Origin of the sequence: Neisseria sp. P0020.S003 (assembly GCF_051957095.1) — a bacterium.
GTDB classification, from domain to species: domain Bacteria; phylum Pseudomonadota; class Gammaproteobacteria; order Burkholderiales; family Neisseriaceae; genus Neisseria; species Neisseria subflava.
In genome coordinates, this window is record NZ_JBQCWU010000002.1 from 1 (window position 1) to 57,671 (window position 57,671).

50 protein-coding genes and 1 pseudogene (1 of these 51 running past the window's edge) are annotated in these 57,671 nt (G+C 50.0%); 25 read left to right on the plus strand and 26 right to left on the minus strand.

All coding sequences use genetic code 11. The features are described from left to right. Positions 1-175: helix-turn-helix domain-containing protein (locus tag ACTHTQ_RS01710; protein WP_308112322.1), on the minus strand; the 175-nt coding region annotated here is incomplete at its 3' end. 180 nt (positions 176-355) lie between these two features. Between ACTHTQ_RS01710 and ACTHTQ_RS01715 the strand changes: the two genes are divergently transcribed. Next, positions 356-850: a hypothetical protein gene (locus tag ACTHTQ_RS01715; RefSeq protein ID WP_440362895.1), complete on the plus strand. Its 495-nt coding sequence runs from the start codon at positions 356-358 to the stop codon at positions 848-850. Between the two features lie 46 nt (positions 851-896). On the opposite strand, the gene ACTHTQ_RS01720 is transcribed toward ACTHTQ_RS01715, so the two are convergent. After that, positions 897-1,613 carry an S-methyl-5'-thioinosine phosphorylase gene (locus ACTHTQ_RS01720; RefSeq protein WP_440362896.1) on the minus strand — a complete coding sequence of 239 codons (717 nt, stop codon included), beginning with the start codon at positions 1,611-1,613 and terminating at the stop codon, positions 897-899. Positions 1,614-1,679: 66 nt separating this feature from the next. Continuing rightward, on the minus strand, positions 1,680-2,750 hold the full coding sequence (locus tag ACTHTQ_RS01725) for an AI-2E family transporter (RefSeq protein ID WP_440362897.1): 1,071 nt from the start codon (positions 2,748-2,750) through the stop codon (positions 1,680-1,682). A gap of 203 nt (positions 2,751-2,953) precedes the next feature. Here ACTHTQ_RS01725 and purM point away from each other — a divergent pair, with 203 nt between their 5' ends. After that, complete coding sequence (gene purM / locus ACTHTQ_RS01730) at positions 2,954-3,988, plus strand: phosphoribosylformylglycinamidine cyclo-ligase (protein ID WP_049328659.1); 1,035 nt, start codon at positions 2,954-2,956, stop codon at positions 3,986-3,988. 74 nt (positions 3,989-4,062) lie between these two features. On the opposite strand, the gene ACTHTQ_RS01735 is transcribed toward purM, so the two are convergent. The 10 genes from ACTHTQ_RS01735 to recO form a co-directional block, all read right to left on the minus strand. Further along, positions 4,063-5,274: an acetate kinase gene (locus ACTHTQ_RS01735; protein WP_440362898.1), complete on the minus strand. Its 1,212-nt coding sequence runs from the start codon at positions 5,272-5,274 to the stop codon at positions 4,063-4,065. Positions 5,275-5,487: 213 nt separating this feature from the next. Further along, positions 5,488-6,657 (minus strand): 2-methylaconitate cis-trans isomerase PrpF, encoded by a 1,170-nt coding sequence (prpF, locus tag ACTHTQ_RS01740; protein WP_440362899.1) that lies wholly within the window; start codon positions 6,655-6,657, stop codon positions 5,488-5,490. Positions 6,658-6,774: 117 nt separating this feature from the next. After that, positions 6,775-9,381 (minus strand): Fe/S-dependent 2-methylisocitrate dehydratase AcnD, encoded by a 2,607-nt coding sequence (gene acnD / locus ACTHTQ_RS01745; RefSeq protein WP_440362900.1) that lies wholly within the window; start codon positions 9,379-9,381, stop codon positions 6,775-6,777. A 402-nt stretch (positions 9,382-9,783) separates the two neighbouring features. After that, positions 9,784-10,938, minus strand: a complete 1,155-nt coding sequence (gene prpC, locus ACTHTQ_RS01750) for a bifunctional 2-methylcitrate synthase/citrate synthase (RefSeq protein ID WP_440362901.1) — start codon at positions 10,936-10,938, stop codon at positions 9,784-9,786. A gap of 84 nt (positions 10,939-11,022) precedes the next feature. Next, positions 11,023-11,898, minus strand: coding sequence for a methylisocitrate lyase (prpB, locus tag ACTHTQ_RS01755; protein ID WP_039862334.1), 876 nt, complete (start codon positions 11,896-11,898; stop codon positions 11,023-11,025). Between the two features lie 765 nt (positions 11,899-12,663). Next, positions 12,664-13,086, minus strand: coding sequence for a hypothetical protein (locus tag ACTHTQ_RS01760; RefSeq protein WP_440362902.1), 423 nt, complete (start codon positions 13,084-13,086; stop codon positions 12,664-12,666). A gap of 1 nt (position 13,087) precedes the next feature. Continuing rightward, positions 13,088-13,891: an NUDIX domain-containing protein gene (locus tag ACTHTQ_RS01765; protein WP_440363035.1), complete on the minus strand. Its 804-nt coding sequence runs from the start codon at positions 13,889-13,891 to the stop codon at positions 13,088-13,090. Between the two features lie 153 nt (positions 13,892-14,044). Continuing rightward, positions 14,045-14,422 (minus strand): holo-ACP synthase, encoded by a 378-nt coding sequence (gene acpS, locus ACTHTQ_RS01770; protein WP_003686416.1) that lies wholly within the window; start codon positions 14,420-14,422, stop codon positions 14,045-14,047. An 88-nt stretch (positions 14,423-14,510) separates the two neighbouring features. Then, positions 14,511-15,239 (minus strand): pyridoxine 5'-phosphate synthase, encoded by a 729-nt coding sequence (pdxJ, locus tag ACTHTQ_RS01775; RefSeq protein WP_070589100.1) that lies wholly within the window; start codon positions 15,237-15,239, stop codon positions 14,511-14,513. Between the two features lie 68 nt (positions 15,240-15,307). Further along, entirely contained in the window at positions 15,308-16,051 is a 744-nt protein-coding gene (gene recO, locus ACTHTQ_RS01780; protein WP_440362903.1) for a DNA repair protein RecO, read from the minus strand. A 139-nt stretch (positions 16,052-16,190) separates the two neighbouring features. On the opposite strand from recO, the gene ACTHTQ_RS01785 reads away from it, so the two are divergent. Together ACTHTQ_RS01785 and ACTHTQ_RS01790 are read left to right on the plus strand one after the other, a co-directional pair. Next, positions 16,191-17,627, plus strand: coding sequence for a patatin-like phospholipase family protein (locus ACTHTQ_RS01785; protein ID WP_440363036.1), 1,437 nt, complete (start codon positions 16,191-16,193; stop codon positions 17,625-17,627). Positions 17,628-17,739: 112 nt separating this feature from the next. Then, positions 17,740-18,474, plus strand: coding sequence for an epoxyqueuosine reductase QueH (locus ACTHTQ_RS01790; protein ID WP_004464372.1), 735 nt, complete (start codon positions 17,740-17,742; stop codon positions 18,472-18,474). A 51-nt stretch (positions 18,475-18,525) separates the two neighbouring features. Here ACTHTQ_RS01790 and ACTHTQ_RS01795 read toward each other — a convergent pair whose 3' ends face one another. Then, complete coding sequence (locus tag ACTHTQ_RS01795; RefSeq protein WP_440362904.1) at positions 18,526-18,858, minus strand: stress response protein; 333 nt, start codon at positions 18,856-18,858, stop codon at positions 18,526-18,528. Positions 18,859-19,263: 405 nt separating this feature from the next. Between ACTHTQ_RS01795 and nrdA the strand changes: the two genes are divergently transcribed. The 5 genes from nrdA to yfaE all read left to right on the plus strand — a co-directional run bounded on the left by nrdA (position 19,264) and on the right by yfaE (position 24,355). Continuing rightward, a complete protein-coding gene (gene nrdA / locus ACTHTQ_RS01800) occupies positions 19,264-21,543 on the plus strand; it encodes a class 1a ribonucleoside-diphosphate reductase subunit alpha (protein WP_440362905.1) in 2,280 nt (759 codons plus the stop codon). 20 nt (positions 21,544-21,563) lie between these two features. Continuing rightward, positions 21,564-22,136, plus strand: coding sequence for a hypothetical protein (locus tag ACTHTQ_RS01805; RefSeq protein WP_440362906.1), 573 nt, complete (start codon positions 21,564-21,566; stop codon positions 22,134-22,136). Between the two features lie 271 nt (positions 22,137-22,407). Beyond that, on the plus strand, positions 22,408-23,541 hold the full coding sequence (gene nrdB, locus ACTHTQ_RS01810; protein ID WP_440362907.1) for a class Ia ribonucleoside-diphosphate reductase subunit beta: 1,134 nt from the start codon (positions 22,408-22,410) through the stop codon (positions 23,539-23,541). Positions 23,542-23,616: 75 nt separating this feature from the next. Next, the gene (locus ACTHTQ_RS01815) at positions 23,617-23,994 is read left to right on the plus strand and encodes a DUF6979 family protein (RefSeq protein ID WP_009427512.1); all 378 of its coding nucleotides are present in this window, start codon (positions 23,617-23,619) and stop codon (positions 23,992-23,994) included. A gap of 61 nt (positions 23,995-24,055) precedes the next feature. Then, complete coding sequence (yfaE, locus tag ACTHTQ_RS01820; RefSeq protein ID WP_003686421.1) at positions 24,056-24,355, plus strand: class I ribonucleotide reductase maintenance protein YfaE; 300 nt, start codon at positions 24,056-24,058, stop codon at positions 24,353-24,355. Between the two features lie 77 nt (positions 24,356-24,432). On the opposite strand, the gene ACTHTQ_RS01825 is transcribed toward yfaE, so the two are convergent. The 7 genes from ACTHTQ_RS01825 to gshA all read right to left on the minus strand — a co-directional run bounded on the left by ACTHTQ_RS01825 (position 24,433) and on the right by gshA (position 33,836). Next, on the minus strand, positions 24,433-25,002 hold the full coding sequence (locus ACTHTQ_RS01825; RefSeq protein ID WP_070711946.1) for an acetate uptake transporter: 570 nt from the start codon (positions 25,000-25,002) through the stop codon (positions 24,433-24,435). 134 nt (positions 25,003-25,136) lie between these two features. Next, on the minus strand, positions 25,137-25,886 hold the full coding sequence (gene aroD, locus ACTHTQ_RS01830; RefSeq protein ID WP_440362908.1) for a type I 3-dehydroquinate dehydratase: 750 nt from the start codon (positions 25,884-25,886) through the stop codon (positions 25,137-25,139). 27 nt (positions 25,887-25,913) lie between these two features. Continuing rightward, positions 25,914-27,755 carry an excinuclease ABC subunit UvrC gene (uvrC, locus tag ACTHTQ_RS01835; RefSeq protein WP_440362909.1) on the minus strand — a complete coding sequence of 614 codons (1,842 nt, stop codon included), beginning with the start codon at positions 27,753-27,755 and terminating at the stop codon, positions 25,914-25,916. A 64-nt stretch (positions 27,756-27,819) separates the two neighbouring features. Continuing rightward, complete coding sequence (gene gyrA, locus ACTHTQ_RS01840) at positions 27,820-30,591, minus strand: DNA gyrase subunit A (RefSeq protein ID WP_440362910.1); 2,772 nt, start codon at positions 30,589-30,591, stop codon at positions 27,820-27,822. Between the two features lie 116 nt (positions 30,592-30,707). After that, on the minus strand, positions 30,708-31,190 hold the full coding sequence (locus tag ACTHTQ_RS01845) for an acyl-CoA thioesterase (protein ID WP_049351048.1): 483 nt from the start codon (positions 31,188-31,190) through the stop codon (positions 30,708-30,710). 114 nt (positions 31,191-31,304) lie between these two features. Continuing rightward, entirely contained in the window at positions 31,305-32,375 is a 1,071-nt protein-coding gene (gene corA / locus ACTHTQ_RS01850) for a magnesium/cobalt transporter CorA (protein ID WP_440362911.1), read from the minus strand. A gap of 102 nt (positions 32,376-32,477) precedes the next feature. Beyond that, complete coding sequence (gshA, locus tag ACTHTQ_RS01855) at positions 32,478-33,836, minus strand: glutamate--cysteine ligase (RefSeq protein ID WP_440362912.1); 1,359 nt, start codon at positions 33,834-33,836, stop codon at positions 32,478-32,480. Between the two features lie 262 nt (positions 33,837-34,098). On the opposite strand from gshA, the gene leuC reads away from it, so the two are divergent. The 7 genes from leuC to leuB all read left to right on the plus strand — a co-directional run bounded on the left by leuC (position 34,099) and on the right by leuB (position 39,608). Beyond that, the gene (gene leuC / locus ACTHTQ_RS01860; RefSeq protein WP_440362913.1) at positions 34,099-35,508 is read left to right on the plus strand and encodes a 3-isopropylmalate dehydratase large subunit; all 1,410 of its coding nucleotides are present in this window, start codon (positions 34,099-34,101) and stop codon (positions 35,506-35,508) included. 124 nt (positions 35,509-35,632) lie between these two features. Then, positions 35,633-35,887 (plus strand): hypothetical protein, encoded by a 255-nt coding sequence (locus ACTHTQ_RS01865; protein ID WP_049335219.1) that lies wholly within the window; start codon positions 35,633-35,635, stop codon positions 35,885-35,887. Between the two features lie 103 nt (positions 35,888-35,990). After that, positions 35,991-36,356, plus strand: coding sequence for a VOC family protein (locus tag ACTHTQ_RS01870; protein WP_003686332.1), 366 nt, complete (start codon positions 35,991-35,993; stop codon positions 36,354-36,356). 45 nt (positions 36,357-36,401) lie between these two features. Beyond that, on the plus strand, positions 36,402-37,043 hold the full coding sequence (leuD, locus tag ACTHTQ_RS01875; RefSeq protein ID WP_440362914.1) for a 3-isopropylmalate dehydratase small subunit: 642 nt from the start codon (positions 36,402-36,404) through the stop codon (positions 37,041-37,043). Between the two features lie 64 nt (positions 37,044-37,107). After that, positions 37,108-37,569 (plus strand): YhcH/YjgK/YiaL family protein, encoded by a 462-nt coding sequence (locus ACTHTQ_RS01880; protein ID WP_440362915.1) that lies wholly within the window; start codon positions 37,108-37,110, stop codon positions 37,567-37,569. 38 nt (positions 37,570-37,607) lie between these two features. After that, on the plus strand, positions 37,608-38,471 hold the full coding sequence (locus ACTHTQ_RS01885) for a DUF1444 family protein (protein WP_440362916.1): 864 nt from the start codon (positions 37,608-37,610) through the stop codon (positions 38,469-38,471). Positions 38,472-38,537: 66 nt separating this feature from the next. Then, positions 38,538-39,608, plus strand: a complete 1,071-nt coding sequence (gene leuB, locus ACTHTQ_RS01890; protein WP_440362917.1) for a 3-isopropylmalate dehydrogenase — start codon at positions 38,538-38,540, stop codon at positions 39,606-39,608. A 135-nt stretch (positions 39,609-39,743) separates the two neighbouring features. Here the strand turns inward: leuB and ACTHTQ_RS01895 are convergent, their stop codons facing one another. Then, the gene (locus tag ACTHTQ_RS01895) at positions 39,744-41,153 is read right to left on the minus strand and encodes a DEAD/DEAH box helicase (protein WP_440362918.1); all 1,410 of its coding nucleotides are present in this window, start codon (positions 41,151-41,153) and stop codon (positions 39,744-39,746) included. A gap of 337 nt (positions 41,154-41,490) precedes the next feature. Here ACTHTQ_RS01895 and ACTHTQ_RS01900 point away from each other — a divergent pair, with 337 nt between their 5' ends. The 5 genes and pseudogenes from ACTHTQ_RS01900 (at position 41,491) to purL (ending at position 51,184) form a co-directional block, all read left to right on the plus strand. Beyond that, positions 41,491-42,435 carry a class I SAM-dependent methyltransferase gene (locus ACTHTQ_RS01900; protein ID WP_440362919.1) on the plus strand — a complete coding sequence of 315 codons (945 nt, stop codon included), beginning with the start codon at positions 41,491-41,493 and terminating at the stop codon, positions 42,433-42,435. Positions 42,436-42,547: 112 nt separating this feature from the next. Continuing rightward, complete coding sequence (locus ACTHTQ_RS01905; protein ID WP_440362920.1) at positions 42,548-43,729, plus strand: acetylornithine/succinyldiaminopimelate transaminase; 1,182 nt, start codon at positions 42,548-42,550, stop codon at positions 43,727-43,729. Between the two features lie 225 nt (positions 43,730-43,954). Further along, positions 43,955-44,889 (plus strand): annotated as a pseudogene (locus ACTHTQ_RS01910) (dihydroorotate oxidase). Between the two features lie 91 nt (positions 44,890-44,980). Next, on the plus strand, positions 44,981-46,981 hold the full coding sequence (gene rep, locus ACTHTQ_RS01915) for a DNA helicase Rep (RefSeq protein WP_440362921.1): 2,001 nt from the start codon (positions 44,981-44,983) through the stop codon (positions 46,979-46,981). 306 nt (positions 46,982-47,287) lie between these two features. Continuing rightward, a complete protein-coding gene (gene purL, locus ACTHTQ_RS01920; protein ID WP_440362922.1) occupies positions 47,288-51,184 on the plus strand; it encodes a phosphoribosylformylglycinamidine synthase in 3,897 nt (1,298 codons plus the stop codon). Here the strand turns inward: purL and ACTHTQ_RS01925 are convergent. Further along, entirely contained in the window at positions 51,181-51,417 is a 237-nt protein-coding gene (locus ACTHTQ_RS01925) for a hypothetical protein (protein WP_308888250.1), read from the minus strand. The two genes, purL and ACTHTQ_RS01925, sit on opposite strands and share 4 nt — an antisense overlap. Positions 51,418-51,482: 65 nt before the next feature. Here ACTHTQ_RS01925 and ACTHTQ_RS01930 point away from each other — a divergent pair, with 65 nt between their 5' ends. From ACTHTQ_RS01930 to gloB, 3 genes are all read left to right on the plus strand, one after another. Continuing rightward, positions 51,483-52,268 carry an HNH endonuclease gene (locus ACTHTQ_RS01930; RefSeq protein ID WP_440362923.1) on the plus strand — a complete coding sequence of 262 codons (786 nt, stop codon included), beginning with the start codon at positions 51,483-51,485 and terminating at the stop codon, positions 52,266-52,268. A gap of 363 nt (positions 52,269-52,631) precedes the next feature. Further along, positions 52,632-53,717 carry a hypothetical protein gene (locus tag ACTHTQ_RS01935; protein WP_308111681.1) on the plus strand — a complete coding sequence of 362 codons (1,086 nt, stop codon included), beginning with the start codon at positions 52,632-52,634 and terminating at the stop codon, positions 53,715-53,717. 23 nt (positions 53,718-53,740) lie between these two features. Continuing rightward, positions 53,741-54,490: a hydroxyacylglutathione hydrolase gene (gloB, locus tag ACTHTQ_RS01940; protein WP_107791879.1), complete on the plus strand. Its 750-nt coding sequence runs from the start codon at positions 53,741-53,743 to the stop codon at positions 54,488-54,490. Positions 54,491-54,560: 70 nt separating this feature from the next. Here the strand turns inward: gloB and guaA are convergent, their stop codons facing one another. From guaA to dut, 3 genes are all read right to left on the minus strand, one after another. Next, positions 54,561-56,126 carry a glutamine-hydrolyzing GMP synthase gene (gene guaA, locus ACTHTQ_RS01945; protein WP_440362924.1) on the minus strand — a complete coding sequence of 522 codons (1,566 nt, stop codon included), beginning with the start codon at positions 56,124-56,126 and terminating at the stop codon, positions 54,561-54,563. Positions 56,127-56,274: 148 nt separating this feature from the next. Continuing rightward, the gene (locus ACTHTQ_RS01950) at positions 56,275-56,601 is read right to left on the minus strand and encodes a hypothetical protein (RefSeq protein ID WP_004464437.1); all 327 of its coding nucleotides are present in this window, start codon (positions 56,599-56,601) and stop codon (positions 56,275-56,277) included. 187 nt (positions 56,602-56,788) lie between these two features. Beyond that, positions 56,789-57,241, minus strand: a complete 453-nt coding sequence (gene dut / locus ACTHTQ_RS01955) for a dUTP diphosphatase (RefSeq protein ID WP_003680707.1) — start codon at positions 57,239-57,241, stop codon at positions 56,789-56,791. A 111-nt stretch (positions 57,242-57,352) separates the two neighbouring features. On the opposite strand from dut, the gene pdxH reads away from it, so the two are divergent. Further along, a protein-coding gene (pdxH, locus tag ACTHTQ_RS01960; RefSeq protein WP_003686383.1) for a pyridoxamine 5'-phosphate oxidase crosses the window boundary here: on the plus strand, positions 57,353-57,671 show its 5' portion. The gene runs 314 nt beyond the window's last position; the window shows 319 of its 633 coding nt (coding positions 1-319); it begins with the start codon at positions 57,353-57,355; the stop codon falls past the right edge of the window.

Consider the following 57,671-nt stretch of genomic DNA (forward strand, 5'->3'; position numbering starts at 1 on the left):
TGGTTTGGGGTTTGAGCAGTCTGCCCCTTGCGGCTTTAAGTGCGCGGTAAATGGTGACGCGGCTGACTTGGTAGCGGCGTGCCAGGGAGGTGACGCTTTCCTTCCCCTGCGTGTAGGCCAGCCAAATAGCTTGGCGGTGGTGCGGGGTGAGACGGGTGTTTTTGTGCATGTTCATGTTTCAGTATTCTCCTGGAAATACTGTAAACAACGCTACTAGTTTCTACAAATCAAAGCTACAAGGCCGTCTGAAATTCCAGACGGCCTTTCTTATATTAAATAAATAGTAATAAGAATTGATTTCATTATATTTTGAGTTTAAGATAGCTTGGTTAATTGCTTTTCTATGGTTATTGCCATGCGCTACCACTTTCCTATTGCCGTTGATATTTATGATTTTTTGTATACCGGCCGATTTGACTATCTGGAAATCGGACAATCGGCAGAGTCCATTTTGCAGATGTTTCCTGCGCCTGATTACGTCCCTAAAGGCTTGTTGGTGCAAAAAGGCTGGAATATTTGGCTTTATGGCGATATCGAACTGCATTTCTCCGACAATCGGCTGACACAGATTCGTGCTGATTTTCAACCTGATGCTGCATTAAGCGGCGGCCGTTGGGTAAAGTTGAATCCGTGGTTTTTTGCAAATGGCTGCCTTGATGTTTATGCCGTCATTCAGCGCTTAGTGCAACGCAATATTGACTTTATTAAAACGGAAACGCATACCAATTTAATTTTGCAGCTGCAAAGCGGGGTCGAATTGATTTTTGAAAAATGTCGGGGCATGCAACTTGCCTCGTTCCGCAAACAAAAAGCCTCCCTGCCCCATTGGGCGCGTGAAACGGCTTCTTAAATAAAACAATGCCGTCTGAAAACATCATTTCAGACGGCATTATCAGTTACAAACCATTCAATAATTGTCGGATTTTGGTCATCGTCATAGAAGTCTGTTCATTACAGCCCACAGTCCCTACTCCGCTATCAAAGCAATCAATGCTGCTGACGCTGCAAAAGTGGGCATAGGCCATTTTCAACTCTCTGGCCAAAACGGCTTCGGGCATACCGGTCATACCGAGTACATCTACGCCGTCACGTCGATAACGGACGATTTCTGCGCGGGTTGGACGGCGCGGGCCTTGCAGACAGCCATAAACGGCGGAGTCGTAAATCGGCACATTGTGCGCTTTCGTGATATTCAACAATTCTTGTCGCAATTCATTGCAATAAGGGTTGAAAAAATCGGTATGGACGACAGGGCATTCCTGGCCTTCAAAAAAAGTATCTTTACGGCCATAGGTATAGTCGATCAAATCGTCCGGCAACACCAAACTGCCGTTTTCAAAATCGGGATTGATACCGACGACTGAAGAAATGGCAATGATGTTTTCGACGCCTAAAGAGTGCAACGCCCAGATATTGGCGCAGTAGTTGATTTCATGCGGCGCGATGGTATGGCTGAAGCCGTGTCGAGCAAGAAAAACAATATCCAAGCGCCCCAATCTGCCGAACAAAATAGGGCTGCTGGTTAAGCCGTATGGAGTACGTACGATTTTTCGCTCAGTAATTTCGAGTTCCGGCAGTTTGGTCAAACCGCTGCCGCCGATAATGGCTAACATATAGACTTCCTTTGTTATCAATGGCCGTCTGAAACTTGGATTTCAGACGGCCTTAATATCATCGATTTATTTATGTTTGTAAAAATGGCTGCCGAAATAGGCAGATGCACCTTCACGCAATAAAACCAATGTTACGGCGGCAAGCGGCAGGCCGGCAAGCATACCGACAAAACCCATCAATTGCCCGAAAGCCATCAACGAGAAAATCACCCAGAACGGAGATAAACCGATGCGGTCGCCGACGATTTTAGGCGTAATGAAAAAGCTTTCCAAGAATTGTCCGACACCGAATAAAGCCCAGACCATCAACAAGCCCTGCCATGAGCCATATTGCAAAAGCGCGGCAACCGTTGCCAGCAAAAGGCCGGTAAATGCGCCCAAATACGGAATAAATACTAAAATACCGGCAATCATACCGATGGCAAAGCCGGAATCCAAACCGACCAGCATCAAGCCCAAGCCATAAACCAAGCCCATAATCATCATAACCATCAGCTGGCCGCGCAGAAACTCGCCCAAAACTTCATCCATATTGCCGCTGATACGCGTGTAGGTCTCGATAAAACGGCGTGGAACCAGTTTGCTGATTCCGGAAGACCAGCGTTTCCAATCCAACAAGAAGTAATATAGCAACAAAGGCAACAACACCAAATTGCTGACGCCGCTGATCACGTTGCCGCTTTGACGCATCAAGGTAGGAATCCATTCTTTGAGCGTATTGCTCAACTCATCCGTATGCGACTGCAACCATGCAATAATCGATTCTTGATCGATTTGAATATAATCCCCGCTGACGCTGTTGAGCCACGGCAGCAGTTTGTTTTGAACAAAGCCCACGATTTGTGGCAGGCGTTCGGCCAGATTGTTAAACTGGTTCAACAACATAGGTACGATAATCAATACCAACGACAGCAATATCAGCAAAGCCAGTGCCATAATAATCATAGAGGCCGGCGCGCGACGGATACGCTTCAATTGCAGCCACTCAACCAAGGGATTCAAAACATAGGCCAAAACGGCGGCCACGATAAACGGCGTCAAAACATCGCCCAAAGCATATAAAAGCCAAATAAAGGCTGCGATAACGCAAGCCATAATAATCCACGGTTTTGCGCCGCGCGTTCTCTTTTGATACATAAAAAGGTGTTCCCCAGTTGATGCTTAAGGTTTTCAAAATAAATAAGCAGTATAACAGATTCACAAAGGCCGTCTGAAAGTGAGACGGCTATTAAGATAAAATAAAAATTGTTGACAATAATGCCAAAAAATTCAGCCTGAATCCTCCAATTTAAGATAAAATACGCTCCGACAATCTACCCATACCCGAATAAGGAAATCCAATGAGCACTTCTTTGAGCTATCGTGACGCAGGCGTGGATATCGACGCAGGCGATCAACTGGTCGAAAACATCAAACCTTTTGCCAAGCGTACTATGCGCCCTGAAGTGTTGGGTGATTTGGGCGGTTTCGGCGCTTTGGTCGAAATCGGCAAAAAATACAAAAATCCGGTATTGGTTTCCGGTACGGACGGCGTCGGCACCAAGCTGAAACTGGCATTCGACTGGGACAAACACGATACCGTCGGCATCGATTTGGTTGCCATGAGCGTCAATGATATTTTGGTTCAAGGTGCAGAACCTTTGTTCTTCTTGGACTATTTCGCTTGCGGCAAGTTGGATGTTGCCCGCGCGACTGATGTGATTAAAGGCATTGCCCAAGGCTGCGAAGAATCCGGTTGCGCTTTGATTGGCGGTGAAACTGCCGAAATGCCGGGCATGTATCCCGAAGGCGAATACGACTTGGCCGGTTTTGCCGTCGGCGTGGTTGAAAAAGAACGCGTCATCAACGGCCGCAGCATTCAGGCCGGAGACATTGTTTTGGGCTTGGCTTCCAACGGCGCACACTCCAACGGCTACTCTTTGGTACGCAAAATTATCGAGCGCGACAATCCCGATTTGGATGCGGAATTCGACAACGGCAAAACCTTGCGCGAAGCCATCATCGCCCCTACCCGCCTGTATGTGAAACCTATCCTTGCCGCTTTGGAAAAATTCACGATTAAAGGCATGGCCCATATTACTGGCGGCGGCATTACTGAAAACGTACCTCGCGTTTTGCCTGAAAATACCGTCGCACAAATCGATGCCAAAGCGTGGGAATTGCCTAAACTGTTCCAATGGCTGCAAAAAGCAGGCAATGTGGAAACCCAAGAAATGTACCGTACATTTAACTGCGGTATCGGCATGGTCGTTATCATTGCCAAAGAAGATGCCGATGCGGTACAGGCATTCTTGAGCGAACAAGGCGAAACCGTTTACCGATTGGGCGCAGTTCGTGAGCGCAACGGCGACGAACATCAAACCCAAGTGGCTTGATTAAGATGTAATTAAAAAAGTGCGGATGATGAATCCGCACTTTTTATTGTTTATGGTCTAAGAAAATCTCCGCTCTAGCCTGCTTCTTCCATAAAGCCGGCCAATTGAGCCGTATCATGGGCAATCATCAGCTCTTCATTGGTTGGAACGACCAAAACAGCCGGCATAGAACCTGTCGGGCTGATGATACCGGAGTTGCCGTAGCGTTTGTCCATATTGGCTTTGGTGTCGATGTGCAGACCTAAGAAATCCAAGTAGGAAACGGTTTTGGCGCGGATATTACGCGAGTTTTCGCCGATACCGCCGGTAAACACGAGCGCGTCAACGCCGCCACAAGCCACAGCCATCGAGGCAATATATTTGGCAAGGCGGTAAGTCATGACTTCCAAAGCCAAACGTGTGCCTTCATGGCCTTCATCCGCAGCGATTTCCAAAGAACGGCAGTCGTTGGAGAGTTCGGAAATACCGAGCAAGCCTGATTTTTTGTTCAGCATTTCATCAACTTGGGCAACATCCAAACCGGCGTGTGAAGTCAGATAGCTGTATACGCCCGGGTCGATGTCGCCGCAACGTGTACCCATTACCAAACCTTCGATCGGCGTGAAGCCCATACTGGTGTCAACGGATTTGCCGTTTCGGATGGCGGTAATGGATGCGCCGTTGCCTAAGTGGGCAATAATCATGCGGATGTCTTCCAACGGTTTGCCCAAGATGCGTGCGGCTTCAGGGGCGACGTAACGCATACTGGTACCGTGGAAACCGTAGCGGCGGAAAGCGTATTTTTTACGCAATTCGCGCGGAACGGCATAAGTGTAGGCACGTTCCGGCATGGTTTGGTGGAACGAGGTGTCCATCACGCCGACGTTGGGCAGGCCGGGGAAGTGTTCCTGCGCGGCGAGGATGCCGCTGATGTTGGCGGGGTTGTGCAGCGGGGCAAGCGGGATGCAGGCTTTCAGTTCGTCAAGGACGTCTTGGTCGATGAGGACGGACTCGTGATATTTTTCGCCGCCGTGGGCGATGCGGTGGCCGATGGCTTTGATGCGGTCGTGCAGGCCGTGTTTTTCCAGTTCGTTCAACAACATACCCACCGCGCCGGCGTGGCAGTTGCGGCCGGTTAAAGCTGTTTGGCATTTTTTGCCGTCTTTGCTGAACGTAATGACTGCTTCGGGCGTACCCAAACGTTCGCCGAGACAGCTTAAGAGAACTTTACCGTTTTTACGATCGATAACAGCGCCTTTGAGTGAAGAGCTGCCGCAGTTCAGAACAAGAATGAGTTGGTTGGACATGGTGTTTCTCCTTTGAATTTTTGATTGTTTTTTTGGCTTCAGGCCGTCCGAAAAGAGCAAGAATCTTTGAGCGCTTTCCAGATTGCCTTTGGTTTGGTGTTTAGTCAGGCTTAATGCCCAATCCTAATCTCCATTGCAGGTATCGCTACCCGACTAAAATCTGCTTATTTGGTTTTCAGACGGCCTTGTTTAATGGCGTGGCCGTCTGAAAACTTAAAAGCAATCTTCCGGCACTCGGACTTGTCCTTCCATAATCACGCGTGCGCTACGGCTCATAACTGCTTTGGTAGCCGTCCATTGTCCGTCCTGACATTCGGCGGCGGCACCAACGCGCAGTGTGCCTGACGGATGGCCGAAGCGGACTTCTTTACGCGCTCCGCCTCCGGCTGCAAGGTTGACCAGCGTACCGGGCACGGCGGCGGCGGTAGCGATGGCAACTGAAGCGGTGCCCATCATGGCGTGATGCAATTTACCCATGCTCAGTGCGCGTACCAATAAGTCGATGTCGGCAGCTTGGACGGTTTTGCCGCTTGAAGCGGTGTAATCGGACGCGGGAGCGACAAAAGCGACTTTCGGAGTATGGGCGCGGGTGGCGGCTTCGGATACGTCGCTGATCAAGCCCATTTTCAGCGCGCCATATGCGCGGATGGTTTCAAATTTTTCCAGGGCTGCGGCATCGTTGTTGATGTCGTCTTGCAACTCTTTGCCTGTATAGCCCAAATCTGCGGCATTCAGGAAAATGGTTGGAATCCCGGCATTGATAAGCGTGGCTTTCAGACGGCCTATATTCGGCACATCAATTTCATCGACCAAATTACCGGTTGGGAACATACTGCCTTCGCCGTCGGCCGGATCTAAAAATTCGATTTGTACTTCGGCTGCCGGAAACGTTACGCCGTCAAGCTCAAAATCACCTGTTTCCAACACTGCGCCGTTTTGCATCGGCACATGGGCAATAATGGTTTTGCCGATGTTTTTTTGCCAGATTTTGACGGTACACAGGCCGTCTGAAGGGATTTTGGATTTATCGACCAAGCCTTGCTCGATGGCAAATGCGCCCACGGCGGCGGTCAAATTACCGCAGTTACCGCTCCAATCGACAAAAGGTTTGTCGATGGAAACTTGTCCGAACAAGTAATCGACATCGTGATCGGCGCGTTCGGATTTGTCCAAAATCACGGCTTTGCTGGTGGACGAACTGGCGTTGCCCAAACCGTCAATCTGTTTGCCGTAAGGGTCGGGGCTGCCGAGTACGCGCAAGAGGATTTTGTCGCGTGCCTCGCCTGCTTCCTGCGCAGCGGGCGGCAGATCGGTGCGTTTGAAGAAAATGCCTTTAGATGTACCGCCGCGGTAGTAAACGGCTGGAATTTTAATTTGCGGCATTTCGGGTTCTCCTTTGTATTTCTAGTATGGTTTTTTCAGACGGCCTCTCAAATATTCAAGGCCGTCTGAAAACCTTTTTGAGCGTAGCCTGGGCATTTTGACGATACCCGATTTACCTTACGCTGCATTTCCTTCTAAGAAGTCTTGTGCGAAGCGTTGCAACACGCCACCGGCTTCATATACCAACACTTCTTCTGCGGTATCGAGGCGGCAGGTAACCGGAACTTCGACGGTTTCGCCGTTTTTACGGTGAATCACGAGGGTCAGGTCGCAGCGCGGTGTGCGTTCGCCGACAACGTCGTAGGTTTCCGTACCGTCCAGTTGCAGGGTATGGCGGTTGGTACCCGGTTTGAACTGCAGCGGCAACACGCCCATACCGATCAAGTTGGTGCGGTGGATACGCTCGAAGCCTTCGGCAACAATCGCTTCCACGCCGGCGAGGCGTACGCCTTTTGCAGCCCAGTCGCGGCTTGAGCCTTGACCGTAGTCCGCACCGGCGATGATGATGAGCGGCTGTTTGCGGTTCATATAGGTTTCGATGGCTTCCCACATACGCATCACTTGACCTTCAGGTTCAACACGTGCCAGAGAACCTTGGCGTACGCTGCCGTCTTCATTTCTCACCATTTCGTTAAACAGTTTCGGATTGGCGAAGGTAGCGCGTTGGGCGGTCAAGTGGTCGCCGCGGTGGGTTGCGTAAGAGTTAAAGTCTTCTTCAGGCAAACCCATTTTCGCCAAATATTCGCCTGCGGCACTGCTGGCCAAAATCGCATTGGACGGCGATAGGTGGTCGGTGGTGATGTTGTCGGGCAAAATCGCCAGCGGGCGCATACCGCTCAACGTGCGTTCCCCTGCCAGTGCGCCTTCCCAGTAAGGTGGGCGGCGGATGTAGGTGGACATCGGACGCCAGTCGTACAGCGGGCTTGGTGCTTTTTGCGCTGTGCCGGTATCGAACATTGGGATATAAACGTCGCGGAATTGTTGCGGTTTCACATATTCGGCAACGATGGCATCGATTTCTTCATCGGTAGGCCAAATATCTTTCAGGCGGATTTCTTTGCCGTCTGCAACGCCGAGTACGTCGTTTTCAATATCGAAACGGATACTGCCTGCCAGCGCGTAGGCAACGACCAACGGAGGCGAAGCAAGGAAAGCCTGTTTCGCATACGGATGGATACGACCGTCGAAGTTTCGGTTGCCTGACAATACGGCGGTGGCGTATAAATCGCGGTCGATAATTTCCTGCTGGATTTTCGGATCCAGTGCGCCGCTCATGCCGTTACAGGTGGTACATGCGAAGGCAACGATACCGAAACCGAGTTTTTCCATTTCAGGCAGCAGGCCTGCTTCTTTCAAATAGATTTCGGCTACTTTTGAACCCGGTGCAAACGAAGATTTCACCCAAGGTTTGCGTTTCAAGCCGAGACGGTTGGCATTGCGTGCCAACAGCGCGGCGGCGACGACGTTGCGCGGATTGGAAGTATTGGTACACGAAGTAATCGCGGCAATAATCACTGCACCATCAGGCATTTGGCCGTCTGAAGGCTCTTCGTAAGGTTTAGCCAAGCCTTTGCCGGCCAAATCGGCGGTCGCAAAACGGGCATGCGGATTACTTGGGCCTGCCATATTGCGCGTTACGCTGCTCAAATCAAATTTCAAAACGCGAGGATAAACGGCGGTTTTCAAGGCATCTGCCCACAAGCCTGCAGTTTTGGCGTAGATTTCTACCAATTTCACTTGCGCGTCGTCACGACCGGTCAGTTTCAAATAATCAATGGTTTGCTCATCAATAGCGAACATCGCGGCAGTCGCGCCGAACTCAGGGGTCATATTGGAAATAGTGGCACGGTCGCCGATAGACAGACTTCTTGCGCCCTCACCGAAGAATTCGACAAATGCGCCAACCACGCGCTCTTTACGCAAGAATTCGGTCAGTGCCAACACGATGTCGGTGGCAGTAATGCCCGGCTGGCGTTTGCCGGTCAGCTCAACGCCGACGATATCAGGCAGACGCATCATGGATGCACGGCCCAACATTACGGTTTCAGCTTCCAAACCGCCCACGCCTACGGAAATCACGCCCAATGAATCGACGTGCGGCGTATGGGAGTCAGTACCCACACAAGTATCAGGGAATGCCACACCGTTTTTGACTTGGACAACCGGCGACATTTTTTCCAAGTTGATTTGGTGCATAATGCCGTTGCCTGCCGGAATCACGTCCACATTTTCAAAGGCGGTTTTTGTCCAGTTGATGAAGTGGAAACGGTCTTCGTTACGTCTGTCTTCGATTTCGCGGTTTTTGCGGAAGGCATCAGGATCGTAGCCGCCGCATTCAACGGCTAAAGAGTGGTCAACGATAAGCTGGGTTTGCACCACCGGATTGACTTTGGAAGGATCGCCGCCTTTTTCTGCAATCGCATCGCGCAGGCCTGCCAAATCCACCAACGCTGTCTGACCCAGAATATCGTGACACACCACGCGTGCAGGATACCAAGGGAAGTCGATTTCCTGTTTTCCCTCAATCAGCTGGCCCAGCCAGCTTTGCAGCGTAGGCAGGTCGACTTTGTCTGCGCGGTTAACCAAGTTCTCAGCCAAGATACGGCTTGTGTAAGGCAACTTGTCGTAAGAGCCTGGTTTGATGTCTTCACACGCCTGGCGCGCGTCGTAATATTCCAAATCCGTACCGGGTAAAGCTTTGCGGTAACGTTGGTTGGCAGTCATGTCGGTTCTCCTAAATCTATTATTTTTTTGGTTTTGGGGTTTCAGACGGCCTGTTGATTCGGACCTTTAGGCCGTCTGAAACCATAAATTCTGTTTTATTGCTTGTTGTCTAAAAATCTATTCGCGGTATGAAAAAAAATTGCTGCTCCGCTACCATCATTCCCGTATAGACGGAAATCCAAACTTAAATCTTTCAGTACTCTTTACAGCAGAACATTTCACCTTTTGAATTTCTGCCTGTATGGGAATGACGACAGCAGAGCAGCATGTTTTCCAAACGGCCGGCTCTCTCTCTCGTATACTGCACTAGGCCGTCGAAAAACGAAAACATCATTTATTCATTGTTTTCAAACGGCATTTCGAGATGGGGCGGGCAGGCGGCCCACCCTGCTGTTACGCATATTAGCGGTTTTCAATCTCCACGAATGCCAAATCTTCAGGGCCTGTGTAGTTTGCGCTCGGACGGATGATTTTGCCGTCTTTGCGTTGCTCGAGAACGTGTGCGCTCCAACCGGTTGTACGGGAAATCACGAACAGCGGTGTGAACATAGCGGTCGGTACGCCCAATTTTTGGTAGGAAACGGCAGAGAACCAGTCCAGATTCGGGAACATTTTTTTCTCTTCCCACATCACGCTTTCCAAGCGTTCGGCAATGTCAAAGAGGCGCATATCGCCGGTTTCTTTGCTCAAACCGCGTGCCACTTCTTTAATGACAACGTTGCGCGGGTCGGAAATGGTGTACACCGGATGACCGAAACCGATAACGATTTCTTTACGGGCGATGCGTTCGCGGATGTCGGCTTCGGCTTCGTCGGCGTTGCGGTAGCGTTTTTGGATGTCGTAGGCAACTTCGTTCGCGCCGCCGTGTTTCGGACCTTTGAGCGCGCCGATGGCGCCGGTGATGCATGAATACATATCAGAGCCTGTACCGGCAATCACGCGGGCGGTAAAGGTAGAAGCGTTGAACTCGTGTTCTGCATACAGAATCAGTGAAACGTGCATGGCTTTGATGTGTGATTCGCTTGGGCGTTTGCCGTGCAACAGGTGCAGGAAATGACCGCCGATGGTCTCTTCGTCGCTTTCAACTTCAATGCGTTTGCCGTTGTGCGAATATTGATACCAGTACAAGAGAATGCTGCCGAGGCTAGCAATCAGTTTGTCGGCGATGTCGCGCGCTTCACTTTCCGGATGGCTTTCACGTTCAGGATGAACGCAGCCCAGCATGGATACGCCGGTACGCATCACGTCCATCGGATGGGTATGTGCAGGCAGACTTTCCAAAACTTTAATCACACGGATAGGCAGGCCGCGCATGGATTTGAGCTTGGTTTTATAAGCGGCCAGCTCGAATTTGTTGGGCAGATGACCGTGAATCAGCAGGTGGGCGACTTCTTCAAACTCGCATTTTTGTGCCAAATCCAAGATGTCGTAACCGCGATAGCTCAAATCGTTACCGGTACGGCCAACGGTACACAATTCGGTATTACCGGCCGCAACGCCAGAAAGCGCAACGGATTTTTTAGGTTTGAAGGTCGGGGTTTGAGTAGTTTCAGTCATGGTATTTCTCCTTTGTATTTTTATGGGTTTTATTTTTCAGACGGCCGATGCGGATTTATTGAAAGGCCATCTGAAAGCGGTTACTTATTTTTGAAACAATTTATCCAGTTTTTGCTCGAAGGCATGATAGTTCAGATGCTCGTACAGCTCGGCACGAGTTTGCATACTGTCAACCACCGCCGCCTGAGTGCCATCGCGCATAATCGCTTCGTAAACATTCAGCGCGGCTTTGCTTGCTGCGCGGAACGATGACAGCGGATACAGCACCAGTGACACGCCGTTTTCAGCCAGCTCGCTTTGGGTATAAAGCGGAGTGGAACCAAACTCGGTAATGTTGGCCAATACAGGAACTTTCACTGCATCTGCAAATTGGCGGTACATTTTCAAATCGGTCATGGCTTCAGGGAAAATCATGTCTGCACCGGCTTCGACACAAGCCTGAGCGCGTTCGATAGCGGCATCCAAACCTTCTACCGCCAGCGCATCGGTACGCGCCATAATCACAAAGTTCTCATCAACGCGCGCATCTACGGCAGCTTTGATACGGTCGACCATTTCATCTTTAGAAACGATGGCTTTGTTCGGACGGTGGCCGCAGCGTTTCTGCGCTACCTGATCTTCAATGTGAACCGCTGCAACACCAGCGCGTTCAAAGTTGCGGATGGTACGGGCAATATTGAATGCACCGCCCCAACCCACATCGATGTCCACCAGCAGAGGCGTATCCACGTTGTCCGTAATGCGTCGCGCGTCGATCAGCACGTCTTCCATTGTGGTAATACCCAAATCAGGGATACCGCAAGAGCAGGCTGCCACGCCGCCGCCAGACAGATAAATCGCCTTGAAACCGCTTTGGGTGGCCAATCGTGCAAAGTAAGCATTGACGCAACCGACGACGGCAAGAGGATTCGATTCTTTCACGGCTTGGCGGAAACGTGCTCCGGCAGAGTGTTGGCTCATCATATTTCTCCTTTATAGACTTTTTTCAGTATTAATCGGACGGCTCAGTTTTTTCACAACTTGAAACGAACCGTTTAAAAAGAAACAATCGTTCTAAAAACTGTTTTCAGACGGCCTGTAAAATTTCAATCATCAACCATCTAAAAATTTAAAATCAATAAATACAAATAGTTATCAAAAACAATAAATACAATAAGGCTGAAGCGGAGGTGTACGTTTTTTAATTTTTATTAATCAAAATATGAATTCGATTGGAGATACAGATATTTTAAAACCCGAAACGTTTGTAGGAATGCAGAAACTGGATTCGGGTTGAGAGCCTTCAGACCGTCGGGACTGCCAATAAACTGGCGGCGACGGGAGCGGCAGAGATGAGAGAAAATCTATAACAAGAGAGAGTGGTTTGATACAGATTCATGATGATGTTCCTTTGTAGTGCGATGTAGTTTTTATTTATGGAAACAAATTTAAAAAATAAAACAGGTCTTGTCAAACACTTTTTTCAAAAAAATTATAAAAAATTCAGTTATTAATAAACGATTTTTTTGCAACAAATGTAAAAAACGGACAGGCTGTACCACATCAAACCCTTATGTGGACTAGCTTCTGCCCGTTTTGTGCTTTTGGCTGATAGTCAGAATAATTGTAAACAATCTATCTAAAAATAATTTATAATTGATTCATTTATAAAGAACTTTTAAATATGTTGTCTGAAAAAAATTAAAATTTTTGCCTTTAAATTTTCAGACGGCCTTTGCATGATGACTACTCTGCACTAAATACCGTCTGAAAAGTCTGTTTGCCAATGGTAATGTCGGCAGTGTAATCATGGCGGCCTTCGACGCAAAACGGCAAGCGGATTTGCGCAGCCTGCCAACTTTGCGGCGATTGTTGCGTCAGGTTGTAGCGATTGAAGCCCATGTCCATGTTTTTCATACTGAAACTGATACTGACCGCGCCCGTATTCTTCGGCACATTTTCCACCACAATATCGAAAGGCTCGTGTGTATTGATGGAGGTCGCTCGCACTTTTGAACCGTCAGGCAGGACGCAGCCTTGTGTCAGACTACATTCGACTACATTCGCTTTTGTCTGTTGCAGCTGCCACCAATCCAAAAGCAGCAGTTTGGCCGCCGCAAACACAATCAGTAAAACAGCGGCAATCAGTAGTTTTTGATTTTTACTCATTTCAGACGGCCTCAATGTCATTATCGGTCAAAACGGCATGCGCACCCATGCTCTGCCATTGTTCGCGATAAATGGAAACCATGCTTTCCGGAGCAGCCGCAATCAGCGGCATAGCCACGCCTTGCGCCAAAATATCGACAACTTGCTTGGCTGCCGCTTCATTCGTCACTTTCCAAACGACAGCATCGGTATTTTGCACCTGCTGCCATTGTTCGGCGTTTTCAATGATTGGCCACACGCTGGGCGTTTCTATCGGCTTGCCTTGTTGCCAATCGGCAAAATCCAGCAATACGGCAGAGGCGGTTTGATGTTGAGCCGACAGATACTGTGCAACATGATATTCGCCCATGCTGTTTTGACCGCAGAATCCGCTTTTCAGACGGCCTTGAAGCTGGCGCGGAATAGAGAGGGAACGTAATAATGCGCTATTGGCAGGCAACATCGGCGCAACGGTAAAATCCCCTGCCTTTTGCCATGCCCATTTCTGCCCTTCCCTCGATTGGATTTCGCCCGTCCATTGGTCGGCTTCCACCCATAAAAAATGCAGGCGTACATGTGCGTGTTCGTAGGAATGGACTTTGGTCAGCCACGGAGTAGCGGCAAGAATACGGATACCGAGTTCTTCTTCAAACTCGCGCTGCAAGGCTTGAAAATCGCTTTCACCGGCTTCCACCTTGCCGCCGGCAAATTCCCAATAACCGGCATACGGCTTGCCCTCAGGGCGGGAACTGAGCAGGTAGCGGCCGTTTTGGTCGAGCAAAATTCCGGCAACCACTTGTACCAATGGACGTGTGTCTTCAGTCATCATGAGCTTATTCTTATATACGGCAGGCAGTGACACCTGCCGATTTATACGTAAAAAAACGATGTCGGGCCTATACGCCCGACCTTCAACAAATACCTAACCTTTCAGGCCGTCTGAAAAGGATTTTCTATTTCAGACTACTTAAATCCGGCCTTATTTTTCTGCAATGACAAAAGCCATAACGGTATCCTCTTCATCGCTCATACTGAGATGGCAGCTTCGGATACCCTGTTCTTCCAGCCATTTGGTCAAAGCCGGTGCAAAAAATAATTCAGGTTTGCCCAATGCGTCATGCCCGACACCGATATTGCGGAAAGACACCACGCCGCGTATGCCCGTACCGACGGCTTTGGCAAAAGCCTCTTTGGCGGCAAAGCGTTTGGCAAGATAGTTGACCGGTTTGCCTGCCTGCGGAAATTCCAACAGCTCTTCCGGACTGAGAATGCGTTGCGCAAATGCCAGTCCGAATTTTTTGTTCAGGCGGATAATGCGTTTGAGGGAAACAATGTCTGTACCGATTCCGTAAATCATGGGTCTGCTCCTTGTTTAAATAGTCAGGCCGTCTGAAAGTGTGGATACCAGCCAAAGCCAATTGCCTTAGCCGGTATGGCTGATGCCGTTAAGGCAGCATTCTGGCTCTGAACATGACCTCCTTCATTTGACGGACTGCTTCAGGCAGACCGAGAAAGAGTGCTTGGGAAATCAGCGAATGGCCGATATTCAGTTCGCGGATGGCGAGAATTTGAGCAATCGGCGTAACGTTGTGAATGGTCAGGCCGTGTCCGGCATTGACGACCAAACCCAAATCGCTGGCGTAATGCGCGCCGTTTTGAATCCGCTCGAATTGTTTCATTTGCTCGGCGTGGCTGTGTGCATCGGCATACGCACCGGTGTGCAACTCGATAACGGGCGCGCCGACATCATAAGCGGCTTGGATTTGCGCGTTGTCAGCGTCGATAAACAAGGACACGCGGATGCCTGCGTCGGTCAGGATTTTGGTGAATTCGGCTACTTTATCCTGTTGCGCCAATACGTCCAAACCGCCTTCGGTGGTCACTTCTTGACGTTTTTCAGGCACAAGGCACACATCTTCCGGCATGACGTTGAGCGCGTTTTCCAGCATTTCTTCCGTCAGCGCCATTTCCAAATTCAGGCGCGTGCGGATGGCGTTTTTAACGGCGAACACATCCGCATCTTTAATATGGCGGCGGTCTTCACGCAAGTGCATGGTAATCAAATCTGCGCCGTGGGTTTCCGCAATCAGCGCCGCTTCGACAGGGCTGGGATAAATCGTACCGCGCGCATTGCGGACGGTGGCAATATGGTCGATGTTTACGCCTAACAACATAATAATGTCCTTTCATTAAGGTTTCAGACGGCCTGAGCCTTTACCTATCCAAGGCCGTCTGAAAAAATTCAACTGCCCAAACCAAACTGCTGCAACTGCTGCAAAACCTGCCGGGACTTGATGCCCTCGGGGAGAAGGTTGTCAATCAAAAGCCGCATTACTTTCAAAGCCTGACCGAGGCTTTCCTGATGAACAAAACTGCCTTCCCTCAAATCGATTAAAGTCGCGCCCAATACGGCCACGCCCTTATTGAGCGCATGAAAACGGTCGGCCTCGGCCAGGGAAACCACAGCTTCTTCAGCCGTGAGCCAATATGTTTCTTCTCCATTGATTTCATTGCCGTTGCCGTCATGAAACAAATCAGGGGCAAATCCCAAGCGTGTCAACAACGTCCACTCAAAACGGCGTAAAGCGGCAATATGGTTGGCCTCGCAACAAATGGTTTTCATGGTTTCCGCCAAAACATCGTAAAGCTCGGGCAACGGATCTTCGCGGACGGTCAACTTCAGCATCAACTCGTTCACATACAATCCGCTGAACAAAGCCCTGCCCTGCGGCTGCGGCCACCCGCCTATCCATTCGGCGCGATGCAGGGTCTTCAACTCTTGCGAACCATACCAAGACGCGTTCACCGGCACAAACGGCACCAACACGCCGCGCAATTCGCTCTGCCGTTTGCGCGCACTTCTGGCCAACAAAGCCACCCGCCCATAACGGCGGCTGAAAGCCTCCACCCACAAGCTGCTCTCGCGCCACGGGGTGGAAGCAAGCAGAAAGATAGGTTCGTGGTTGATGCGGTTTGGTTGCGCCATAAAGGTTTGGAAAGATAAAGATTGTGTCGATTATAACGGAAAATCGACGCAAAAAGGCCGTCTGAAAATCCGCCTTCTATAAAGGCCGTCTGAAAACCTTTATAATCCATTTTGAATGAACACCGACTTTCCTGTGTTTATGCCGAAATTCCCTTTTAAATCTGCCCTTTCCCTGCTCTCCGCAGCCCTATTATCCGCCTGCTCGCTGGTGAAATATCAGCCTATTGCCGGTATTGATACGGTCGACCTGCAACGCGGCTACCGCTTTGAAACCAGCCGGCTTCAACACCACGACAAAGACGATACGCTTATTGTGTTGACGTTCTCCGGCGGCGGTACGCGCGCGGCAGCCTTGGGTTATGGCGTGTTGGAGCAGCTTCATAAGCAACAGGTTACCATCGGCGGCAAAAAACAATCTTTGATGTCGAATGTCGATGTAGTGGTCGGCGTATCCGGCGGCTCGGTTTTGGCGGCTTATTTTGCACTCAAGGGCGAAGAAACCATTCCCTTGTTTTATAAACGTTTCCTACATCAAAACTTCCAACGCCAAGTCGTCAAACAAGCATTTTCCATGTCCAACCTGCCCCGACTGGCCTCGCCTGAATACGGACGCGGCGATCTGTTGCAGGAGCAGTTTGAAAACTACCTTTTCGGCAAAACCACTTTCCGCGATTTAGAAAAAAATGCCAAAGGCCCATTTGCCATCATTTCCGCCACCGATATGGGCATAGGCGAGCGTTTCAATTTCACGCAGGAATACTTCGACCCGATGTGTATCGACTTGGGCGACTTGCGACTTGCCCGCGCCGTTGCCGCGTCAAGCTCCGTGCCTATGGTGTTTGCACCGATTACGCTCAATAACAACGGCGGTCATTGCCAATACACGCCGCCGCTGCAACTTGTTTCCGACAGCGAAGCAAGTAAAAAACAGCTGCAAACCCGAAAAGAATTTTTCGAACGTTTCCAAAAATACAGCGACAGCAAAAAACGTCCCTACATTCACCTTATTGACGGCGGCTTGACCGACAATCTGGGCATGCGCAGTCTTTTGAACATGACGGAGATGTATCCGGAAAAACTCCTGACGCATAAAATCAAACAAAACAAAATCAGCCATATTGTCGTCATCAACGTCAATGCCCAAAACGAAGTCAGCAGCGATTTGGATAAAAGCGCGGCCGTACCCGGTTTCCGCGATGTCGTTTCCGCCATCGTGAATATCCCGATCGACCAACATTCGCAAGAGTCTTTGCGCCGCTTCAGGGCTTTTGTCGACCAATGGAACAAAGACAAGCAGAACGAAGACATTTATTTCTCTTTCGTCAGCCTGAATCTCAAAGACCTTCCGCCGTCCCAGCTGAGGGACAAGGTATTGAATATTCCGACCAGTTTCTATCTTCCGCCGGAAGACGTGGACAACCTGCGCACCGCCGCTGCCGAACTGATGAAGCAGTCGCTGGACTATCGCAACCTGCTGGCAGAATTTGCAGCACACCCCAATCCAGACACCATCTTCGCAGCCCCGCCTCCGGATGTGCAAGAGTTCAAGCCATTGAACGAAAAGAAAAAGCAGTAGCAAACTGTTCCATAAAGTACAGCTCTGTTAAAATATATGCTTCATCTTATATTTCAGACGGCCCCGATACCTAAGGCCGTCTGAAACACTTAACAATAAATAGAATCCAACCATGACCGAATTAAACACTCCCATCGTTACCGATATTGACCGCCCTATCCTCGTTCCGCCGGGCGGCCATAAAAAAGTCCTGCTACATTCCTGCTGCGCCCCATGTTCCGGCGAAGTGATGGAAGCCATGCTTGCCAGCGGCATCGACTACACCATTTATTTTTACAACCCCAATATCCATCCGCACAAAGAATATATGTTGCGCAAAGAAGAAAATATGCGCTTTGCGGACAAATTCGGCATCCCCTTTGTCGATAAAGACGACGACTACGAAAACGACCGTAAAGAATGGTTCGCCAAAGCCAAAGGCATGGAATTTGAACCTGAACGCGGTATCCGCTGCACCATGTGTTTCGATATGCGTTTTGAAAAAGCGGCTCAATATGCCCATGAAAACGGCTTCCATGTCTTCACCAGCTCACTGGGCATTTCGCGCTGGAAAGACATGAAACAGATCAACGGCTGCGGCCATCGCGCCGCCGAGCCGTACGATGACTTGGTTTATTGGGATTTCAACTGGCGAAAAGGCGGCGGCAGCGCACGCATGATTGAAATCAGCAAGCGCGAACATTTCTATCAACAAGAATATTGCGGTTGCGCCTACTCCCTGCGCGATTCCAATGCCCACCGCAAATCGCAAGGCCGCATCCCCATCAAGCTGGGTGTGTTGTATTACGGTGATGAATCTACTCAATACGAGCCTCAAGCCGAAAACAAAATCATTGTTGAGAAATAAATATCAAAGGCCGTCTGAAACATTCAGACGGCCTTTGTTTAAATCAGACGATTAACGGCGGCGGAATTTGCCGTGATCAAAATCATCAAATGCCTGATAAGCAGCTTGACATTGAATTTTTTGCTCGGCATAAGGCAAACCGCGGAACGCTTTTGCCGCTTTTCGGTTTTCCCTCAACTCGGCCTTGTTGCCTTTGTAGCGATACCAAGCGGCACGGCGCTCAAGGTATCTCTTACAAGCAGGATGTAATTTGTTTTTCTTCGCATGCTGGTGTTTGCTCACATGATGACCATGCGGTTTGGCCGCTGCTTCGGCAGAATAAGTACCCAAGCTCAATACAGCAACCACTGCCAGTGCAGAACCTAAAGCTTTAAGTATCAACATGATTTTCTCCCAATTCAGGTTGAATATTCATCCCATTATATGCCTCGCCTGATGCCTCGACAAACCGTCTAATGTGTTGCATGACAGGCGAGTGTCAGCAATTACGACATTATCCTTCTTGCTTTGCAAAATTTAACACACCTTCTATTTAGACAGACGCCGAATATAAATTTCTTTATTTCATAAGCCTCTAGCCAATGTTTAACCAAATGTGATGCAAATGCAAAATAATGCCAAATCGCCACAAAGCCACATGAAACCTAGTCTGAGCCTTCCCCCTCCTTAATCAGCCCCCGAAAAAAGCGCATTGTCAAGTCTAGTTAAACAAAGAAAAATACATTATATTGTGCCGTTCAAAGCAATCACATACCGTATCTTGTGTTTTTTTAATGGGAAGACTGAATAATGAATGCAGCAACGAATATTAAAGTAACCAAACGCGACGGACGCTTGGAAGATATTAATTTAGACAAAATCCACCGCGTTGTTACTTGGGCGGCAGAAGGCTTACAAAACGTCTCCGTATCGCAAGTCGAGCTCAAATCACATATTCAGTTTTACAACGGTATCCGTACCGACGACATCCATGAGACCATCATCAAGGCCGCGGCCGACCTGATCTCACAAGATACGCCCGATTATCAATATCTGGCCGCCCGCCTCGCCATTTTCCATCTGCGCAAAATCGCTTATGGCGAATTCGAACCGCCTCACCTCTACGATCACGTTAAAAAACTGACCGAAGCAGGCAAATACGACCGCCACATCATCGCAGATTACAGCCGTGAAGAGTTTGACGAGCTGAACGCCTATATCGACCACAGCCGCGACATGACCTTCTCGTATGCCGCCGTGAAGCAGCTCGAAGGCAAATATCTGGTGCAGAACCGCGTTACCCGCCAGATTTATGAAACGCCGCAGTTCTTATATATTTTGGTGGCGATGTGTCTCTTCAGCAAATACCCGAAAGAGACGCGCTTGGATTACGTCAAACGCTTTTACGACGCCGTTTCCACATTCAAAGTATCGCTGCCGACCCCGATCATGAGCGGCGTGCGCACGCCTACGCGCCAATTCTCAAGCTGCGTATTGATTGAATGCGACGACAGCCTCGACTCCATCAACGCCACCACCAGCGCGATTGTGAAATACGTTTCCCAACGTGCAGGTATTGGTATCAACGCCGGCCGTATCCGCGGCTTGGGCAGCGAAATCCGCGGCGGCGAAGCGCAACACACCGGCTGCATCCCGTTTTTTAAAATGTTCCAAGCGGCGGTTAAATCCTGCTCGCAAGGCGGCGTGCGCGGCGGCGCGGCAACTTTGTTCTACCCCTTGTGGCACATCGAAGCCGAAAGCCTGTTGGTGTTGAAAAACAACCGCGGCGTGGAAGACAACCGCATCCGCCAGCTTGATTACGGCGTGCAAATCAACCGCCTGCTGTACACCCGCCTGATTAAGGGCGGCAACATCACGCTGTTTTCACCCAACGAAGTCCCCGGCCTGTATGACGCGTTCTTTGCCGATCAAGACGAATTCGAGCGTCTCTACACGAAATACGAGCAAGACCCGACCATCCGCAAACGCACCTTGTCGGCTACCGATTTGTTCTCCACGCTGATGCAGGAACGCGCTGGAACGGGACGCATCTACATCCAAAACGTTGACCACTGCAACACGCACAGCCCGTTTGACCCGCGCGTCGCGCCCGTGCATCAGTCCAACCTGTGTATGGAAATCGCCCTGCCGACCAAACCGCTGGACAACATCAACGACCCGAACGGCGAAATCGCCCTGTGTACCCTGTCCGCCTTCAACTTGGGCGCATTAAACAGCTTGGATGAGCTGGAAGGGCTTGCCGATTTGACCGTGCGCGCACTCGATGCCTTGTTGGATTATCAAGACTATCCGGTCGAAGCCGCCCGCACCGCGACCATGAACCGCCGCACGCTCGGCATCGGCGTCATCAACTACGCCTACTATCTGGCGAAAAACGGCGTCCGTTACAGCGACGATTCCGCGCTCGGTCTGACCCACCGCACGTTTGAAGCTATGCAGTATTACCTGCTCAAAGCATCGGTGAACCTTGCCAAAGAATACGGCGCATGCCCGTTGTTCAACCAGACCGTTTATTCGCAAGGCAAACTGCCCATCGACACCTACAAAAAAGACTTGGATGCCGTGTGCAGCGAACCGCTGTTGTGCGACTGGGAAAGCCTGCGCGCCGACATCGTCAAATACGGCCTGCGCAACTCGACTCTGACCGCTCTCATGCCGTCTGAAACCAGTTCGCAAATCGCCAACGCCACCAACGGCATCGAGCCGCCGCGCGGATTGGTAACGGTCAAAGCATCGAAAGACGGCATCCTGAAACAAGTCGTACCGGAATTTGAAACCCTGAAAGACGCCTATGAAACCCTATGGCAGCTTCCGGGCAACGAAGGCTACCTGAAACTTGTCGGCGTGATGCAAAAATTCGTCGATCAGGCGATTTCTGCCAATACCGCCTACGACCCGGGCAAATTCGAAGGCAACAAAGTTTCCATGAAGCAAATGCTCAAAGACCTGCTGACCGCCTACAAATACGGCGTCAAAACCCTGTACTACCACAACACCCGCGACGGCGCAGACGATACGCAGACTGATATTCAGGATGACGGCTGTGCTGGGGGGGCTTGTAAGATTTGATAAGGGCTTTGGTGAAGTAATTGAAAGCCTTTCCTAAATTTGATTATCAAGGTAGTGAATATGATTTAACGCATTTAACTGCATTTTCTTGCGATTATATTCAACCTGCGAAAAGTGATGGTACGGCGGAAAAACGATACCGCTGTATCATCGAGTTTAGTTCACATTGTTTTACAAGAGGCGAAAATAAACGTAAGGGAGAAAAGTTATCAGATGTTGAACCTGCATTGCATTATGTAACGGCTAAAGAGACACGAATTTTTTGTTTCGAACGTTATCAGGTTTCAAAAATGTTGCCGCAAATTATGCGTGAAATCAGTAGGAGTAAATGTTATTTTACTTCGGCTGACGATAAGTTTCTGACCATATCAGTAACGGATAAAAACGGTAAAAAAGTGGATTATGAAATCTACTTTTCACTTCAAAGAGCCAAATCTCCCAAGCATGATGTACATATTCACATTAATAGTGCATATATCCGAGATAAGGATTACAAAGAAAATCATGGAACAACAGTAAGGAGAAAACCGGTTGGTTTCTTTGTATTATTACATAATACATTGGTCAATAAGAGAATCAAACGCCCAAAGTAAAACAACCCTCACTTAAAAGTAAGGGTTGTTAGTACAGGCTTCGCTTTATAACTGCTCTTGGGCTAGTAGCCTAAAAAGGCCGGACAAACGCTGAAATAGTTTCATGCCTGCTCATGCGTTTTGTTGAGACAAATTGTACCACGATTGCAATTAAGGCTCAAAATAAAAATTTTCAGACGACCCATCTGCTTTGCATAGCCTAGAAGTCGCCTATCCTACTTTTAGATTTAAATCAACTTGAGAAAAAACCATGTCCTGCGAACACCTAGTCATGTCATACAGCACCTTTTCCAAAACCAAAAACGATGCGCTTAAAGAGCCGATGTTTTTCGGTCAGCCGGTAAATGTTGCCCGTTATGACCAGCAGAAATACGAAATATTTGAAAAACTGATTGAAAAACAACTGTCTTTCTTTTGGCGGCCGGAAGAAATCGACGTGTCGCGCGACCGTATCGACTATGCCAACCTGCCCGAACATGAAAAACATATTTTCATCAGCAATCTGAAATACCAAACCCTGCTCGATTCCATCCAAGGCCGCAGTCCGAACGTTGCCTTGCTGCCTTTGGTGTCGATTCCCGAGTTGGAAACTTGGATTGAAACGTGGAGCTTTAGCGAGACCATCCACTCGCGCAGCTACACTCACATCATTCGCAATATCGTGAATGATCCGTCGGTCGTGTTCGACGACATCGTGCAGAACGAATACATCATCGCCCGCGCCGAAGATATCGCCTGCTATTACGATGATTTAATCGAATATACCCAGTATTACAACCTGTTGGGCGAAGGGACGCACAATGTCGGCGGCAAGCTCGTTACCGTGTCTTTACGTGGGTTGAAGAAAAAACTCTATCTCTGCCTGATGTGTGTCAACGTGTTGGAAGCCATCCGTTTCTATGTTTCATTCGCCTGCTCGTTTGCTTTTGCCGAGCGCGAGTTGATGGAAGGCAACGCCAAAATCATCAAACTGATCGCCCGCGACGAAGCCCTGCACCTGACCAGCACCCAGCATATGCTCAACCTGATGCGCGCCGGTTCAGACGACCCTGAAATGGCGGAAATCGCCGTCGAATTGCAGGACGAATGTTTCAAACTCTTCAAAAAAGCGGCGGAGCAGGAAAAAGAATGGGCTTCCTATCTGTTTAAAGACGGTTCGATGATCGGTCTGAACAAGGAAATTCTGGCGCAATACGTCGAATACATCACCAACCTGCGTATGCAGGCGGTCGGTCTGCCCGCCGGATTCGAGGGTGCGACCCAAAACCCGATTCCGTGGATTAACGCGTGGCTGTCGTCCGACAACGTACAGGTTGCGCCGCAGGAAGTGGAAATTTCTTCTTACTTAATCGGTCAGATTGATTCGGAAGTCAGCGCGGACGATTTGGGCGATTTCGAGCTGTAAACCGCGTTTCAGACGGCCTTTGGGCGTAACCGGCCGTCTGAAAATCTCTTTTCAATCCTCAAGGTATAACCAAAAATGAAGATTTATGGCGACATTGCGGTAAAAGCAGCTGAATCATATTCTAAATATGAAGATATGGAACAAGCTTGGACAGAGATTGCGGCATCATTTCCCATCAAGGAGTCAATTAGAAAAAAAGGATGCCCAAAGAATGCATTTTTGGGATTGTGTCGTGCGGGGTTGGTTAAAGGAATCAACCCGGAAAAAGTCAAAACCAAACATTCCAAAAACGGAGAATATGCCGTTGCAGCGGTCAGCCTTTTAAAAAATGATCCCGAATGGGCAAATCAGAAAAAATCCGTTTTCTGGCGCGAAATTGTGGGTAATGAAAAAAAATATAACAGCCAGCTTCATGTCGTTTTGGCCTTGTGGGAAAAAGGCTTGATTATTTGAATTTATATATTTAAGGCCGTCTGAAACATTGTTCAGACGGCCTCTATGCCCTAAAACACAAATGGCACTCATTAGCACACACGACAAAACCTTCCAACTCCAACAAGGCGAAACCTTATTGGAGGGCTTGGAGCGCACTGGACACGAAGTTGAATACCAATGTCGCAGCGGTTATTGCGGTTCATGCCGGGTCAAAATCTTGGATGGGAAAGTCTCTTATGATAATTTTCCACTCGCTTTTGTCGCGCCCGGAGAAATTTTGCCGTGCTGCTGCCGGGTTACTGAAGACATCAAGCTCGATTGTCGGGAGCGCATCAAAGAGCCGGATTTATTTGATGTCGATTTATTTGAAGACAAATAAAAAATGCCGTTTGAACATTGTGGCTGAAATCCTTGATTTCATTTCCACCATTCAGACGGCATTTTGTATAGTGATGCTTATTTACGCTCGCCAACCGGCAAAACAGTACGGCCGAAAGATTCGTTGATGACCTCTGCCGCTGCCAAGTAGAACGCACCAAGTGCAGTTACCAAGCCTAAGCAACCGCCGATATGGACGATGCTATGATTTTCCATGCCATCGCCAATACCCAATGCAAAGAAAGTCAGCGTCAAGAAAAAGAAAATACCACTTAATACTTTAGGTTTGGTCAAGGTAGCCACAAACATCATCAGCGAAAACATACCCCATGCGCAGAGATACCAGCCGATAAATGCCGGGGCTGTTTCACCTTTAAAAAAGATGGTAAACAAAGCCCATGTCCACCAAAAGGCGCCATAGCTGATAAAAGCGGTAAAGCCAAACGTATTGCCTTTCTTGAACTCAAACATACCGGCAATAACTTGGGCGATACCACCAAAGGCGAGAGCCATGCCCAAAACTAAGCCGACACCCTCTTGAGCAGTAAAAAAGCCGCCGTTAATCAGACTGAGCAACCAAGTTGTCAATGCAAAGCCACACAGGCCTACTGGACCTGGGTTCGCCAGATTTTCTTTAGTAGTAGTCATTTTATTTCTCCTCTAGTTATTAAAATAGGAAGCCTATTGTTACAGGTTTTATTTAAAATTAAAAGAAATAAATTTAAAAAAATCAGGCCGTCTGAAAAATATTTTTCAGACGACCTTAAATATTAATAATTAAACTATCCTAAAATTGCCAAAATTTTCCTTAATTCATTGGCATTAATCTGGCCGGGTGCAGACGTTTTTTGTGCCGCACCAAAGGTTACGGCCGAGCCGAAAGTCGAGCCGGCCAAGCGACTGACAGCTCCGATTTTACCCATAGACATAGTAATAATCGGGCGGTCGATAATTTGTGAAACATCATATGTTGCCTGTAATAAGGTCAATACATCTTGCGGCGATTGCGGCATGACGGCAATTTTGCAGATATCCGCGCCCCACTCAGCCATTGTTTTCAGACGGCCTGTAATGTCTGTCAAAGACGGCGTGGCTTGGAAATCGTGATTACAAAGTAAGGCGGCAGTTTGATACTCATGCGCCAAAGCAATGGTTTGTTTTACGCCGCTTTCCTCGGCAAAAAGCTCGATATCGATAATATCGACTTGTTTGGAACGGATGATTTTTTCCAATAATTCAAAATAATAGTCGTCAGAACAAGGCGTATTGCCGCCCTCTTGCGTCCTTCTAAACGTAAACAGCAAAGGCTTGTCAGGAAAAGCCTGTCGGACAATACCTAATTGCTCGGCAATAAAATCGGCATCAAGCGCAGCTTGAAAAAAATCCGCACGAAATTCAATAATGTCAAAAGCCGTATCTTTCAATACGCGCAAAGCCTGATCCAATTCCTGCGTATTGGCGGCCACCAGCGGCACGGCAATTTTAGGCAGGCCTTTGCCGATCTCGATATTTTTGATGATGACAGGTTTCATATTGTTCCTTTTTGCTCTTCAAGCCAATCAGTGCAGATGCTCGTAAATGGTTTCCGCCAATGCTTTGCTGATGCCTTCCACTTTTTCCAAGTCCTCACGGCTGGCGGCAATCACGCCGCGCAGACCGCCGAATCGAGTGAGCAATGCTTGGCGGCGTTTGCTGCCGATACCGGGGATTTCGCTGAGTGAGGAAGTAACGCGTGCTTTGTCGCGTTTTTTGCGGTGGCCTGTAATCGCAAAGCAGTGCGACTCATCGCGTACGGTTTGCAATAAATGCAAGGCCGGGCTATTGGGCGGCAGGCGGAAGACTTCGCCTGTAAAAGGCAGTATGAGTTCTTCCATACCGGCTTTGCGCTCGGGGCCTTTGGCGATACCGACCAAAGGAATATGCAGCCCGAGTTCTTCCCATACCGATACGGCTATGCCGATTTGCCCTTTGCCGCCGTCAATCAACACGACATCCGGCCATTTGACGCTTTCGCCGTTGGCTTCGGCCTCCTGCATTTTGCCGTAACGGCGCGTCAACACTTCGCGCATGGCGGCGTAGTCGTCACCAGGCTTGGCGGTTGTGATGTTGTAGCGGCGGTATTGCGAAGGCTGGATGTTTTGCTCATCGTACACAACACAGGACGCAATAGTAGCCTCGCCTTGCGTGTGGCTGATATCGAAACATTCAAGGCGGTTGAGGCCGTCTGAATCCATGCCGAGGATTTTGGCCAGTTCATCAATACGGTGTTGCTGGCTGCTTTGTTGCAGGCGGCGTTGGGCAATCGCCATTTGCGCGTTTTGTTCCGCCATTTTCAACCAGACTTTGCGTTCGCCTATGGTTTTGGTGACAAACTGCATTTGCTTGCCGTGTTCGCCTTCCAAAGCCTCTTTCAGTGCATCGGGAACGGGAAAGTTGCTGATGATGATGTCGGGTTTGCTTTTGCCCAGATAGTGTTGGGCGACGAAGGCTTCGGCGTAATCTTGTCCGTTTGGCTCGGGATCGTTTTTGGTGTCGGGGAAAAAGCTTTTGTCGCCGACATGCCGCCCGCCGCGGATGCTGACCCAGTGTACGCAGACCAGGCCGTCTGAAACCGCCAGCGCAAGCAAATCGATATCGTTGGGATTGTTCGGATTTTTACTGTCGATAAACTGATTACTTTGCATGATGCCGAGCGCTTGGATTTGATCGCGGTAACGTGCGGCTTCTTCAAATTGCAGATTAGCGGCGGCGGTTTGCATTTTGTGTTGCAAGGTGCGCGTCAATTCGTCGGTTTTACCATTGAGGAAAGTCGCTGCTTCACGCACGCTGTCGCGATAATCTTCTTCGCTGATATGACCGACACAAGGCGCGGTGCAGCGTTTGATTTGGTAAAGCAAACAAGGACGGTCGCGATGCTCGAATACGCTGTCTTCGCAGGTACGCAGCATAAAGACTTTTTGTAATACTTGAATGCTGTCGCGCACGGCATTGCTGTTGGGATACGGGCCGAAATATTGATTAGGCTTTTTCAGTGTGCCGCGGTAATACGCCATTTGCGGATATTGATGGCCGCTGAGCATCAAATAAGGATAGCTTTTGTCATCGCGGAAAAGAATATTGTATTTCGGCGACAGAGCTTTGATGAAGTTATTTTCGAGAATCAACGCTTCGGCTTCGGAACGCGTGATGGTGGTTTCGATATGGTGAACCTGTTTTACCATCAATGCGATGCGCGGCGAATGGTCGTTTTTTTGGAAATAGCTGGAAACGCGCCGCTTGAGATTGACCGCTTTGCCGACATACAAAACATTGTTGTCTTCGTCAAAAAAACGGTACACGCCCGGCAGGTTGGGCAGATTTTTCAGAAAAAGAGGTAAATCGAACGGTTCGGTTGCGCTCACGGGATTTTCTTTTGGAATAAGCAGGCCGTCTGAAAACTTTTCAGACGGCCTTTTTCATTGACGTTTAAGATTCTTGAGACGGAGTATCTTCAGCTTCTACCACTTGGTTTTCAGCTGCATCGCTTTCTAAAGCGGCTTCATCTTCAGCCTCTTCGGCCACGCGTTCCAAGCTGACCAAGGTTTCACCTTCGTCCAGATTAATCAGGCGGACACCTGCGGCAGCACGGCCGGTCTCGCGGATTTGCTCAACTTTGGTACGAATCAGGACACCGCCGCTGGTAATCAGCATCAGATCGTCGGTTTCGCTGACCAAAGTCGCGGCAACCAAATCGCCGTTGCGTTCGCCGGTATTGATGGCGATATTGCCTTGGCCGCCTTTGTTTTTACGGCTGTAATCGGCAATCGGGGTGCGTTTGCCATAGCCGTTGGCGGTAGCGGTCAATATTTGCAAATCGCTTTGCTCGGCTTCAGGGGCGAAGGTAATCAGGCTGACAATCTTGCCATCGGCCGGCAGGCGCATACCGCGCAAACCGCCGCTGCCGCGACCGGACGGACGGACACCGTGTTTGCCACTTGGCAATGCGTTTTCGGTATTTTCATCATCCAGGCCGTCTGAATCTTCGTTTTCGATTTCGATATCGGCATCTTCTGCTTCATCGTTACCGGATTTTTCCCAATATTCGTTAAAACGGATGGCTTTGCCCAAGTTGGAGAACAACATAATGTCGTCCGCACCGCCGGTTTGCGCTGCGCCGACCAAGTAATCGCCTTCTTTAAGCGCGATGGCTTTAATGCCTTGGCTGCGAACGTTTTTAAACGCAGACAGCTGGACTTTTTTCACCATGCCTTGTGCAGTGGCAAAGAAAACGTATTGGTCTTCCGGGAACTCGCGGACGGCCAAGATGGCGCTGACTTTTTCGCCTTCTTCCAATTGGATAACGTTGTTGATCGGACGACCGCGGCTGTTGCGGCCGCCTTCCGGCAGTTTGTACACTTTAATCCAATGGCACTTGCCCAAATTGGTAAAGCACATCAAATAATCATGCGTGTTGGCAACAAACAGGGTTTCGATAAAGTCTTCGTCTTTTGTTGCCGCTGCCTGTTTGCCGCGGCCGCCGCGACGTTGAGCCTGATAGTCGGTGGTCGGCTGGGTTTTGATGTAGCCGCCATGAGTCAGGGTAACGACCATTTCGCGTTGCGGAATCAGGTCTTCATCGGCGATATCGCCGCCAAACGGATTGATTTCGCTGCGGCGTTCATCGCCGAAATTGGCTTTAATGTCTGCCAATTCTTCGCGAATGATTTGGGTAACGCGCTCTGGTTTAGAAAGAATATCCACAAAATCAATGATTTTGCTCATCAGGTTTTTATATTCGCCGACAATTTCTTCCTGATCGAGGCCGGTCAGGTTACGCAGGCTCATGCGCAAAATGGCATCGGCTTGTAATTCGCTCAGATAATAGCCTTGGCTGTGCAGGCCCAAATTCTCTGGCAAGCCTTCAGGGCGCATCATGTGCAGGTCTAAATCCGTACGGCTGAGCATGTCTTCAACCAAGCTGCTGCGCCATGGGCGGGACAGCAGTTTTTCTTTGGCTTCCGGCGCATTGGCAGATTCTTTGATCAGACGGATAATTTCGTCGATATTGGACAAGGCAACTGCCTTACCTTCGGCAATATGGCCTTCATGACGTGCTTTTTTCAGGCGGAATAAAGTACGACGTGTAACGACTTCGCGACGGTGGCGCAGGAATTCGGACAGGATTTGTTTCAGGTTCAGCAAGCGCGGCTGGCCGTCAACCAAGGCCACCATGTTGATACCGAAGCTGTCTTGCAGCTGGGTCAGTTTGTAGAGTTGGTTCAAAACGACTTCGGCATTTTCATTGCGTTTCAATTCGATCACGACACGCATACCGGATTTATCGGACTCGTCGCGCAGGTCGGATACGCCTTCCAACGTTTTTTCGCGTACCAACTCGCCGATTTTCTCAACCAGCTTGGCTTTGTTTACTTGATATGGGATTTCATCGATAACGATGGCTTCGCGCTCGCCGTTTTTACCGATAGGCTCAATATGGGTTTTACCGCGCATCACTACACGGCCGCGGCCGGTTTTATAGCCTTCGCGCACGCCGCTCAAGCCATAAATAGTTGCGCCGGTTGGGAAATCGGGTGCTTGGATAATGTTGATCAGCTCGTCGATTTCAGTTTCAGGCTCATCCAACAAACGCAGGCAAGCATTGATGGTATCGCCCAAATTGTGCGGCGGGATATTGGTTGCCATACCGACGGCAATACCGGACGAACCATTGACTAACAACGCCGGGAAACGGGTCGGCAATACCAGCGGCTCATGTTCGCTGCCGTCATAGTTGGGACCGAAATTGACGGTTTCTTCTTCGATATCCGCCAGCATTTCATGGGAAATTTTTTCCATGCGGATTTCGGTATAACGCATGGCTGCTGCGGCCAATCCGTCGACAGAACCGAAGTTGCCCTGACCGTCAATCAGTACATAACGCATGGAGAAGTCTTGCGCCATGCGGACGATGGTGTCGTAAACGGCTATATCACCGTGGGGGTGATATTTACCGATAACGTCGCCGACGATACGCGCCGATTTTTTATAGGCGGAATTCCAGTTGTTTTTCAACTCGTGCATCGCGTACAACACGCGGCGGTGTACCGGCTTGAGACCGTCGCGGACATCCGGCAGGGCTCGGCCCACAATCACGCTCATGGCGTAATCGAGGTAGCTCTTGCGCATTTCGTCTTCAAGGCTGACAGGCAGGGTTTCAAGTGCAAATTTATGGTCGTTGCGGATGGTTGCGTCGGTCATGATTATCTGTAATTTAGTATGGCAAAAATCATGTTGATTCTACCACAAAACAAGCGGTTTATGGCTTTTGCGTGAAGGCCGTCTGAAACAGGATTTCAGACGGCCTTCGTTATTTATTAATTGCAGCCAGAATCTTTGTCCGCAGCCTGCAAACTCAACTCTTTGCGCTTTTTAGCCCTTTCATAACGGCAGCGTTGGCGCGGTGTATTGATTTCCAAAGGCGGTACAGGAACCGGCTTACCGTCTTCAACGGCAACCATGGTGAAGTAGCAGCTGTTGGTATGACGCACTTCGCCGGTGTGGATGTTTTGCGCCTCTACACGGATGCCGACTTCCATAGAAGTACGGCCGGTGTAGTTGATACTGGCGTAAAAGGTTACCAGTTCACCAACATGAATAGGTTCTTTAAACAATACTTTATCAACAGACAGAGTAACGCAATAGGTACCGCTGTAACGACAGGCGCAGGAATATGCCACTTGGTCAAGCAGGCGCAGAAGATCGCCGCCGTGAACATTGCCGCTGAAGTTTGCCGTATAAGGCATCATCAGCTCGGACATGATGAGTTCATGGGAAGGTAGCTGGCGTTCCGGTTTCATAGTTTCTTCTCCTTTTGATATTTATTTTTAAATTGTCTGAAAACTTCAGACTGCACGTGTGCAAAATCATTCTACCGTTTTTAAACGTTGAGTTTCAACCCCTTACCCACACGTTTACAGCCATTTTCTACGCGAAAAGAAAATCAGCAGTCCGATGATGATGCACAGCATCACACCCAAAACCATGAAATAGCCGTAATGCCAATGCAGCTCGGGCATATTGTCGAAGTTCATGCCGTAGATGCCGGTGATGACGGTCAGCGGCATAAAGATGATGGTAATAACCGTCAACACGCGCATTTGCTGGTTCATGCGGTTGGATTGGAAGGAAAGATAAATGTCCATCATGCTCAACACCATATCACGCGAGGCATCAAGCGATTCGATAAGCTGCATATTGTGGTCGTATACGTCGCGCAGATAGACGGTCGATTCGCCTTTGAAAATAGCAAAATCGCCGCGCACGGCCAGTTGATAGAACACATCGCGCAATGGCAAAAGCGTGCGCCGCAGACGGACGGCATCGCGCTTGAGGCGGTGAATCTTACTGAGAATATCGCTGTTTTCATTTTTAAACAGGGACTTGTCTATTGCTTCGACACGGTTGTTGTACGACTCCAAAACGATGAAATAGTCGTCCACAATGCGGTCAAGCAGGCAATAAGCAAGAAACGCTGTATTTTTGTTCAAAATATTGTGCGGATTTTCGTACATCTGCCGGCGGAGATGGCTGAACAAACCCAACGGTTTTTGTTGGAAAGACAACACAAAATCTTTGCCGATAATCACATACACTTGGTCAGAATGGAGCTTGCCTGTGGTGGTATAGTGGTAAACCTGTGCGGCAGTAAAAACATAGCTGCCGTAGTCTTCGATTTTCGGACGCTGTTTGCGGCTGAGAATATCCTCAATAACCAGCTCATGGATACCATAAGACTCAAGCGCGTGCTTGAGCAAGACGACATCATTAATACCGACAAAATGCAGCCAGTTGATTTGGCCTTCTTGCGGACGGGTAATATCAGGCAAGTTTTTTCCGGCGATATAATCATGCTGAACAAAGGTATCGGCGGAATACAAGGTTTGATGAATAGCAGAACGCGGCGCATTGTCGGTATTGCTGCGCTGCATGGTTTGGTCTTGCAGATTGTCGGTTATCTCAACTGGATTGGCTGGTTTGCTCATAAAAATAAATCATGTTTTTTTAGTTAGAATGAATTGTACAGACAGAAAAAGCCGTCTGAAAACTGATTTTCAGACGGCCTGACAATATCGATCAACGCTTTATTAGGCTTTAGGCGCGGTTTTCTCTAACTCCAATGCAGCGGCAAGCAAGGACAGGCGCGCCATTACGCCGTAAACATAGAGGCGGTTGTGTTCGTTGTCCACGTCGCAGTCTTTTTCGGAGCGCGGCATACCGAGCGAGTCCCATTGTTCGAATACGCGTTTGCAGGCTTCAGGCGCTTCTTGGGAATTATCGCCGCTACCGGTGGGGATGCTATTGGACAGCGGAACGAACACCATGCCGCCGGCGTTGAGGTTTTCGTCCGCGCCGCGTCCTTCGTGTACGCGGAAGAAGCCGCCGATAACAAAACGGTCCATCATATAAACGACGGGTTCGCACACGGCGCCGTTCATGGTTTCATAGGTATAAATACCTTCTTGGACAATCACTTCGCTGACTTCCAAACCTTCTTTCACCTTCGCCATTTTGTTGCGGTTTTTGCGGTTCAATCCGCGTACTTCATCGGCGGATTTTACACTCATCACGCCCATGCCGTAAGTACCTGCATCGGCTTTGACAATCACGAAAGGCTGGTCAGTAATGCCCAATTCGTCGTATTTGGCTTGGATTTTCGCCAATACGCGCTCTACCGCGCCTGCCAACGCATCTTCGCCTTCGCGCTCTTGGAAGTCCAAACCGCCGATTTTTTCAAAATACGGGTTAATCTGCCATTCGTCGATGCCAATCAGCTTGGCAAATTCGGCGGCGACTTGGTTGTATGCGCTGAAATGTTCTGTTTTGCGGCGCGTCGTCCAACCGCCGTGCAACGGAGGCAATACGGTTTGGTTGATGTCTTTGAGAATATCGGGAACGCCGGCGGACAAGTCGTTGTTCAACAGGACGACGCAAGGCGAGAAGCCGTCTGCAAGATGAACGCGCTCGCGGGTACGCAATAAAGGCTCCAGCAGGATTTTATCGCCTAATGCAGTTTCAAACTCGGTCGGCTCGGTTACTTCAGGATTCAAGCTACCCAAACGCACTTCATATCCTGCCGAGCGCAAAATCTCGCTGAGGGCGTAAACGTTTTGCAGATAGAATGTGTTGCGCGTGTGGTTTTCAGGAATAATCAATACGGATTTGGCCGTTTCACAGGCACGCTGCACCGCATCTTGCGCGGCAACCGCCGCCAGCGGGATAAAGTTGGGATTCAAATTATTGAAGCCGCCCGGAAACAGGTTCATATCGATAGATGAAATTTTGTAACCGGCATTACGGATGTCAACCGAACCATAAAACGGCGGACGGTGTTCGTTCCAATGCGAACGGAACCATGCTTCGATTTTGGCATGATTGGCAAGGACTTTTTTCTCAAATTCCCGTAATTGAGTCAGATGCTCAGGAGCCATTACCGGTAATTTCATTCTCTATACCTCTTGGTAAGTGTGGGTTGAGTGAGAATGATAGAACTTTTTAGTGCATTTCGACAAGCATTCTTTCAGATAAGATGAATCTTTTTGTCAACAATTCTACAATTTGTCTAATTTTTGACAAGTGTTTTTGAAACTTTGCAACAAATTTTAAAAATTGGACAAATTTCTATTGCGCAGCCCCTATAAAAAGCCTAAAATCCGCCCATAAACGCAAACCATCATTCATATCTACCAATAGCAAAGAATACTCATCATGAGCGCACAAACCCTTTACGATAAACTTTGGAACAGCCACGTCGTCCGCGAAGAAGAAGACGGCACTGTCCTGCTTTACATCGACCGCCACCTGGTTCACGAAGTAACCAGCCCGCAAGCATTTGAAGGCTTGAAAATGGCCGGCCGCAAACTCTGGCGTATCGACAGCGTAGTCTCCACAGCCGACCACAACACCCCGACCGGTGACTGGGACAAAGGTATCCAAGATCCGATTTCCAAACTGCAAGTCGATACTTTGGACAAAAACATTAAAGAGTTTGGCGCACTCGCCTACTTCCCGTTTATGGATAAAGGCCAAGGCATCGTACACGTCATGGGCCCGGAACAAGGCGCTACCCTGCCCGGCATGACCGTCGTTTGTGGCGACTCGCACACCTCTACCCACGGCGCATTCGGCGCATTGGCTCACGGTATCGGCACTTCCGAAGTCGAGCACACCATGGCGACCCAATGTATTACTGCGAAAAAATCCAAATCTATGCTGATTGCCGTTGAAGGCCGTCTGAAACCTGGTGTTACCGCCAAAGACGTGGCGCTTTATATCATCGGCCAAATCGGTACGGCAGGCGGTACAGGCTACGCCATCGAGTTTGGCGGCGAAGCCATCCGCAGCCTTTCCATGGAAGGCCGCATGACCTTGTGCAATATGGCGATTGAAGCCGGTGCGCGCTCAGGCATGGTTGCCGTTGACCAAACCACCATCGACTATGTAAAAGGCAAACCTTTCGCACCTAAAGGCGAAGCGTGGGATAAAGCCGTCGAGTACTGGCGCACGCTGGTGTCTGACGAAGGCGCCGTATTCGATAAAGAATACCACTTCAAAGCCGAAGACATCGAGCCTCAAGTGACTTGGGGCACATCGCCTGAAATGGTTTTGGACATCAGCAGCAAAGTGCCTAATCCTGCCGAAGAAGCCGATCCGGTCAAACGCAGCGGCATGGAACGCGCCCTTGAATACATGGGTTTGGAAGCCGGTACGCCATTAAACGAAATTCCTGTCGATATCGTCTTTATCGGCTCTTGCACCAACAGCCGTATCGAAGACTTGCGCGAAGCCGCCGCTATCGCCAAAGGCCGCAAAAAAGCGGACAATGTACAACGCGTATTGATTGTCCCCGGCTCCGGTTTGGTTAAAGAGCAGGCAGAAAAAGAAGGCTTGCACGAAGTGTTTATAGAAGCCGGTTTTGAATGGCGCGAGCCGGGCTGCTCTATGTGCCTTGCCATGAATGCCGACCGCCTAACCCCGGGACAACGTTGCGCCTCTACTTCCAACCGTAACTTTGAAGGCCGTCAAGGCAACGGCGGACGCACCCACCTCGTCAGCCCTGCCATGGCAGCTGCAGCCGCGGTTACCGGCCACTTTACCGACATCCGCACTATGGCTTAAAGTATTTTCAGACGGCCTTTATTGATCAGGCCGTCTGAAACAATACCTTGCTCAAGTAAGTTTTCCTATTGCGCAAAACGTCCGAAAACCTTCTTAATCATTGATAACTTGAAAGGAATCTAGTATGAAAAAACTGTTTGCATTGGCTGCCGCAGCCCTCATCCTGTCAGCTTGTTCCAGCACTTGGTCCGGCGCAAAAGACGATACCAACCGCAATTGGGACAAAACCAAAGAGACTGCTGAGCGCGTAGCCGATAAAACCAAAGAAACGGCAGAACACGTTGCCGACAAAACCGGCGAAGCCGTTAAAAAAGGCGGCAATGCAGTAGGCCGCGGCATGAGCCATGTTGGAGAAAAAATCGAAGCCGCTACCGAATAATTCGGTAAATCAGGCCGTCTGAAGCTCCTGACTCCGTTTCAGACGGCCTGATACCTTATTACTTGTTCAGACATTTTCACGAGTCCAAGCAAAGGAAGAAACAATGAGTAATCCGTCAAGCTGGTTTGGTATTCACGCTCATGATTTGGATCGCGCCAAAGCCTTTTACGAATCCGTATTTGACAAGCCCCTGCAAGACGTTGGCGGCAACGGATTCCGTTTCATCATTTTCCCAGCCGATTACACCCAACACGGTACGGCCGGCATGATTTGGCACGACAGCAACGCCCAGCCCGGCCACGGCGGTACAACCATTTTCTTCAATTGCCCGGATTGTGCCGAAACAGCAGAAAAAGCCGTTGCAGCAGGCGGCAAACTGTTACAAGAGAAATTCCGCATTGCCAACGGCTTTGCAGCATTTATCGAAGATACAGAAGGCAACCGAATCGGTTTGCACAGCACACGCTAACCCGAATAGCCATATAATTTCCCATTATTACTATAAGAATCTGACATGAAAGCCTTTACCAAAATTACCGCCATCGTTGCCCCGCTTGACCGCAGCAACGTCGACACCGATGCCATCATCCCCAAACAATTTCTGAAATCCATCAAACGCAACGGATTCGGCCCCAATGCCTTTGATGAATGGCGTTACCTCGACCACGGCGAACCGGGCATGGACAACAGCAAACGCCCGTTGAATCCGGATTTCTCCCTGAACCAGCCACGCTATCAAGGCGCACAAATCCTGTTGACGCGTAAAAACTTCGGTTGCGGCTCTTCACGCGAACACGCCCCTTGGGCATTGGACGACTATGGCTTCCGCGCCGTCATCGCTCCTAGCTTTGCCGACATCTTCTTCAATAACTGTTACAAAAACGGCCTTTTGCCTATCGTTTTGACAGAAGAACAGGTTGACCAGCTTTTCAAAGAAGTTGAAGCCAACGAAGGCTATCAGCTCTCCATCGACCTTGCCGAACAAACCCTGACCACACCAAGCGGCGAAACGTTCAAATTCGACATTACCGAACACCGCAAACACTGCCTCTTAAACGGCTTGGACGAAATCGGCCTGACCCTGCAACACGCTGACGAAATTCACGCCTTCGAAGAAAAACGCCGCCAAAGCCAGCCTTGGCTGTTTAACGGTTGATATATAAAAGGCCGTCTGAAAAATTTAAGTGTTTCAGACGGCCTTTAATCTACACAAATATATTATGATTACCGACACCATAAGCAATGCCACCCGCTACGCTGCCTTGCATCCCGACTTTGCCGAAGCCTTCCATCTGTTGCAGACCTTAGATTTTGCCAAGCTGCCGGACGGCCAAGTGCCATGTGAGAATCCCAATATCCGTATTTTTATCGGCAGCGAGCCGATGAGGACGCAGAGGGAAGCCCAGCCTGAAGCGCACTTAAAACATATTGATATTCAAACGCCGATTGATGGCAGCGAAACATATGGCTGGATAGACAGAGGCCGTCTGAAAAACGGTTTAGGCTACAACGAAAAGCGCGATATCGAGTTTTTCGACTGTGAGCCAGAAACTTGGCTGACCTTGGAGCCCGGCGAATTTGCGCTATTCTTCCCGAATGATGCGCATGCCCCATTGGTTGGTGACAGACCGAACATACGCAAAGTTGTTTTTAAAATCCGTGCTGAAACCGAACGTCTATAATTTTTCAGACGGCCTTATCCCCTTATTCAGGACACAATATGTCTTTTTTCAGCAGGTTGTTCCGCTCCAAACCTAAATTAATGACTTGGCAGGAATTTGTCGAATACTTTGCCCGTCGCATTCAAGAAGAATTGCATCTTGAGGCAAAAATCGACTGGGGCGAAACTATTGCGTCTTCGCCGATTATTGTCCATTTTTCCAAAGACGATGAAGCATCATTCAGCACATATTTGAGCAACCATTACACAAGTTATCTGCAAAATCCCGAGGCCTTGGAGGCTATTGTTGCAGCCAATTTAGCGGTTATCTATAAGATTCAAGACACTGATGCCAGTGTTTCAGCACAACAAATTCTTCCGACGATTAAAAATACGATTTATTTGGAAAACGCCAGACTGATTACAAATACGGACGAAGCCGAACCTGCCGATTACCTGGTATATAAACCGATTGCAGGCGATATCATGTTGCTTTATATGGTGGATACGGAAGAATCCATGCATACGCTCAATCGTGAGCATATGGAAGAGACCGGTATTGAAGATGAAGACGCCTTGTATCGTACCGCAATGGATAATTTGCGCCAACGGATGAATGGACGTGTCCAAATTCATCATGCCGAAGGTTGGTCATTGGCTCAAATCCATTTGGACAACGACTATGATGCTTCCCTGATTTTGCTTTTGGACGAAGTACTTAGAGACGATCCTATGCTGCCTGCCAATCCTGTTTTTGCAGTCCCGGCACGCAACGCCCTGCTCGTTTGCAGCCCGTCCGATGAAGAGGCTTTGCAGGCGATGGCGAATATCGCCCTGCAGGCATTTGAAGAATCTGCCTACGCGATTTCTACCCAGCTTTACCAGTACCATAATGGTACAATCAGCGTTTTCAGAGCAAATTGATTTAAGGCCGTCTGAAAAACAGACGACCTGCCCTTTACCTAAAACCTTCCCATAAGGAAACCCGAAATGACCAAACATATCGCTATCTTGCGCGGCGACGGCATCGGCCCTGAAATCGTTGCAGAAACCGTCCGCGTACTCGACAAACTTATCGAACAAGGTTTGGATGTCAGCTACGAATACGCGCCTTTGGGCGGCGAAGCCTATGACGAATACGGCCATCCTTATCCAGAATTCACGCAAAACCTTTGCCGTAAAGCCGATGCGGTCCTGCTTGGTGCAGTTGGTTCTCCTCAATACGACAATCTCGATCGTCCGCTGCGCCCTGAACGCGGCTTGTTGGCTATTCGTAAAGACTTGAATCTTTTTGCCAATTTACGCCCTGCTATTTTGTATAAAGAGCTGGCCAATGCTTCTACTTTGAAACCCGAAATTGTAGCCGGCCTTGACATCCTTATCGTACGCGAACTCACCGGCGATATTTACTTTGGCGAACCGCGCGGCATCCGTGTTTTGGAAAACGGCGAACGCGAAGGCTACAACACCATGAAATACAGCGAAAGCGAAATCCGCCGTATTGCCCACGTTGCCTTCCAATCCGCCCAAAAACGCAGCAAAAAAGTCTGCTCTGTAGGCAAAGCCAACGTTTTGGAAACCACCGAACTGTGGCGCGAAATCTTTGAAGAAGTCGGCAAAGAATACTCTGATGTCGAGCTTTCCCATATGTACGTCGACAATGCCGCCATGCAGTTGGTACGCGCGCCCAAACAATTTGACGTGATTGCCACCGGCAACATCTTCGGCGACATCCTCTCCGACGAAGCCTCCATGCTGACCGGCTCCATCGGCATGCTGCCCTCCGCCTCGTTGGACGAAAACGGCAAAGGTCTGTACGAACCGTCACACGGCTCTGCCCCCGACATCGCCGGACAAAACAAAGCCAACCCGCTGGCCACCATCCTCTCCCTTGCCATGCTGCTGCGTTACAGCCTGAACGACGAAGCCCGCACGCAACAAGTTGAAAACGCCGTACAAAAAGTACTGCAACAAGGCTTGCGTACCGGCGACATTTACGAAGAGGGTACCAAACTGGTTTCCTGCTCCGAAATGGGCGATGCCGTATTGGCTGCTTTGTAAGAGGCCGTCTGAAAAAAGCGTGGGATCAATCCCACGCTTTTTTCTATACGAAAACTTGAAACCATAAAAAAGAGCGTGTCTTCACACGCCCTTTCGTTTTATCGTCTTATTTCAGACGGCCTTAGATTGAAGCAATCAACCTTTTTTATGTTTGCCGCCAAAGCTGTCGTTAGACTTGCGCTTGCCTTTAAAGCCTTCGCCGCCTTTTTTGAAACCGTCAGACTTCTTGAAACCGTCTTTCTTAAAGCCATCTTTCTTGAAACCGTCTTTTTTATGACCTTCGCCGCGTGATTTGCCGCCGAAGCCTTCTTTAGCCGGTTTCTTATCGCCGCGCCAGCCGCCGGATTTACGATCGCCCCAGCCGCCTTTACCTTTCGGTTTGCCACCGGCAGATTTGCGTTTGCGTGTCGGCTCCATGCCTTCGATGGTCAGCTCAGGCAATTTACGGCCGATGTATTTTTCAATTTTGTGTACTTTGACGTATTCGTTCACTTCAGCGAAGGTAATCGCAATACCCGTGCGCCCTGCCCGTCCGGTACGGCCGATGCGGTGGACGTAGTCTTCTGCCTGTTTCGGCAGGTCGTAGTTGATAACGTGGGTAATGGTCGGCACGTCGATACCGCGTGCGGCAACGTCGGTGGCAACCAAAATTTTGCAGCGGCCTTTGCGCAAGTCCATCAGCGTACGATTACGCCAGCCTTGCGGCATATCGCCGTGAAGGCAGTTGGCGGCAAAACCTTTTTCGTACAATTCATCCGCAATGACTTCGGTCATGGCTTTAGTGGATGTGAAGATCACGCATTGATCGATATTGGCATCGCGCAGGATGTGGTCGAGCAGGCGGTTTTTATGGCGCATATCATCACAGTACAACAGCTGCTCTTCAATTTTGCCTTGATCGTCCACACGCTCAACTTCGATGGTTTCAGGGTCTTTGGTCAGTTTGCGCGCCAGTTTGCCCACTGCGCCGTCCCAAGTGGCGGAGAACAACAAAGTCTGACGATCGCTAGGCGTCGCTTCAACGATGGTTTCGATGTCGTCGATAAAGCCCATGTCCAACATACGGTCGGCTTCGTCCAGAATCAGCACTTCCAAACGTTCAAAATCAACTTTACCGCTCTGCATCAAGTCCATCAGACGACCCGGAGTAGCGACAATCAGGTCAACCGGTTTGCTCAAAGCACGGGTTTGGTAGCCGAACGATGCGCCGCCGACGATGCTGACGGTGCGGAACCAGCGCATATTTTTGGCATACGCCAGCGCGTTTTTCTCGACTTGCGCCGCCAATTCGCGGGTCGGCGTCAACACCAACGCGCGCGGGCCTTTGCCCGGTTTTTCGCTGCGTTTGGTCAGTTTTTGCAAAGTCGGCAGCAGGAATGCTGCGGTTTTGCCTGAACCGGTTTGTGCCGAAGCCATAATGTCGCGGCCATCCAAAGCAAACGGAATCGCTTGTGCCTGAATCGGCGTCGGGCTTTCATAACCCTCGCTGCTTACGGCAGACAAAATGTTTTTATCAAGGTTCAAATCGGCAAATTTAATAGACATGGCTATCCTAAAAAGACAACAACGCGCACGTCTGAACAATTTCAGACGACCTGAAGCAAAGGAAAGTAACGATACGGGAAATGTGAAGTTACAGGGTTGTTGCAAGCATCTTGCTTGTGGTTAACATCGACGACAACCTGCACAGAAAAGGCTTTGCAAATATGCAAGCAATAAAAGAAACGCGCCCGAAACGGCGGTTTAGGTTGGAAGACGATGGCTTCGTATAAAAAGGTGAACGGCGGATAATATCGATTTTATGGATAACGGTCAAGCAAAAAGGCATCAAGTGCGTTAAAATTCAAACCCTTCCCAATACTTATTCAGGCCGTCTGAAACCATGACCGACATCACACCCTTCGCCAACCGCATGGGCAAAAACATCAAACATCTTATGAAATGGGCAAAACGCAACAATATCGAAGCCTGGCGCATTTACGACCGCGATATTCCCCAATTTCCCTTTGCCGTCGATGTTTACGGCGACCAAATCCATCTTCAGGAATACGATACCGGCTGGCTGATGCAGCCCGAAGAATACGAAGCATGGCTTGAGGATGTATTGGAAGCCATCGGTTTTGTGACCGGTTTTGCGCCCGAACAAATCCACCTCAAGCGCCGTGAACGTCAAAAAGGCCTGCAGCAATACGAAAAAACCGGCAAAACCGGCGACGATTTCGTCATCACTGAAAACGGCCGCAAGTTTTGGGTCAACCTCGACAAATACCTCGACACCGGCCTTTTTCTCGACCACCGCAACACGCGTAAAAAAGTCGGCGAAACCGCAGCGGGCAAACGCTTCCTAAACCTGTTTTCCTACACCGGCAGCTTCACCGTCTATGCAGCCACCGGCGGCGCGGCATCCAGCGAAACCGTCGATTTATCCAACACTTATCTCGATTGGGCAAAACGCAATTTCGAACTCAACGGCATCAACCCCGAACAACACAAAATCGTCCGCGCCGATGTGTTCCAATACCTGCAAAATGCCGCAGACGAAGGCAAAAAGTTTGACCTGATTGTCATGGATCCGCCCAGCTTTTCCAACAGCAAAAAGATGCTCGACATCCTCGACATCCAGCGCGACCATAAAAAGCTGATTGACGGCGCAATGAGCCTGCTCGCTTCAGACGGCATTCTGTATTTCTCCAACAACCTGCGCAGCTTTGTGTTGGACGATTTGGTATCGGCACAATACGCCGTCAAAGACATTTCCAAACAGTCCGTTCCCGACGATTTCCGCAACAAAAAAATCCATCAATGCTGGGAAATCAAGCATAAATAAGCATCAGGCCGTCTGAAAGCCAGTTTTCAGACGGCCTGATTGCCATATTGAATCTCTCAACCAATAGGCGCATAATTCAAGAGATTGTTGACAATATCAAAAGGAAAAGAACATGCAAAACTACCTGACACCCAATTTCTCATTCGCCCCCATGATTCCGGAACGCGCGCTCGGCAGCCGGGTTTGGGATATCGAAGGGCGAGAATACATTGACCTGTCAGGCGGTATTGCTGTGAACGCGCTGGGCCATTGCCATCCCGATTTAGTCGCAGCCTTGGCCGAGCAGTCGCAAAAACTCTGGCACATTTCTAATATCTATACCACCCAATCGGCGCAAGAATTGGCCAAGAAATTGGTCGAAAACACCTTTGCCGACAAAGTGTTTTTCTGCAATTCCGGCGCAGAAGCCAATGAAGCCGCGCTGAAACTGGCGCGCAAATATGGCCGCGATCATTTTGACGAACACAAAACCGAAATCATCTCCTGCCTCAACAGCTTCCACGGCCGTACCCTGTTTACCGTATCCATCGGCGGCCAGCCCAAATACAGCAAAGACTACGCGCCGCTGCCGGCCGGCATTACCCACGTTCCCTTCAATGATGTTGCCGCATTGGAAGCAACCATCAGCGACAAAACCTGCGCCGTGATTATCGAGCCGATTCAAGGCGAAAGCGGCATCCTGCCTGCCACCCAAGAATATCTTCAAGCCGCACGCCGTTTGTGCGACAAACACGGCGCTTTGCTGATTTTGGACGAAGTGCAAACCGGCATGGGGCATACGGGCAAACTGTTTGCCTACGAGCATTACGGCGTAACACCCGATATTCTCAGCTCCGCCAAAGCCTTGGGGGGCGGCTTCCCGATTGGCGCAATTCTGACAACCGATAAAATCGCCCCAACCTTCGGCCCTGGAACACATGGCTCGACCTTCGGCGGCAACCCAATGGCGTGCGCGGTCGGCAACCGTGCATTCGACATCATCAATGCCCCCGAAACATTGGCGCACGTTAAACAACAAGGCCATAAACTTCAGACGGCATTGCGTGAATTGGGCGAAAAAACTGGCGTATTTAAAGAAGTCCGCGGCATGGGCTTGCTGCTCGGCTGCGTGTTGGCGGACAAATACGAAGGCAAGGCTTCGGAAATCACCGCCGCCGCTTTAAAACACGGCCTGATGGTACCGGTTGCCGGCGCCAATGTGGTGCGCTTTGCCCCCAGCCTACTGCTGAACGATGAAGACATGGCCGAAGGCTTGAAACGTTTTGAAGCAGCCTTGGCCGAATGGTTGGCCTGATTTCAAAACCCAATATCCAAATCAGCCGACAGCTTTTGTTCTTAATTGATGCTATATAGTGAAGGCCGTCTGAAAGACAGTTTGAGTTTTTCAGACGGCCTTTTTTCAATATTGAAAACAACATCCACCTACATGCTTTGTCATTTAATGTTTGTTAAAAATCGTACCGCCTCTTCGTGTTACGCTTGGCAAACAATTTGATTTTACGAAGAAAAGGAGCAGGAGATGGTATCGTTGAAAACCCAAATCGCCGGTTTTTCTTTTGACAACTGCCTGATGAACGCGGCCGGTGTGTCATGTATGACTGTTGAGGAATTAGAAGAAGTCAGACAGTCTTCGGCAGGCACTTTCGTTACCAAGACCGCAACGCTTACCCCGCGTCAAGGCAACCCCGAACCGCGTTATCGGGATGTCCCTCTCGGCAGCATCAATTCGATGGGTTTGCCGAATCAAGGTATTGATTACTATCTAGATTACCTGCTTTCACTCCAAGAAACTCATCCGAAAAGTGCTTTTTTCCTCTCGCTGGTCGGTATGTCGCCCGATGAAACGCATATGTTGTTAAAAAAAGTGCAAAACAGCGGGTTCAACGGCATTACCGAACTCAATCTTTCCTGCCCAAACGTCGCCGGCAAACCGCAAATCGCCTACGACTTTGAAACCACCGAGATGATTTTGGATAATGCCTTTACCTACTTCGACAAGCCCTTGGGCATCAAATTGCCGCCGTATTTCGATATTGCCCATTTCGATCAAGCGGCGAAAGTGTTCAACCGCTATCTCCTAAAATTCGTCAACTGTGTCAACTCCATCGGCAATGGCATGTATATCGAAGACGAATCCGTCGTCATCCGCCCGAAAAACGGCTTCGGCGGCATTGGCGGCCAATACATCAAACCGACTGCGCTCGCCAATGTCCACGCGTTCTATCAAAGACTGGATCCACCTATCCAAGTCATCGGAACGGGCGGCGTTTACAGCGGCCGTGATGCGTTTGAACACATCTTGTGCGGCGCAAGCATGGTGCAGATCGGCACGGCGCTACACCAGCAAGGCGTAGACATTTTTAAACGGGTTTCCCTTGAATTTAAAGACATCATGGCGAAAAAGGCTACGAAAAACTGGAAGACTTCAAAGGCAAATTGAAATATTTTGCATAAGGTTTACTCTAAAAAAACGCCCAAGGCCGTCTGAAAATTTCAGACGGCCTTGTTGTATAATTACTCCCCACATTACCCGTCTTCCCCTTCAATGAAACTCAACCCCCAACAGCAAGCCGCGGTCAAATATCTAGGCGGCCCCCTGCTCGTCCTTGCCGGCGCAGGCAGCGGCAAAACCGGCGTGATTACGCAAAAAATCAAGCATTTGATTGTCAATGTCGGCTATCTGCCGCATACCGTCGCCGCGATTACCTTTACCAATAAAGCCGCCACGGAAATGCAGGAGCGCGTCGCCAAAATGCTGCCCAAATCGCAAACACGCGGGCTGACGATTTGCACATTCCACTCTTTGGGCATGAAGATTCTGCGCGAAGAGGCGAACCATATCGGTTACAAAAAAAACTTCTCCATCCTCGATTCCACCGACAGCGCGAAAATCATCGGCGAACTTTTGGGCGGCACGGGAAAAGAAGCCTTATTCAAAGCGCAGCATCAGATTTCCCTGTGGAAAAACGATTTGAAAACGCCTGAAGACGTACTTCAGACGGCCTCCAACGCTTGGGAAGAACAAATCGCGCGCGCGTATGCAAGCTATCAGGAAACCCTGCAAAGCTATCAGGCGGTGGACTTCGACGACTTAATCCGCCTGCCCGCCGTACTGTTGCAGCAAAACAGCGAAGTGCGCAACAAATGGCAGCGGCGGCTGCGTTATCTGTTGGTTGACGAATGTCAGGACACCAACACCTGTCAATTTACGCTGATGAAGCTCTTAACCGGCGCGGAAGGCATGTTTACCGCCGTCGGCGACGACGACCAGTCCATCTACGCATGGCGCGGCGCAAACATGGAAAACCTGCGCAAAATGCAGGAAGACTATCCGCAGATGAAGGTCATCAAGCTGGAACAAAACTACCGCTCCACCGCGCGGATTCTCAAAATCGCCAACAAAGTGATTGAAAACAACCCCAAGCTGTTCACCAAAAAACTTTGGTCTCAGTTCGGCGAAGGCGAAATCGTCAAAGTCGTTGCCTGCCAAAACGAACAACATGAAGCCGACTGGGTCGTCAGCCAAATCGTCAAACAGAAGCTGGTCGGCGGCGATAAAACCCAATACGCCGATTTCGCCGTGTTATACCGCGGCAACCATCAGGCGCGGATTTTTGAAGAAGCCTTGCGCAGCGCACGCGTTCCCTACCAACTCTCCGGCGGACAGAGTTTTTTCGACAAAGCCGAAATCAAAGACGTTTTGTCCTATTTGCGCCTGCTTACCAATCCTAACGACGATCCTGCCTTCCTGCGTGCAGTGACCACGCCCAAACGCGGTATCGGCGACGTGACGCTAGGCAAACTTAACACCTACGCGCACGAACACGAATGCAGCCTGTATGAAGCCGCACAAACCGAAGAAGCCCTTGCTTTGCTGAACAACACCAACCGCCAACACCTGCAAGCCTTCATGGATATGATTGAAAGCTACCGCGCCAAAGCCGAAACCAGCGAAGCGGGCGAACTCATCAACAGCCTGCTCAAAGAAATCGACTACGAAAACCACCTGCTTGCCAACGAAGAAGGCAAAGCCGGCGAAATCAAATGGCGAAACGTTAGTGACCTGACCGGTTGGTTGGAGCGCAAAGGCGAACAAGACGGCAAAAACATCATCGAACTCGCCCAAACCGTCGCCTTAATGACGCTCTTGGAAGGCAAAAGCGAAGAAGAAGTCGATGCCATCAAACTCTCGACTCTGCACGCCTCCAAAGGCTTGGAATACCCCTACGTTTTCCTCGTCGGCTGCGAAGAGGGCATCCTGCCGCACAACGACAGCATCGAAGAAGACAACGTCGAAGAAGAACGCCGCCTGATGTACGTCGGCATTACCCGCGCCAAACGTCAGCTTACACTGACCCACTGCCTCAAACGCAAAAAGCAAGGCACATGGCAGTTCCCCGAGCCGAGCCGCTTCATAGACGAAATGCCGCAGGAAGACATCAAAATCCTTGGCCGCAAAGGCGGCGAGCCGATTGTGAGCAAGGAAGAAGGAAAAAGCAATCTGGCAGGATTGCTGGATATGTTGGGAAATAAAAGAAAAGGATAAAGCAGGGCCGTCTGAAAACAGGATTTCAGACGGCCTTATTGTCAGCAAAATGTCAAAGTCAACAATCAAATAATTTTTACTTTATATCGTTACGCCTATCCGTCCCCACTTCTCACGATTCTTCAAAAATAAACAAAAATAATCTAATAATCAGGTACAAAATAAAAAACTGGTCGGCACGATTGCCTTATTCCCCTTCAATTTACAAGCAAAAATTGTCAACACTTGAAGTATAAATTCACAAGCAAAATTGCATTTTTCAGGTATAATAATGAATTCCCCAACTGCATTTTGTGAGCTGAATCCATGTCTGTTGTTCTGCCCTTGCGCGGTGTAACCGCCCTTTCCGATTTCCGTGTTGAAAAACTCTTCCAAAAAGCAGCCGCCCTCGGCCTGCCCGAAGTCAAATTAAGCAGCGAATTTTGGTATTTTGTCGGTAGCGAAAAAACACTTGATGCCGCGACAGTCGAAAAACTGCAAGCCTTACTGGCAGCGCAAAGCGTTGAACAAACGCCCAAAGCGCGCGAGGGCTTGCATTTATTTTTGGTAACGCCCCGTTTGGGCACGATTTCGCCGTGGGCTTCCAAGGCAACCAATATCGCGGAAAACTGCGGTTTGGAAGGCATAGAGCGCATCGAACGCGGCATGGCGGTGTGGCTCGAAGGTCGTCTGAATGATGAACAGAAACAGCAATGGGCGGCTTTGCTGCACGACCGCATGACCGAATCCGTGCTGCCCGATTTTCAGACGGCCTCCAAATTATTCCACCATCTCGAATCCGAAACCTTCTCCACCGTTGATGTTTTGGGCGGCGGTAAAGAGGCTTTGGTCAAAGCCAATACCGAAATGGGTTTGGCGCTTTCTGCCGATGAAATCAATTATCTGGTTGAAAACTATCAGGCTTTGCAGCGCAATCCGTCCGACGTTGAACTGATGATGTTCGCGCAGGCAAACAGCGAACACTGCCGCCACAAAATCTTCAACGCCGATTTCATCCTCAACGGCGAAAAACAGCCGAAATCCCTCTTCGGTATGATTCGCGACACGCACAATGCGCATCCCGAAGGCACGGTCGTCGCCTATAAAGACAATTCGTCCGTGATCGAAGGCGCAAAAGTCGAGCGTTTCTATCCGGATGCGGCGGAAAACCAAGGCTACCGTTTCCACGAGGAAGACACGCATATCATCATGAAAGTGGAAACGCACAACCATCCGACCGCCATCGCGCCGTTTGCGGGCGCGGCAACAGGCGCGGGCGGCGAAATCCGTGACGAAGGCGCGACGGGCAAAGGTTCGCGTCCAAAAGCGGGCTTGACCGGCTTTACCGTGTCCAACCTCAACATCCCCGACCTCAAACAGCCGTGGGAACAAGACTACGGCAAGCCGGAACACATTTCCTCGCCGCTGGACATCATGATCGAAGGCCCCATCGGCGGCGCGGCGTTCAACAACGAATTCGGCCGCCCGAACCTCTTGGGTTACTTCCGCACTTTTGAAGAGAAGTTTGACGGTCAAGTCCGCGGCTATCACAAACCGATTATGATTGCCGGCGGCTTGGGCAGCATTCAGGCGCAGCAGACGCATAAAGACGAAATCCCCGAAGGCGCGTTGCTGATCCAACTGGGCGGCCCGGGTATGCTGATCGGCTTGGGCGGCGGCGCGGCTTCTTCCATGAACACCGGTACAAACGATGCGTCTTTAGACTTCAACTCCGTACAACGCGGCAACCCCGAAATCGAACGCCGCGCACAGGAAGTCATCGACCGCTGCTGGCAGCTCGGCGACAAAAACCCGATTATCTCCATCCACGACGTGGGCGCGGGCGGCCTGTCCAACGCCTTCCCCGAACTCGTCAACGATGCCGGACGCGGCGCGGTATTCGAGCTGCGCGAAGTGCCGCTGGAAGAACACGGTTTAACGCCTTTGCAAATCTGGTGCAACGAATCGCAAGAGCGTTATGTGTTGTCGATTTTGGAAAAAGATTTGGACGCCTTCCGCGCTATCTGCGAACGCGAACGCTGCCCGTTTGCCGTAGTCGGCACGGCGACCGGCGACGGCCATTTGAAAGTACGCGACGATTTATTCTCCAACAATCCCGTCGATTTGCCGCTGAACGTTTTGCTCGGCAAACCGCCCAAAACCACGCGTACCGACAAAACGGTTGCGCCGTCCAAAAAACCGTTTAACGCGGGCAATATCGACATCACCGAAGCCGCCTACCGCGTTTTGCGCCTGCCTGCCGTAGCCGCCAAAAACTTCCTGATTACCATCGGCGACCGCAGCGTCGGCGGTTTGACGCACCGCGACCAAATGGTCGGCAAATATCAAACCCCGGTAGCCGACTGCGCCGTGACCATGATGGGCTTCAACACCTATCGCGGCGAAGCGATGTCTATGGGCGAAAAACCGACCGTCGCCCTGTTTGACGCGCCTGCCTCGGGCAGAATGTGCGTCGGCGAAGCCATCACCAACATCGCGGCAGCCAACATCGGCGACATCGGCAACATCAAACTTTCCGCCAACTGGATGGCGGCGTGCGGCAACGAAGGCGAAGACGAAAAACTCTACCGCACCGTCGAAGCCGTTTCCAAAGCCTGTCAGGCATTGGATTTGAGCATTCCGGTGGGCAAAGACAGCCTGTCGATGAAAACCGTATGGCAGGACGGCGAAGAGAAAAAATCCGTCGTTTCGCCGTTGAGCCTGATTATTTCGGCGTTTGCGCCGGTTCAAGACGTGCGCAAAACCGTTACGCCCGAATTGAAAAACATCGAAGACAGCGTATTGCTGTTTATCGATTTGGGCTTCGGCAAAGCGCGTATGGGCGGCTCGGCGTTCGGTCAGGTGTACAACAACATGAGCGGCGACGCGCCTGATTTGGACGATACAGGTCGTCTGAAAGACTTCTACGGCGTGATTCAAAAGCTTGTCGCCGAAGACAAACTTTTGGCGTATCACGACCGCAGCGACGGAGGTTTGTTTGCGACGCTGGCGGAAATGGCGTTTGCGGGGCGGGTTGGTTTGAATGTGGATTTGACTTCACTGGTTGCCAACCAAGCCGACGTCAACGAAGCCAGCATACGCGCATTGTTCAATGAAGAACTGGGCGCGGTGATTCAAATCGCCAAACAAGATGTTGCGGCAGCAGAAGCCTTGTTCAAAGCGGCAGCGCTGCCCTTGCATACCGTTGCCACCATCGGTTCTGACGAAAAAATCGTTATCCGCAATCAGGCAGGCATCGTGTTGGAACAAACCCGCGCCGACCTGCAACGCGCATGGCAAGAAACCAGCTACGCCATTCAACGTCTGCGCGACAATCCTGCCTGCGCCGACAGCGAGTTTGCCCTGATTGGCGACAACGAACGCAGCGCATTGTTTGCCGACGTGAAGTTCGACGTAAAAGAAGACATCGCCGCGCCATTCATCAACAGCGGCGCGAAACCCAAAATCGCCATCCTGCGCGAACAGGGCGTGAACGGGCAAATCGAAATGGCAGCCGCCTTCACCCGCGCCGGATTCGATGCCTACGACGTGCATATGTCCGACCTGATGGCAGGCCGCGTCCACCTTGCCGACTTCAAAATGCTGGCGGCGTGCGGCGGCTTCAGCTACGGCGACGTACTCGGCGCGGGCGAAGGCTGGGCGAAATCCATCCTGTTCCACCCCGCCTTGCGCGACCAGTTCGCCGCCTTCTTCACCAACCCGGACACGCTGACATTGGGCGTGTGCAACGGCTGCCAAATGGTCAGCAACCTCGCCGAAATCATCCCCGGCACGGCAGGCTGGCCGAAGTTCAAACGCAACCTGAGCGAACAGTTCGAAGCGCGCCTGAGCATGGTTCATGTCCCCAAATCAGCTTCCCTGATCCTGAACGGAATGCAAGGCTCCAGCCTGCCCGTCGTCGTCAGCCACGGCGAAGGTCGCGCCGACTTCGCGCTTCACGGCGGCAAAATTTCAGACGGCCTCGGCATCGCGCTGCAATACGTCGACGGACAAAACCAAGTTACCCAAACTTACCCGCTCAACCCCAACGGCTCGCCGCAAGGCATCGCCGGCGTTACCAACGCCGACGGCCGCGTTACCATCATGATGCCCCACCCCGAACGCGTGTACCGCGCCGCGCAAATGAGCTGGAAACCGGAAGACTGGACAGAACTGTCCGGCTGGTACCGCCTCTTCGCCGGAGCGAGGAAGGCTTTGGGTTAACCGGCAGGCTGATTTGATTCGGCTTTAAAGAAAAGGTCGTCTGAAAACGATTTAGCGGATTCTGTTATATCTGTTTTCAGACGACCTTTATTCATTCTTTTGCGTATGAAGACCGAACCGACCGCCGTCATTCCCGCGCAGGCGGGAATCCAGAAGTTTGGATTTACAGTAATCTTTGAATATTTCTGAAATGCAGAGGTCTGGATTCCCGCCTGCGCGGGAATGACGATCATAGGAAAATCGATGCATTACCCCAAATAATTAAATTAGAAAACTTGACTTTGATAGGAAAACTTAAATGGCAAAAACAAAATATTCCGCACGGATCAATGGGGAACATATTGATGGGACAATAGAAATTATAAAAAGAATCGTCTTACATCTGCATGATATGGGCAAAACACAATTTAAGGTAAAAGATGTAGATGAACAGATTGAAGAACTAAAAAACCAATGGCAGATTACTCCTGACTATAATGATGATACACATGCTTCTTTGCATGTACTTAGTGTCAATTCAAACTCAAGGAAGCATTATCACGAATCAATGCACCAAGACTTTTTATGGTGGAAAAAAGGAGGAATATTTGAATTATACAAACCAACAAATTTTCAAATAAACTCAACCCAATCTTTGGAACAAGATCTCGGTAAACTCAAAGAACAATTAGTATCCGAAATTGAACCAGAAAAGCGAACCGAAATCGAAACCTTAATAAAAGCCCGTCAAGGGCAAGGCAGTTTCCGGAAAAAACTACTCAACCTGTATCCGAGCTGTCCACTGACAGGTCTAGATATCGAGTCTTTACTCATTGCCAGCCATATTAAACCTTGGAGTAAGTGCAATAATGAAGAGAGGTTAGATCCCTCCAATGGTCTGATGCTCGCACCCCATATCGACGCATTATTCGATAGCGGTCTGATTACGTTTGATAGCGACGGTACGATAAAAATCAGTCCAAAAATCGATCCGGAAAATCAAGAGCGTCTTGGAATTTCTCCCGATATGCAATTAAAAATCGAACCTGAAAGCGAAAAATATTTCGAATATCACCGCAACCACGTTTTCCAAAAAGAAGAATAAATAGTGTTGAACAGTCCGTTGATTTAAGGTCGTCTGAAAACGATTTAGCGAACCCCGCTATATTTGTTTTCAGACGACCTTTTTGCGTTCTTTTGTATACGAATACTAACCAATTACCGTCATTCCCGCGTAGGCGGGAATCCAGACCTCTTCATTTCAGAAATATTTAAAGATTACTGTAAATCCAAGCTTCTGGATTCCCGCCTGTGCGGGAATGACGGCGGTGAAATGTTTTTTGGATTCCCATTATCGGCATTCTATTAGCGTATTCTGCAAGCAGAAGCATTATTCCGTATAATCATAATCCCCCCTTAGCTCCCCATCAGCTATAATCGACATATTCAGACGGCCTTTCCCGACATTATGACTCGACAAGCCTTTATCCTCAGCGATTGCGAATTTCCCGAATGCGGAGAAAAGCCTTACGCCCTGTTGACCGCGAATCCGACGAAGGAACACCACTTTATCGCCCAAACCGAGCAGCGGCAACATGCGCATAATCCGCAGGTCAGCCCGCAAAACCAAAACGTTTACCGCCTGCCACTGTCAATGTTCCATACTGGCGAAAAAGTCCGCGGCAAAGAACAAAACCGCAGCGAAGCGATAAGCGTCAACATCATCGGCAACTTGGCCGCGAAAAACCTCTATACGCTGACCTTTGTTGAAGACTCCGCCAACCAATACAATCTGGAAAGCTGGTTCAACCGTCATGAAAGCGGCTACGAAGAGGCCTGCAACCACCTGCGCACCTTACCTGCAGGCCGTCTGAAAACAACTACGGCAAATGCTGACACCGTCAAGGTACCGGATGCCTTGTGGCGGATATTGCGGCTGAAATTCCTCAGCATTCTGCGCAATCCGCACAACCATAAAAACCTGTTTGCCCACCGCCTGCACCAAACGCTTCGGGCGCAGCTGCCGGAAGTCGGTTTTGAATTTGTCCGCTTGATCAGCAAACGCGACCCCAAGCGCATCGAAGCCATTATGCAGGACTACCGTTTCACCTTTCTCGGCTATGTCGATTGGCTGGGCGGGCTTTACGGTATGTTGAGCGAAGGCGTAGCGCAGCCGTCGCTGTTTGAACGGTTGTTTTGTAATATTTTTGCCGAACCCGAAGCCGTGAAAATCGAATTGTTCCGCTATCCGGAAAACACGGGACTGTGCCTGTTTGGCGACAGCAGTTTCTGCCTGCAAGCCTCGGCCAAACTATTCAGTGTCGGCGTTAATATCTCGCACGATATGTTTGCCGTCGTCCATCTGCAAACCGACCGTTGGCACGCGTTTAAAAATACCTTTCATCACGACGCGCCCAAACTGCAAGGCCAAGTGCGGATTATCGACGGCGACCAAACCCAAAGATTGCTGTTCAACCGACTGTGCATCCATCAAGCCCATGAAGCCGTGTTCGGCCAAAGCCCGAATATTAAAGATTATTTAGAGGCCGTCTGAAACCCCTAACCAGAAGAAAGCATATGAAAATCACGCCAATCCAAGCCCTAAACGACAACTACATCTGGATGATTCAAGAAGGCAACCATGCCGCCTGTGTCGATCCGTCCGATGCCACGCCCGTTTTGAAATTCCTCGTCCACAACCGTCTGATGCTGGCGCAAACATGGATTACCCATCCGCACCCCGACCATACCGGCGGCGCAAAAAGCCTGTTCCATGGCTTTTTGGAATCCCCGATCTATGGCGAAAGCGACATCGACGTAGCAACGCATACCGTTACCGCAGGTACGCAGTTCCCGTTTGGCGAAGGCTTGGTTACCGTTTGGGCAACCCCCGGCCATACCGACCGCCACATCAGCTATCTGTTGGAAAATTCAGACGGCCTGCACGTTTTCTGCGGCGATACCTTGTTCTCCGCCGGTTGTGGCCGCGTATTTACCGGCACAATCGAGCAGCTTTACGACAGCTTCCACCGATTCAACCAGCTGCCCGAGGAAACGCTGTTTTATCCGGCGCACGAATATACAGCCTCCAATCTGCGCTTTGCCCAGCATATCGAGCCGGACAACGCCGACATTCAGACGGCCTTGGCCGCTGCCGAACACACGCCGACACTGCCTGTCAGCCTGGCGCACGAACGCAAAGTCAATCCGTTTTTCCGAGTACACCTGCCCCAAGTTCAGGCACGCGCCGAAGAATTGAGCGGACGAAAATTAAACAGCGAACTCGAAGTCTTCGCTGCCTTGCGTGAATTGAAAAATCAATTTTAATTGGGCTTGATCCCTAAAGAATAAGGCCGTCTGAACAATATCTGTTCAGACGGCCTTTATTATTTAGGGATTATTCCCATTCAATCGTGGCAGGCGGTTTGCCGCTGACATCATAAACCACGCGGTTGATGCCTTTGACTTCGTTGATGATGCGGTTGGACACGCGGCCAAGCAGCGAGTATGGTAGCTCTGCCCAGTGCGCAGTCATAAAGTCGCTGGTAATCACGGCACGCAAGGCAACGACGTAATCGTATGTACGGCCGTCACCCATCACGCCGACGGATTTCACAGGCAGGAACACGGCAAAGGCTTGGCTGGTCAGATCGTACCAAGACGTGCCGTTTTCATCGGTAGTATTGCGCAATTCTTGGATGAAAATATCGTCTGCCTGACGGAGCAAGTCGGCGTATTCTTTTTTCACTTCGCCCAAGATACGCACGCCCAAACCCGGGCCCGGGAACGGATGACGGTACACCATTTCACGAGGCAGTCCCAAAGCGACGCCCAATTCGCGCACTTCGTCTTTGAACAAGTCACGCAATGGTTCAAGCAATTTGAGCTTCATGTTTTCAGGCAGGCCGCCGACGTTATGGTGAGATTTGATGGCGTGGGCTTTTTTGGTTTTCGCGCCTGCGGATTCAATTACGTCAGGGTAAATCGTACCTTGCGCCAACCATTTGGCGTTGGTAAGTTTTTTCTCTTCAGCGTCAAATACTTCGATAAATTCCGCACCGATGATTTTGCGTTTTTTCTCTGGATCGGTAACGCCGGCAAGTTTCGCCATGAATTGCTCTTCGGCATCGACATGAATCACCTTCACACCCAAGTTGCGGGCGAACATATCCATCACCATTTTGCCTTCGTTTAAGCGCAAGAGGCCGTGATCGACGAACACGCAGGTCAGTTGGTCGCCGATGGCGCGGTGAATCAGCGCGGCGGCTACGGAAGAGTCCACGCCGCCGGACAAACCCAAAATCACTTCGTCGCTGCCGACTTGTTCGCGGATTTTGGCAACGGCTTCTTCGATGTAGTTCGGCATGGTCCAGCTCGGTTGCGCGCCGCAGATGTCCAAGACAAAGCGGTTTAACAGGGCGCGGCCTTGTTTGGTGTGGGTCACTTCGGGGTGGAATTGGATGCCGTAGAATTGTTTCTCAGCGTTTTCCATCATCGCAATCGGACATGACGGGGTGTCGCCGATGACAGAGAAGCCGGTAGGCAATTTGGAAACTTTATCGCCATGGCTCATCCATACGTCGAGCGTATTAGGCGCATCGTCTTGAATGCCGCGTGTCAGCTCGCTGTCGATGGTTTTAACTTGCGCATAACCGAATTCGCGTTGGTTGCCCGGGGTAACTTCACCGCCCAAGTGGTGCGCCATAAATTGCATGCCGTAGCAAATGCCCAAAACCGGAATGCCCAAATCAAAAATACCGGTATCGGCTTGATAATCGGATTCGTAAACGGAATTAGGGCCGCCGGAGAGGATGATGCCTTTCGGGTTGAAGGCTTTGATTTCTTCCAAAGGCATGTCGAAAGAATGCAGTTCGCAGTAAACATGGGCTTCGCGCACGCGGCGGGCGATCAGCTGGGTAACTTGCGAGCCGAAGTCGAGAATAAGGATTTTGTCTTGGGTCATGGCGGAAACTTTGCAAAATGTAAGAAAACGGTGCAGCCGTGAGGGTAAATTTCAAATTTAAACCACAATAAAAAAGGCCGTCTGAAACGGCGGATTATACCATTGTTCAGACGGCCTTTATAGGGCAAAACCCAAATCTCTCATCTTTCTATTTTGTGTGTTTCTCAGGAATCATATCGCTGCGCGAGAGCAACAGCAGACAACCCAACACAACCATGCCGATGGCCAGCAACGGCGAGAGGTAAATCCAGTAGCTCATGTGCAAATAAATGGCTGTACCGATATAAACCAACATCGGGCCGGAAACGATGGACTGTTTGTTGATGCCGTCCATAATCAATACGGCAAGGCCTAAAATAATTAATGCGCCGGCAATCATTGTCGATGTCGCAGGCAAAATATCCGTAGCGCGTAAAAACCAAATCGCACCAAAGATAATCAAAAATAAAGGCAGAAAAAGTGAGGGGCGGGACATAACAACGCTCCGTAAAGGTTTCAGACGGCCTGTATTATTGGGTGTGCCGGCCATGCAGGCAAGATATAAAAATGCAATCTTGTGTGTAATTATGCAAAGGTTGGTGCAACAAAAAAGGCCATCTGAACAGCGGCAAACCGAAATCGAATATTTCAATTTTCCCTGTTTCAGACGACCTTTTAAATCATCATGCTTTGCCGGTGCTGCCGAATCCGCCTTCACCACGCTCGCTGGCGGCAAACTCGTCCACGACTTTAAACGCAGCTTGGACAACCGGCACAATCACCATTTGCGCGATACGCTCCATCGGCTCGATGGTAAACGCTTCTTTACCACGGTTCCACAGAGAAACCTTCAATTCGCCTTGATAATCCGAGTCAATCAAACCAACCAAATTGCCCAAAACAATACCGTGCTTATGACCCAAGCCGGAACGCGGCAACAAAACGGCTGCGTAAGCAGGGTTGGCCAAATGCACCGCCAAACCGGTCGGCACGAGATACACATCGCCCGGCTGCAATACAACAGCTTCATCCAAGCAGGCACGCAAGTCCAAACCGGCAGAACCGGGCGTTGCATAAGCAGGTAGGGAATCGGCCATTTTCGGATTTAAGATTTTCAGTTCGACTTCGGTTTGCATGACAGGACTCCGTATTGTTCTATATTGGAAAGGGCTACGATTATACACAAATGCCCTTGAGGCCGTCTGAAAAAACGGAGTATGATTCAGTCAGACCTAAGGAGGAAAATCATGGATCTGCACAATATCCGCGAAGATTACAGCAAACGCGAGCTGTCGGAAGCCGAATGCCACGCCGACCCGATTGTCCAATTCGAGCAATGGCTGAACGAAGCGATTCACGCCGAAGTCAACGAACCGACCGCGGTCAACGTTGCCGCCGTGGGCGAAGACGGCAGGCCCAACAGCCGCATGGTATTGCTGAAAGAAGTCAACCCCAAAGGCTTTGTTTTCTTTACCAATTACCACAGCCGAAAAGGCCGTTCCTATACGGCTCACCCTTTTGCCGCCATGACTTTTTTCTGGCCGGAACTCGAACGCCAAGTGCGCG

Excerpts from the sequence above, each read along its gene's own strand:
- ACTHTQ_RS01715 (WP_440362895.1), top strand. The coding sequence starts at position 356 with ATGCGCTACCACTTTCCTATTGCCGTTGATATTTATGATTTTTTGTAT.
- ACTHTQ_RS01720 (WP_440362896.1), bottom strand. The coding sequence starts at position 1,613 with ATGTTAGCCATTATCGGCGGCAGCGGTTTGACCAAACTGCCGGAACTC.
- ACTHTQ_RS01725 (WP_440362897.1), bottom strand. The coding sequence starts at position 2,750 with ATGTATCAAAAGAGAACGCGCGGCGCAAAACCGTGGATTATTATGGCT.
- purM (WP_049328659.1), top strand. The coding sequence starts at position 2,954 with ATGAGCACTTCTTTGAGCTATCGTGACGCAGGCGTGGATATCGACGCA.
- ACTHTQ_RS01735 (WP_440362898.1), bottom strand. The coding sequence starts at position 5,274 with ATGTCCAACCAACTCATTCTTGTTCTGAACTGCGGCAGCTCTTCACTC.
- prpF (WP_440362899.1), bottom strand. The coding sequence starts at position 6,657 with ATGCCGCAAATTAAAATTCCAGCCGTTTACTACCGCGGCGGTACATCT.
- acnD (WP_440362900.1), bottom strand. The coding sequence starts at position 9,381 with ATGACTGCCAACCAACGTTACCGCAAAGCTTTACCCGGTACGGATTTG.
- prpC (WP_440362901.1), bottom strand. The coding sequence starts at position 10,938 with ATGACTGAAACTACTCAAACCCCGACCTTCAAACCTAAAAAATCCGTT.
- prpB (WP_039862334.1), bottom strand. The coding sequence starts at position 11,898 with ATGAGCCAACACTCTGCCGGAGCACGTTTCCGCCAAGCCGTGAAAGAA.
- ACTHTQ_RS01760 (WP_440362902.1), bottom strand. The coding sequence starts at position 13,086 with ATGAGTAAAAATCAAAAACTACTGATTGCCGCTGTTTTACTGATTGTG.
- ACTHTQ_RS01765 (WP_440363035.1), bottom strand. The coding sequence starts at position 13,891 with ATGACTGAAGACACACGTCCATTGGTACAAGTGGTTGCCGGAATTTTG.
- acpS (WP_003686416.1), bottom strand. The coding sequence starts at position 14,422 with ATGATTTACGGAATCGGTACAGACATTGTTTCCCTCAAACGCATTATC.
- pdxJ (WP_070589100.1), bottom strand. The coding sequence starts at position 15,239 with ATGTTGTTAGGCGTAAACATCGACCATATTGCCACCGTCCGCAATGCG.
- recO (WP_440362903.1), bottom strand. The coding sequence starts at position 16,051 with ATGGCGCAACCAAACCGCATCAACCACGAACCTATCTTTCTGCTTGCT.
- ACTHTQ_RS01785 (WP_440363036.1), top strand. The coding sequence starts at position 16,191 with ATGCCGAAATTCCCTTTTAAATCTGCCCTTTCCCTGCTCTCCGCAGCC.
- ACTHTQ_RS01790 (WP_004464372.1), top strand. The coding sequence starts at position 17,740 with ATGACCGAATTAAACACTCCCATCGTTACCGATATTGACCGCCCTATC.
- ACTHTQ_RS01795 (WP_440362904.1), bottom strand. The coding sequence starts at position 18,858 with ATGTTGATACTTAAAGCTTTAGGTTCTGCACTGGCAGTGGTTGCTGTA.
- nrdA (WP_440362905.1), top strand. The coding sequence starts at position 19,264 with ATGAATGCAGCAACGAATATTAAAGTAACCAAACGCGACGGACGCTTG.
- nrdB (WP_440362907.1), top strand. The coding sequence starts at position 22,408 with ATGTCATACAGCACCTTTTCCAAAACCAAAAACGATGCGCTTAAAGAG.
- ACTHTQ_RS01815 (WP_009427512.1), top strand. The coding sequence starts at position 23,617 with ATGAAGATTTATGGCGACATTGCGGTAAAAGCAGCTGAATCATATTCT.
- yfaE (WP_003686421.1), top strand. The coding sequence starts at position 24,056 with ATGGCACTCATTAGCACACACGACAAAACCTTCCAACTCCAACAAGGC.
- ACTHTQ_RS01825 (WP_070711946.1), bottom strand. The coding sequence starts at position 25,002 with ATGACTACTACTAAAGAAAATCTGGCGAACCCAGGTCCAGTAGGCCTG.
- aroD (WP_440362908.1), bottom strand. The coding sequence starts at position 25,886 with ATGAAACCTGTCATCATCAAAAATATCGAGATCGGCAAAGGCCTGCCT.
- gyrA (WP_440362910.1), bottom strand. The coding sequence starts at position 30,591 with ATGACCGACGCAACCATCCGCAACGACCATAAATTTGCACTTGAAACC.
- ACTHTQ_RS01845 (WP_049351048.1), bottom strand. The coding sequence starts at position 31,190 with ATGAAACCGGAACGCCAGCTACCTTCCCATGAACTCATCATGTCCGAG.
- corA (WP_440362911.1), bottom strand. The coding sequence starts at position 32,375 with ATGAGCAAACCAGCCAATCCAGTTGAGATAACCGACAATCTGCAAGAC.
- gshA (WP_440362912.1), bottom strand. The coding sequence starts at position 33,836 with ATGAAATTACCGGTAATGGCTCCTGAGCATCTGACTCAATTACGGGAA.
- leuC (WP_440362913.1), top strand. The coding sequence starts at position 34,099 with ATGAGCGCACAAACCCTTTACGATAAACTTTGGAACAGCCACGTCGTC.
- ACTHTQ_RS01865 (WP_049335219.1), top strand. The coding sequence starts at position 35,633 with ATGAAAAAACTGTTTGCATTGGCTGCCGCAGCCCTCATCCTGTCAGCT.
- ACTHTQ_RS01870 (WP_003686332.1), top strand. The coding sequence starts at position 35,991 with ATGAGTAATCCGTCAAGCTGGTTTGGTATTCACGCTCATGATTTGGAT.
- leuD (WP_440362914.1), top strand. The coding sequence starts at position 36,402 with ATGAAAGCCTTTACCAAAATTACCGCCATCGTTGCCCCGCTTGACCGC.
- ACTHTQ_RS01880 (WP_440362915.1), top strand. The coding sequence starts at position 37,108 with ATGATTACCGACACCATAAGCAATGCCACCCGCTACGCTGCCTTGCAT.
- ACTHTQ_RS01885 (WP_440362916.1), top strand. The coding sequence starts at position 37,608 with ATGTCTTTTTTCAGCAGGTTGTTCCGCTCCAAACCTAAATTAATGACT.
- leuB (WP_440362917.1), top strand. The coding sequence starts at position 38,538 with ATGACCAAACATATCGCTATCTTGCGCGGCGACGGCATCGGCCCTGAA.
- ACTHTQ_RS01895 (WP_440362918.1), bottom strand. The coding sequence starts at position 41,153 with ATGTCTATTAAATTTGCCGATTTGAACCTTGATAAAAACATTTTGTCT.
- ACTHTQ_RS01900 (WP_440362919.1), top strand. The coding sequence starts at position 41,491 with ATGACCGACATCACACCCTTCGCCAACCGCATGGGCAAAAACATCAAA.
- ACTHTQ_RS01905 (WP_440362920.1), top strand. The coding sequence starts at position 42,548 with ATGCAAAACTACCTGACACCCAATTTCTCATTCGCCCCCATGATTCCG.
- rep (WP_440362921.1), top strand. The coding sequence starts at position 44,981 with ATGAAACTCAACCCCCAACAGCAAGCCGCGGTCAAATATCTAGGCGGC.
- purL (WP_440362922.1), top strand. The coding sequence starts at position 47,288 with ATGTCTGTTGTTCTGCCCTTGCGCGGTGTAACCGCCCTTTCCGATTTC.
- ACTHTQ_RS01925 (WP_308888250.1), bottom strand. The coding sequence starts at position 51,417 with ATGATCGTCATTCCCGCGCAGGCGGGAATCCAGACCTCTGCATTTCAG.
- ACTHTQ_RS01930 (WP_440362923.1), top strand. The coding sequence starts at position 51,483 with ATGGCAAAAACAAAATATTCCGCACGGATCAATGGGGAACATATTGAT.
- ACTHTQ_RS01935 (WP_308111681.1), top strand. The coding sequence starts at position 52,632 with ATGACTCGACAAGCCTTTATCCTCAGCGATTGCGAATTTCCCGAATGC.
- gloB (WP_107791879.1), top strand. The coding sequence starts at position 53,741 with ATGAAAATCACGCCAATCCAAGCCCTAAACGACAACTACATCTGGATG.
- guaA (WP_440362924.1), bottom strand. The coding sequence starts at position 56,126 with ATGACCCAAGACAAAATCCTTATTCTCGACTTCGGCTCGCAAGTTACC.
- ACTHTQ_RS01950 (WP_004464437.1), bottom strand. The coding sequence starts at position 56,601 with ATGTCCCGCCCCTCACTTTTTCTGCCTTTATTTTTGATTATCTTTGGT.
- dut (WP_003680707.1), bottom strand. The coding sequence starts at position 57,241 with ATGCAAACCGAAGTCGAACTGAAAATCTTAAATCCGAAAATGGCCGAT.